Below are 57,457 nucleotides of genomic sequence, written 5' to 3' on the forward strand. Positions count from 1 at the left end.
GCCCGGCCCCCCCCGGGGCGGCGGCCGGGGGGGGCCGGGCGCGGGCCCCGCCCCCGGGGCCCGCCCCCCCGGCTGGTGCTGGAGATCACCGAGACGGTGGTGATGAGCGAGCTGGAGGTCATCGACGAGGTGCTCTCCGCGCTGCGCGCGATGGGCGTGCAGTTGGCCGTCGACGACTTCGGCACCGGGTTCTCCTCGCTGACCTTCCTGACCCGGATCTCGGTGGACGAGCTGAAGGTCGACCGGTCCTTCGTGATGAAGATGGCCGAGTCGCCGGAGGCGGCGGCGATCGTACGGACCACGGTGGATCTCGGCCGCGAGTTGGGGTTGCGGGTGGTGGCCGAGGGGGTGGAGACCGCCGACCAGCGGGCCGCGCTCGCCGAGCTGGGCTGTACGGCCGCCCAGGGCTACCACTTCTTCCGGCCGATGCCGTCGGACAAGATCGTCGCGGTACTGCGGTCGCTGCTCGACTCCGCACACGCGCGGATCCTGCCGCTGCGCGCCGACGGCGCCTCCTAGCGGCTCCTCCCTTCCCGATCGTCCCGGCGCGGCTCCTTCCTTCCCGATCGTCCCGGCTCGGCGAGATCGTCCCGGCTCGGCGAGGCCGTGCACGTGCCGACCGTTCCGGCGGCTTGACTCTGCCGCTACGTCAACTTCTACCGTTGGTGAGGTACGACGGAACCACAGGGGTGGGGAGCACGGTGGAGTGGTCGATCCAGGAGATCGCCCGGTCGGCCGGTACGACCAGCCGGACGCTGCGGCACTACGGGCAGATCGGACTGCTGGTACCGAGCCGGATCGGCCGGAACGGCTACCGCTACTACGACCAGGAGTGCCTGCTCCGGTTGCAGCGGATCCTGCTGCTCCGCGAGTTGGGGCTGAGCCTGCCGGCCATCGCCGAGGTGCTGGACGGGCAGCGGGACGGTGCTGCCGCACTCCGTACCCACCTGCGGATCCTCGAACAGGAGCGGGACCGGATCGGCCGGCAGATCGAGTCGGTCCGGACCACCCTGCGCAAGGTGGAGGGAGGTGAACAACTGATGGCGGAGGACGTGTTCGACGGCTTCGACCACACCCGGTATGAGGAGGAGGTCACCCAGCGCTGGGGAAAGGTGGCGTACCAGCGGGGGGACCGGTGGTGGCGGTCGCTGAGCGAGGACGAGAAGAAGGCGTTCGGGCAGCGGCAACTCGACATTGCCGCCGACTTCGGCCGGGCGTACCACGCCGGGGCGGCGGCGGACGGCGAGGAGGCGCAGGCGATCACCCGGCGGCACCACGAGTGGCTGTCCGAGACCGGTAACCCGGTGAACCGGGAGTACTTCCTCGCACTGGCCGAGATGTACGTGGCGGATCCCCGGTTCACGGCGAACTACGACCGGCACGGCGCCGGTACGGCGGCCTTCATCGCCGACGCGATGAAGGTCTACGCCGAGCGTCGGCTGGCCGACTGACCACGCGCAGCGGTCGGCGCGGCGGGCGGGGCTGCAGACCCGCCCGACCACCGAGCGCCGTACCGCCGCAGCGGTTATGGTCGTCGGGTGAATCGACTGGCCGACGCGACCAGCCCGTACCTGCTCCAGCACAAGGACAATCCGGTCGACTGGTGGCCCTGGACGACCGAGGCGTTCGCCGAGGCGCGCCGTCGGGACGTACCGGTGCTGATCTCGGTCGGCTACGCGGCCTGCCACTGGTGCCACGTGATGGCCCACGAGTCGTTCTCCGACCAGGCCGTCGGCAAGCTGGTGAACGAGAACTTCGTTCCGATCAAGGTGGACCGGGAGGAGCGGCCGGACGTCGACGCGGTCTATATGACCGCCACCCAGGCGATGACCGGGCAGGGCGGCTGGCCGATGACCGTCTTCGCCGCCCCGGACGGTACTCCGTTCTTCTGCGGCACCTACTTCCCGAAGGCCAACTTCGTCCGGCTGCTCCAGTCGGTGACCGAGGCCTGGACCGGGCAGCGCGAGGCGGTGCTGCGCCAGGGCGCCGCCGTGGTCGAGGCGCTGGCCGGCGCCCAGGCCGTGGGCGGGCCGCGCGCCCCGCTCACCGCCGGGACGCTGGACGCCGCCGCCGAGCAGCTCGCCCGGGAGTACGACGAGACCAACGGCGGCTTCGGCGGTGCGCCCAAGTTCCCGCCGCAGATGAACCTGCTCTTCCTGCTCCGCCACCACCAGCGCACCGGCGCGACCCGCGACCTGGAGATCGTCCGGCACACCTGCGAGGCGATGGCCCGGGGCGGCATCTACGACCAGCTCGCCGGCGGCTTCGCCCGGTATTCGGTGGACGGGCACTGGACGGTGCCGCACTTCGAGAAGATGCTCTACGACAACGCGCTGCTGCTCCGGGTCTACACCCAGCTCTGGCGGCTCACCGGGGACCCGCTCGCCGCCCGGATCGCCGCCGAGACCACCGCGTTCCTGCTGGCCGACCTGGACACCCCGGCCGGCGGCCTGGCCTCGGCCCTGGACGCCGACACCGAGGGCGTGGAGGGCGCCACCTACGCCTGGACCCCGGCCCAGCTCGTCGAGGCGCTCGGCGAAGACGACGGCCGGTGGGCCGCCGACCTCTTCGCGGTCACCGAGGCGGGAACCTTTGAGCACGACACCTCCGTGCTCCGGCTGGCCCGGGACATCGACGACGCCGACCCGGAGATCCGGGAACGCTGGCAGCGGGTCCGGGCCGCACTCCGGGCGGTACGCGACCGCCGGCCCCAGCCGGCCCGGGACGACAAGGTCGTGGCTGCCTGGAACGGCCTGGCCGTCACCGCCCTGGTCGAGTACGCCACCCTCACCGCCGACCCGGTAGCCGGGGCCGCGGCGGTGCGGATCGCCGAGGTGCTGGCGGAGCGGCACATCGTCGACGGGCGGCTGCGCCGGGTCTCCCGGGACGGCCGGGTCGGCGAGCCGGCCGGGGTGCTGGAGGACTACGGCTGCGTCGCCGAGGCGTTCTGCGCGGTGCACCAGTTCACCGGGGACGGGCGCTGGCTGGAGCTGGCCGGGCTGCTGCTGGACGTCGCCCTGGAGCGGTTCGGCACCGGCCAGGGCGGCTTCTACGACACCGCCGACGACGCCGAGGAGCTGGTGAGCCGGCCGGCCGACCCGACCGACAACGCCAGCCCGTCCGGGCTGTCGGCGGTGGCGGCGGCGCTGGTGGCGTACTCGGCGCTCGGCGGCCAGGTGCGCTACCGCGAGGCGGCGGTCGCGGCCCTGGAGACCGTGGCGCCGATCGTCGCCCGGCATGCCCGGTTCACCGGGTACGCGGCCACGGTCGGCGAGGCGCTGCTCTCCGGCCCGTACGAGATCGCGGTGGTCACCGCCGAGCCGGCCGGCGACCCGCTGCTGGCGCTGGCGCACCGGCACGCCCCGCCCGGGGCGGTGGTGGTGGCCGGCGAGCCGGACCGGCCCGGCGTACCGCTGCTCGCCGACCGGCCCATGATCGACGGTGCCCCGGCCGTCTACGTCTGCCGGGGCTTCGTCTGCGACCGCCCGGTGACCACCCCGGATGCCCTGCTGGCGCAGCTCGGGGTGACCGGGAGTTAGGCTTGCGCCCGCTATGGATTCCCGCACGGGTCTGCCCGTTGTCGGCATGGTGGGTGGCGGCCAACTGGCCCGGATGACCCACCAGGCCGCGATCGCCCTCGGCCAGTCGCTCCGCGTCCTCGCGCTCGATCCCTCGGACGGGGCCGCACTGGTCGCCGCCGACGTCCGGTACGGCCAGCACACTGACCTCGCCGCGCTGCGCGAGTTCGCCGACGGCGCCGACGTGGTCACCTTCGACCACGAGCACGTGCCGAACGAGCATGTCCGGGCGCTGGCCGAGGCCGGGGTGGCCGTCTACCCGCCCGCCGACGCGCTGCGGTACGCGCAGGACAAGCGGGCCATGCGGGAGCGGCTGACCGAGCTGACGGCGCCGGTGCCGCGCTGGCGGCCGGTCGCCGAACCGGGTGACCTGGTCGATTTCGGTGCCGAGCTGGGCTGGCCGGTGATCCTCAAGGCGACCCGGGGCGGTTACGACGGCCGGGGTGTCTGGGTCGTCTCCGATCCGACCGAAGCCACCGAGCTGGTCCGCACGCTGCGGGCCGCCGGCACCGAGCTGATCGCCGAGCAGCGGGTCGCGCTGCGCCGGGAGTTGGCGGTGCAGGTCGCCCGCTCGCCGTTCGGCCAGGTGGCGGCGTACCCGGTGGTGGAGACCGTGCAGCGGGACGGCATCTGCGTCGAGGTGCTGGCGCCGGCGCCCCGGCTGCCGGAGGAGGTGGCGCTGCGGGCCCAGCAGCTCGCGATCGACCTGGCCACCGCGCTCGGCGTGGTCGGCCTGCTGGCGGTGGAGCTCTTCGAGGTGACCGGCCCGGACGGCGAGCCGGCGCTGGTCGTCAACGAGCTGGCGATGCGGCCGCACAACTCCGGGCACTGGACGATCGAGGGCTCCCGGACCTCCCAGTTCGAGCAGCACCTGCGGGCGGTGCTCGACTACCCGATGGGGGACACCGCGCTGACTGCCCCGGTGGTGGTGATGGCGAACGTGCTCGGCGGCCCGGACGGCGGCATGTCGATCGACGAGCGGCTGCACCACCTCTTCGCCGAGGACCCGGGCGCCAAGGTGCACCTCTACGGCAAGCAGGTCCGGCCCGGCCGCAAGATCGGGCACGTCACGGTGCTCGGTGACGATCTGGAGAAGGTACGTGCCCGGGCCACCCGGGCCGCCTGGTGGCTACGGGAGGGACACGAGTGAGCGAGTGCCGCGAGGTGTCGGCGTGACGGAGTCGGCGCCGCCGGTCGGTCTGATCATGGGTAGCGACTCGGACTGGCCCGTGATGGGCGCGGCGGCCGAGGCGCTGGCCGAGTTCGGCGTCGGCTACGAGGTCGGGGTGGTGTCGGCGCACCGTACCCCGGTCAAGATGATCGACTATGCGCAGGCCGCCGCCGGCCGGGGCATCCGGGTGATCATCGCGGGTGCGGGCGGGGCCGCCGCGCTCCCCGGCATGGTGGCCTCGGCCACCCCGCTGCCGGTGATCGGGGTGCCGGTGCCGCTCAAGCACCTCGACGGGCTGGACTCGCTGCTCTCCATCGTGCAGATGCCGTCGGGCATCCCGGTGGCGACCGTGTCGATCGGCAACGGCCGCAACGCCGGCCTGCTGGCCGTACGCATCCTGGCCGCCTCGGACGGGACGCTCCGGGACCGGATGGTGGCGTACCAGGCCGAGCTGGAGGTGCTGGTCGCGCAGAAGGAAGCCACGCTGCGGGCCAGCCTCGGCGCATAGGCAGCCCACGCCGCTGGCGAGGGCTGCTGGGCTGGTCGGCGCGACTCGGCCGTTGCTGGAGGCTATCTGTCGTGCAGGCTGTCGAGCTGCCCCGTTTGTGCGCCCGCCTGCTTCAGGGTCTCGGCTACCTTGTCCGGGCGGAGCGTGTTCGTGCCGCCCGCCGTGGCTTCCCGCACCTGTCGGCCTGTGCGCCGTGCGCAGCATGACCTCGGCTGCCCGCCCGAGGGGACGGGTTTCACACCGCCGGGCGTGGCTTCTTCCCGTCCGCCGCGTCTGCCCCGTCTGCGCGTCCAGCTCGACAGTCTGCGCGCGGCACTCTTACCGCCGGGTCGGTGGAGGCGGCTCGCGCGACGCGGCGGCTCGCGCCGCCGTGACAGGTTCGCGGCGTGGTGACGACGGTGCGGTCAGCGCATGGTGCGTACCGCCCGGAAGCGCTCCTGGGTGCGGCGCCGGTTCTCGTTGCTGGCCCCGAACGCCAGCAGCAGCAGGCCGACCGGGATCAGCACCAGCCACGGCCCGAAGCTGAACAGGGCACGTAGCGCGGCCAGCGCGGTGACGATCGCTCCGATGATCACCGGAGCCTGCTGTCGCCGGTTGGATCCCCAGATCAGCGTGGCCACCCCGCCGAGCAGCAGCAACACCTGCCGCACCGCGCTGTCGTTGCCGGCCAGCACGATCACCAGGGTTGGCAGGAATGCCGCCACCAGCGCCGGCCCGTACGCCGCCCAACTGCTCAGGTCGGTGCGGTGCCGGAGTTCCAGCAGGCCGACCAGCAGGGCCAGGGCGGCGAACGCCAGCGTGTACGCCTCCGGCAGCGCGACGTCGGCGAGCGCCATCAGCAGCCACCAGGCGACGACCTCGCAACCGACCGCCGACCAGAAGAGCGTGCGCCGTTCCACCGTGCTGCGGTACGGCCGTACGGCGGCCATCCCGAGTATGGCGCCCCAGGCGGCGAGCAGTGCGGCGATGTGCCGGGGCGAGTCGTAGGCGAGCGCGGCGGCGATGAGCGCCGCAGCGTACCCGCTCCACTCCACGGTGGTCGCCTCGCGCATCGACTCCGGGCGGCGCAGCCGGGGCAACATCGCCGCGACCAGCAACAGCACCGCACCCACCGCCAGCACCCCGAACGCGGACCAGGCCGGGTCGAGCCCGAGCACCAGCCCGCCGGTGAAGACGAAGGTCTGGGCCATCACCGAGGCGAAGAGCCAGCCGAGGATGCGGGCGTTCTGGGTCCGGCCGCCCAGCGCGGCGACCGCGCCGACTCCCACCGCCGCGCCCAGGGTGAACAGGGTCAGCTCCCGGGTGGCCAGCGCCCCGGCCAGCCCGGCACCGCCGGCGGCCAACCCGATGCCGAAGACGAGGATCCGGGTCAGTCGCAGCGAGCGGGCGACCTCGGCGTCCGGCGGCGGCGGGGTCAGGGCCAGTCCGAGCATGGCGATCGTGAAGACCGCGAGCGCGGCCAGGGTGCTGTTCGGCCAGCCCAGGCCGAGCGAGATCGGGGTGATCAGCAGGGTGATCGCGGCCCCGGGCAGCACCACCGGCACCGCCCGGGCCGGCCGGCCGCCGCTGAACCCGGTGGCGGCGAGCCCGGCCGCGATGGTCAGCAGCAGGGCCGCCAGCACGTTGCCGGGATCGACGGCCTCGGGCTCCGGATCGGTCAGCGCCGCCGGTGGCCCGTCCCAGATATGGGCGAGCGTCTGGTACGGCTCGACCAGCGCCACCACCAGGGCGGGAGCCAGCGCCGCCACGGCCAGCGCGGTCGGCAGGGCGGCCGCGAGCATCGCCCCGACGGCGGGGCTGACCGACCAGCGACCGCCCCGGGCCGGCTCGGGCAGCCGGCGGAGCGCCCCACCGAGCATCACCGACCAGCGCCGGATCGGCTCCCGGAGCGGGGTCGGAGCCGGGGTGACCGCACGGATCAGCTCCGCGAGCACCCCGAGCAGTACGGCCGCGGCGGCGTACACGCCCCAGGGCAGGCCGGTGAGGAGGGCCGCCACCGAGGTCGCGGTCGCCCCGCCGACGATGCCCATGGTGGCGTACGGGAGGTACTGCGGGACCTGGCGGCGGACCAGTCCGACCACCGCCACGCCGAGGCTCGCCCCGGCGAGCGTGGCCAGCACCACCACCTCGGCAGGCGAGTGCAGCGCGGCGGCGAACGAGGCGAGTGCGCCACTGAGCGCGAACAGCGCCCCACCGGCGGCGAGCCCGCCGATCTGGGCGGTCTGCGGCGGCATCGACCAGGAATCGGCCTCCTCCGCCGGGCCGGAGAGGGTGCCGACGGCCCGGGCGAGGGTGGCGACGACGGCGCCGATCAGCGCGACGATGCCGAGCGCGGCGGCGGTCGTCCACGGCCGGACCAGGCTCGCCCCGACCGCGTGCAGGGCGACGGCACCGGCGACGGTGGCCCGGGCCAGCCCGGCCCGGGGATCGGCGGCGACGACGGAACTCACCCCGTAGACGGTGGCGACGGCCCCGCCGACCACGATCGGGGACCACCAGGGCAGCCCGAACGCCGCCGGGGTGCCGATGGTGGCGAGTCCGACGCAGACTGCGGCGACGTCGTACGCCCACGGCCGGGGCAGGGCGATCGCGGCGGCCCCGGCCAGCAGGAGCAGGGCGACCGGGGCCTGCCAGCCGGTGCCGGCCTCGCTGACGTGCCACTGCGCGAGGTCGGCCGCCCAGAGCCGGCCGGGCGTGGCCAGCACCTGGAGCCCGCCGCTGACCGCCGTCCAGCCGGCCAGCAGCGCGACGAGGCCGCCGGTCAGGGCGATGCCGAGGATCGGCCCGCGCCGCCAGTCGGCCGGCATGGCCCGGATCCCGGCGGCCACCACCAGGATGAGGAAGGCGGCCGCGGCCAGCTCGGCGCCGTCCCCGAGGATCCCGGCGATCCGGGCGAGGGTGCCCACCAGCGCCGCGGTGACCGCCGCGGCGGCGACATCCGAGCCGTCGAGCAGCCGGTCCGCCCGCCGGCCGGCGTCGATCGACGGCGCCAGCACCAGCAGGATCGCGCTGACCAGCAGCAGCCCGCCGACCAGGGCGTCCGGCAGGGTGGCGCCGGGCGCGCCGAAGGCCGCCGCGGTGACGGCGAGCGCGCCGAGGCCGGTGCCGACGGCCAGCGGCCCGCTGATCTGCCGCTGGGCCACCTGGGTGACCGCCGCGTAGCAGAGGACCGCGCAGACGGCCAGGAAGCTGGCGGCGAGGACGGGTTGGCTGGCCTCCCGTACCGACAGGGCGGTCGGGGTGGGGTCGACAGGTACCGCCGAGGCGACGAAGGCCGCCACCGCACCGGGGAAGGCGAACGCCGCCCCGCCGGCCGCCCAGTCCCCGAGCATTCCGGACCACCGGCCCAGCGGTGCCGTACGGGTGAGCGGGGCGAGGGCGACCAGCGCCCCGCCGACGGTGAGCGCGAACAGGACGGCGGCGGTCAGGCCGGGCCGGGCCACCGAGGCGGCCGCTCCGGCGAGTCCCACCACGGCGGCGGCGACGGCGTGGGTCAGGGCGGTCCGCCGGGTCTCGGCGGTCAGCCCGACGAGTCCGATGCCGACGGCGACCAGCACCGGTGGCCAGGGGGCGGCGACCCAGCCGAACCCGAACGAGGCGGGCATGGCCAGTGCGGTCAGCGCCGCGCCGACCACGGCGAACTCGCGGCGTACCTCGGGCGGCGAGGAGAGTACGGCGGCGATGGTGAGCAGCAGCGCGGTGGTGGCGAGCTGCCAGGAGGTGTCGCCGACCCCGGCGGCGAGCTTGCCGGGGTATTCGGCGAGGTCGGCCTCCCAGACCGGCAGGGCGGCCCGGATCGGGGCCAGGGCGGCCCGCAGCGCGCCGCCGGCCACCACGACGCCGATCACGATCAGGGCGGCGGCGGACGCCAGTTGCGGCCCGCGCCGGGCCGCTTCGGGCACCGCGCGTACGCCGAGCCCGGTCAGCGCGATCACCGCGGCGATCACCACCAGTGCCCGCCCCGGCAGGGCAACCGCGGCGACCCGGCCGGCGGCACCGATCACGGCCAGGGTCAGGATCCCGGCGGCGATGTCCGGCAGGGGTGGCCGGCGCAACGCCAGCGCGCCGACCATGCCGACCCCGGCGGCGAGCAGCAGCACCAGGCCGGCCCGGGTCGCACCGGGTACGGTGTCGGCGTTCACCAGCGAGAGGACCGCGCAGACCACGGCGACGGCGAAGGCCACGCCGTGCAGCGTCCAGGCCAGCTCCCGCACCCAGGGAGTACTGGCCGTTCGCCGGACGCCGGGGGTACGGACCCGCTTCGCCGACCCGCCCTGGGCCGGGTCGGCCTGGACGACCGCGTCCGCCTCCTCGGGGAAGGTCTCCGGCCGCTCCGGGCCGGTCCCGTCGAAGGCGTCGCGGTCGGGGGCGGTCGGGTCGTCGTCCACCCTTGCCGGCCGGTCGTCGGGGCGGCTCCTCGGTGGAGCGGGCGGAACGTCGACCGGCACCTCGGGCCCGGACCGGAACCGGGCCGGCCAGCCGGTCAGCCGCCCGTCGTCGCCGAAGAGCCGGCCGAGATAGAGGTTGCCGAGCGACACCACCACCAGCACCAGGGCCCAGCCGCCCGGCCCGGTGACCCAGGCGTACGCGAGCAGCGGCAGGATCGGCTGCACCGCGAGTACGGCGGCGTAGCGGGGGGCGTTCAGCCCGGTCGCCCCGGCGTAGCCGGCCGCCACGGCGGCGGTGACCAGAAAGGTCAGCCCCGCGAAGAGCGACCCGGGCAGGCCGCTGTCGCCGAACCGGTCGACGGTCCAGAGCGAGTAGCCGGTCAGCGGCACCAGCAGCAGCCCGACCGCGGCGATGGTCTCGGCGGTGGCGATCAGCCCGCGCCGGGCCACCCGGGGCGGTACGGCCAGCATGAGCGCGGTGGCCAGCACCAGGATGGCCACCCGGCTGAAGTCGTCGAGCGAGCTGAGCGCGACCGCGACGAAGACCACCGCCGCGATGCCGAGCAGCAGTGCCCCGAGCCCGAGCAGGATGTTCTGCACCTCTCGGGTGGAGGCCTCCGGGCGGGCCTTCCCGTCGTCCCAGGCCGGTTCGGCGCCGGGTGGTGGCGGTGGGGGCGGCGGTGGTGAGGGGGGTGTCATCCGGTCGGAGCCGCCACCTCGCGGCTGCCGGGGTACCCGGGGCGGTGGCCCGCCGGGGGACGTGCCGGGCGCGGCGGTCGGTGGGCGCCGGTTGGCCCTGCGCCGGATCACCCGGCGCGGCTTGGTGCTCTGCTTGCGGCGCTGGTCCGCCGCGTGCGACAGGATGTCCCGCTGGAAGAGCGCCGCCTGCATCTGCGAGGCGATCGTCTTCTGCTCCTTGGCGAGCGCCGCCTCGCGGATCTTCATCTCGGCGATCGAACGCTCGATCCGAGCGACGTCGTCGGCCCACTGGAGTTGCTCGGTCCCGCAGTGCGGGCAGTGCGGTGCGGGCTCGATCTCCCGGCCGCACGAGGAGCACTGGTACGTCGTACTCACGGCACCCCCTCCAGCCGGCGCTGACGCCGCATCACGGGCTTCCCACCGAAGCATGCCCATGCCGGGCGACCCTGAACAGTCCCCGATCGCGTGCGAAACCCGGCTGAGGAGATCCTAAAAGGCCGGCCGTGGACCTCGACGGGTCCACGGCCGGCAAGTCGGCGTCGAATTCACGATTGTCGCCGTCCGGCCGGTCCGCTATCGAGCAGCGGACGCCCGCCTCGCGACGGCTGGTGCCGGTGCCGGTGCGGCGGCGATTGCGGCGCTACGGCCGGCCCATGCCCCGGTAATCCCAGCCGGCCTGGGTCCACAGTCCGGAGTCGAGGCAGTTACGACCGTCCACGACCCGCCGTCCGGCGGCGAGTTCGCCCAGCGCCACCGGGTCGGCGTTGCGGAAGTCGGCCCACTCGGTGAGTACGCAAACCAGGTCGGCCCCGCGTACGGCGTCGTTCATGCTGGGCTCGTACGTCAGCTCGGGCCGCTCCCGGCGGGCGTTCTCCATCCCCTGCGGGTCGTAGACGTGCACGTCGGCGCCGGCCTTGGCGAGCGCGGCGGCGACCGCCAGCGACGGGGCGTCCCGGACGTCGTCGGAGTTCGGCTTGAAGGTGGCGCCGAGCACCGCGATCCGGGTGCCGGAGAGGTCGGGCCCGGCCGGCCCGTACCGGCGGCCGAGCAGTTCGGCGGCGAGCTGGAGCACCCGGCTGCGGCGGCGCAGGTTGATCAGGTCGACCTCGTGCAGGAAGCGCAAGGCCTCGCCGGCACCCAGTTCCTGGGCCCGGGCCTGGAACGCCCGGATGTCCTTGGGTAGGCAGCCGCCGCCGAAGCCGACGCCGGCCTGGAGGAAGCGGTTGCCGATCCGGGGGTCGTAGCCGATCGCCCGGGCGAGCTGGGTGACGTCGCCGCCGGCCACCTCGCAGACCTCGGCCATCGCGTTGATGAACGAGATCTTGGTGGCCAGGAAGGCGTTAGCGGCCACCTTGACCAGTTCGGCGGTGGCGAAATCGGTCACCACCAGCGGAACCTCCCGGTCCTCGGTGGCGGCCAGGTCGAAGACGCCCTTGTGCGCGGAGTAGAGCATGCCGTTGGCCCACTCGCTCTTGACGCCGACCACGATCCGGTTGGGCCGGAGCACGTCCTCGACGGCGAAGCCCTCCTGGAGGAACTCGGGGCTCCAGGCGACCTCGACCCCGAGGTCGGTCTCGGCGTGCTTGCCGACGAGCTGCTCGATCCACTCGGCGGTGCCGACCGGGACGGTGGACTTGCCGACGATCAGGGCCTTGCGGGTCAGGTGCTGGGAGAGCCCGGTGACGGCGGCCTCGACGTACGACAGGTCGGCGCCCATGCCGTCGGCCCGCTGCGGGGTGCCGACGCAGATGAAGTGCACGTCGCCGAAGACGGCGGTCTCGGCGATGTCGGTCGAGAACCGGAGCCGGCCGGCCGCCAGGTTGCGCTTGAGCAACTCGTCCAGGCCGGGCTCGTGGAACGGCACGTCGCCGCCGGCCAGCTTGGCGATCTTCTCGGCGTCGACGTCGAAGCCGATCACCTCGTAGCCGAGTTCGGCGAAGCAGATGGCGTACGTCGCGCCCAGGTAGCCGGTGCCGAGGAAGGTCAGACGCGGGCGGGCGGCGCCGGACGGCGGGGTCACCGCCGGGATCGTCGGCATGGGCTGAGTGCTCGGGTACGGGATCGTCACGCCTGTGTTCTCCGCTCGCAGTGGCGGCGCTTCATTGCGTCGCGGTGGGAGGTCGGCGCCGAAGGAGAGCACCGATGTCGGACATTGTGGGCCTTGTTCACCTGATGTCGATGGTGCGCGGCCGGCGAGTCGGCCATCCGCGCCGGGACGACAAGCGCTGAGCCTACGCGGACCGCGCTTCCCGGTGCACCTTCGGTCGGCATCTTCACAGCGTGCCTGCCGGTCCGGTGTACCGCCCCCCCGGTCGTCCGGGCCGCCCCTTCTCGGGCCTATTCCCCTGATTTTTGCTGGTAGGCGTGTTTCGTAGCCGGTGGGCGAACGCCGTACCTAGAAGATCTTGACCGTCGGAAATGGCTGCTCATAGGCTCCGAGCCACCTTCAAGGCGATCTCCCGATACCTCACCCCCATCCCCGAGAAGGGAATCTGAACGTCAGATGACGGTTTCGAAGTTCCCCCCGACGACCTCTCCGAAGCCTCCCAGATCGATGTCCCGGCGACTCGGCGGGGCCGCGGTCGCCCTGCTGCTCGCCCCACTGCCGCTGCTGCCCGGCACCCCGGCCGGCGCCCACCCCGGCAAGCCGCCGACCTCGGCGGGGTGCAGCCAGGACCCGTCCGCCCGGCTGACCGGGGTGCCGAACCCGGAGCAGCACCTCGGCTTCCCGCTCGGCCTCGGCCAGCAACGGGTGGTCACCGACGACGAGATCCGCTCGTACCTCGGTGCCGTCGACGCCGCCTCGGACCGGGTGGTCACCGGCAACCTGGGCAACAGCGTGCTCGGCCAGTCGATGCCGTACGCGATCGTCTCCGACCCCGACCACCTGCGCCGCGGCGAGCTGGAGCGGATCGCCGAGGACATCCGCGACCTGCGTGACCCGCGCAGGCTGTCGGACCGGAAGGCGGCGGAGATCGCCGCGAAGGGCCCGGCGATCGTCTGGGTGACCGGCAACGTGCACGGCGGCGAGTTCTCCGGCGGCGACGCCGCGCTGAAGACCCTCTACGAGCTGGCCGCCGGGCTCTCCTGCGAGGTACGCGAGCGCAACGACAACCTCGTCACGGTCATCGTGCCGACGCAGAACCCGGACGGCCGGGACGCCGGCCGCCGGCAGAACGAGTACGGCTTCGACCTGAACCGGGACTGGTTCTCGCGTACCCAGCCGGAGACCGACGCCAAGCTGGAGATGCTGCGCCGCTATCCGCCGCAGGTCTTCGTCGACGCGCACGAGATGGGCGGCGAAGGGTACTTCTTCCCGCCGAACGCGGACCCGATCCACCACGAGATCTCCGACGAGGCGGTCGACTGGATCAACCGGATCGGCGCGGCCAACTCCGCCGCCTTCGGCTACAACGGCGCCTGCACCGACACGATCACCAGCGAGTGCTACTTCAACTACGACACCTACGACATGTTCTTCATGGGGTACGGCGACACGGTGCCGGCCACCGGCTTCGGCGCCGCCGGGATGACGTACGAGAAGGGCCGCGAGTCGGCGGTACAGGACCGGGTGCAGCAGCAGTTCAACACCCAGTGGGCGACCGTCGGCTGGGCCTCGGCGAACCGGCGCGAGATCCTGTCGGACTACTTCCGGATCTGGAAGGATGCCCTGGCCGAGGGGCGGGCCGGCAAGCTCCAGCCCAACGAGGTCGTGCAGCCGACCAACGAGGTCCAGTTCCCGGTGCCGGACGTGACGATCCGGTCGTACTTCCTGCTGCCGGACCGGCAGCTCGGCGACGTACGGCAACTCGTCGAGCGGCTGCGCCGGATGGACGTCGAGGTGTACCGGCTGACGAAGTCGGTGAAGGTGCCGAACGCCAGGATCTTCGGCGGCCGGTCGGCCCGGAACCACACCGTGCCGGAGGGCGCGTACTGGATCCCGATGGAGCAGCCGCAGAAGCACTGGATCCAGGCGATCCTGGGCGAGGACCCGTACGTTCCGTTCCCGTACTTCTACGACGTCTCGTCCTGGAGCAACCCGCTGCTGATGGGTGTGCAGACGGTCTACACCGGTGACAAGCTCTCGCCGAGGGTGGAACGGGTCCGGGGCATCGACGGCGGGCGGGAGGCGGGCGCGCCGAGGCACGGCTCGTACGCGTACCCGCTGGACTCGGCGGCGGCGGCCGAGCTGACCTTCAAGCTGCTCGGCGCGGGCGTCGAGCTGCGCCGCGACCAGCGCAGCGGGGTCGTGACGCTGCCGGCGGCCAGCCTGACCGGCGGGCGCGACCAGCTCGCCCGCTCCCTCGGGGTGACCCTGACCGCCCGCCGGAGCGGTCCGGCCGGCACCAGGCTGGCCCTGCCCGACGTCGGGCTGTTCGCCGGCACCGGCATCTCCACCACCGCCGGGTCGCACGGCGAGGCCCGGTACGTGCTCGGCGACCAGTGGGGACTCGACCTCACCCCGGTCAGCACGGCGGACATCAACGACAACACCGCCGCCTTCACCGGCCGGACCGCCCTGCTGGTGCCGGACGGCAGCAACCCGACCGGTGGACTCACCGCCGCCGGCCAGGCCAACCTGCGGGCCTGGGTGGCGGCCGGTGGCACCTACCTCGGGCTGCGCAACCAGGGCACCCGGATGGCCCGCTCCGCCGGGCTCACCTCGACCGTCGAGCTGTCGAAGCCGACCGGTTACACGGTGATCGGTTCGCACCTGCGGGTCGACGTGGACCGGAGCAGCCCGGTCGGGCTGGGCCGGCCGGCCGAGGACTTCGAGTTCAACAACAACGACTCGATCCTGTCGCCCAGCACCACGGGTAAGAACGTGTTGACGTACCCGACCGACGGGCGGTTCTGGCTCAACGGCTTCACCGAGCACGCGGACGCGCTGAAGGGCACGGTCGCGCTGGTCGACGAGCCGACCGGGGCCGGCCGGGCGGTGCTGTTCGCTTTCAACCCGCTGTTCCGGGCGTACAACGAGAGCGGGCTGCACCTGGTCGCCAACGCGCTGCTGGCGCCGTCGTCGGCTCCGGCGGTTGCGGCGTCGCCGGGTGCCCGGGCGAAGGCTCCGGCCGTACCGCCGGCCCGGGCCGCCGCAGCGGCGGCGCCGGCAGCGGAGAACCTGGGCGGCGAGTGGCGGCCGATCTCCATCCGGGTCGCCGCCAGCGACCTGGACCGGGCCCGGGCGATCGTCGCCCGGCACACCGGGGACGCGCAGGTCGGTACGGCGAACGGGACGGCGTACCTGACCATCCCGAACCCGGAGGGTCTGTCGTCGGACGAGCACCCGTTCCTGCGTGAGTTGGTACGCGAGATCCGCGCGGCGGGCATCCCGCTGCGTTCCGTCGTCGGCTAGCCGACAGAGGTATCGGTGGAGGGTGGGAGACGGCTCCCACCCTCCACCGTTTCTGTCGACGTTTCGGGATTCATTCCGGCGTGCCGTGCGCCGGCCTGTCGTCGGGCTGGTCCGTTCGTTCAGCCAGTGCGATCAAGGTCTCCGGATCGTTGATCGCCGCCTTCGAGACCGATCGCCGCATCCCCAAGCCGGACACCGCACAACGACTGGACGAACTCTTCGGCACGGGCAACCTTGTCGTGGGACTGGCGGCCGACGCCCGCAAGGGCTACGCCCCGGACTGGTTCCGACCGTTCGATGACTACGAGCGCGAGGCGCTGGCGTTGCGGAAGTATGAACCGCTCTACATTCCGGGGCTGCTTCAGACCGAGGCATACGCCCGGGCGGTGCTGGCGGCCGGCCTACTCGATACGGATAAGGCGGAGGAGTTGTTGACCGTCAGGTTCGAGCGCCAGGCCGCCATCCTGAATGGCCCACGTCCGCCGTTGACGACATTCGTGATCGACGAAGCGGCGCTCCTGCGCGGTGACCCGACCATCATGCAGGAGCAACTTCGACAGCTGCTCAGCCTGGGTGCGCGTCCCCGTGTCTCGTTGCACGTCGTGCCGCTCGCCGCCGGGCTGTATGTCGGGCAGAGCGGTACGCTCGGTGGCACTTCCCCGGAACCTCACCCACGATGTGATCTCGAAGCTGGTGAACGGATATGGCCGCTGGCAATGCCGAATGGCGGAAGTCATCGCGTTCGAACTCCAACGGTGGTGACTGTGTCGAGGTCGCGGGTGACCTGGCGCCTGGTGTTGTCGGGGTGCGGGACAGTAAGGATCGGCAGGGGCCGGTGCTGACCTTCGGGTCTTCGGCCTGGCGAACGTTCCTCCGGGGCGTCGCTACCCGCTGACCCCGCTCGACCCTGTGAGGATCCGCGGCGATGCGAATGAACCACCTGGGCCTGCCGGTACGCGACCCGCAGCGCAGCGTGCGCTTCTACCACGCCTATTTCGGCTTCGACCCGGCTACGGCACGGCGGTATTCGGACGGCACGGTGATCGTCCGCGACGCTGACGGCTTCGACCTCGCCCTGCACGCCGTCGAGGCCGTCGACGCGCTGCCGGCGTTCCTGCACTTCGGCTTTCGGCTGGCCCAACCAGACGACGTCCGTACGCTGCTGCGCCGCCTGGAGGCCGACGCCGTCGAGGTTATCGAGCGGTACGACGACCCGGAGTACACCGCGTTCAAATGCCTAGACCCAGACGCCCATCGTGTGGAGGTCTACTGGGAGCCGTCGTGAGCGTCACCCGTGATCCCGTAGCGTTCGGCTCGCCATGACCGGCCGGACGCTCCCTGATCACGAGGGCCGCCCGGCGAGGTGGATGGGCGCGGGCTGCTCTTCACTGATCCGGCCGGTCGGGTGCTGCTGGTCGAGCCGACCTACAAGGAGCACTGGGAGATTCCGGGCGGCTGCGTCGAGGCGGACGAGTCGCTCCGCCGGGTGCGGGCCGCACGGCATGCACTCTCGCACGGCGGGACCGGTTACCTGGAGGACGGCCGACCGACCGCCTGACCCGACACCACCTGCCCAGCAGACTGTCGAGCTGCCCCGCTTGTGCACCCACTGGTTCAGCCCCACTGTTCCGGCTGCCCCGTCTGTGCACCCAGCTCGACAGTCTCCGTGTGAGGTAGTGTCGCGTCCCTCGTCTATGCACCCAGCGCTACCGCCTCCGCGCCAGGGAACTGTCACCAGATCGTCCCCAACCAGGGCCGTATCCGGCCAGCTCGCGTCGTCGGCGACCGGTCCTCCTCGGGTTAGCCCGACCATGGAATCTGTGCTCAGCCCTACCGGAGATCGGGCAGGTGCCCGGCGTGTCTGACGGCGCCGTCGGGCCGACGCTGATGGGCATGGACAGAAGCCTCATCAAGCTGAGCGGCGTCGCCGCGCTCACCGCACTGGCGGTGCTCGCCGTGTCGACCGCGAGCGCGGGCTCGACCACGACCGCCGCGTCGACCGGTTCCGCCGGGTGGCGCGGCACGGTGGTGTCGGTGTCGGACACTCCGGTCCTGAGCATGAAGCAGGAGCAGGTCGAGGAGTTCCTCGAACCCCTCGGGGTGTACGTGCCACAGGCGCGGCACGGCGTGGACGCGTACCAGATCGTCTACCGCACGGTCGACGTGCGCGGTCGGGCGACCACCGCCAGTTCGCTGGCCGCGCTGCCCCGCACCAACGACCGGCGGCTCCGGCTGGCCGTGTGGCTGCACGGGACGCAGTCGTACCGGCTCGACGCGCCCTCGGTGAGTGAGTGCTGCGACCGGGCGGCGGTGGTGCTCTTCGCCTCGCTGGGCTACGCGGCCACCGCGCCCGACTACCTCGGGCTCGGCGCCGGCCCCGGCACCCACCCCTACTTCCACGCGGAGACGGCGGTGAGCGCGTCGGTCGACGCGTTGCGGGCCGCCCGGCACTTCGCGGCCCGATAAGGGCGCACCGTCGGCGGGCCGGTGGCGGTCGCCGGGTTCTCGCAGGGCGCCAACAACTCGTTCCTGCTGGCCAGGGCGCTGCAACGGGGTGCCGACCGCGACTTCTCCCTCGGCGCGCTGGCACCGATCAGCGGCGCGTACCACCTCTTCGACGTCGAGTGGCCGGCGGCGATCGGCGGGGACGTGGACCCGAAGGCGTCGACCTACTACCTGGCGTACCTCACGGTGGCGTGGAACCGGATCTACCACCTCTACGCGGACGAGTCGGAGGTGTTCCGGGACCCGTACGCGGGGCACGTCGCGACCCTGTTCGACGGTGAGCACACCATCGGGCAGACCAACGAGGCGCTGCCGGCGAAGCCGTCTGAGCTGCTGCGACCCGAGTACACCGAGATGCTGCTCCAGCCGACCGGCCGGCTGGCCGCAGCGGCGTGGATCAACGACGACGCCTGCCTCGGCTGGCGCCCGGCGGTGCCGGTCCGGATGTACGCCGCGCACGGCGACCCGGAGGCCGTCTACGCCAACAGCGAGCGGTGCGAGCGGGAGCTGCGTGGTGCCGGTGCCGACGTGACGCTGACCGACGTCGGCGACGTGGACCACATCACCTCACTGGTGCTCTCCGTCCCGCAGATCGCGACCTGGTTCGCCACGCTGCGGTGACCACCGCCCTTCGTCCGGCAGCCCTCCCCGGTCAGCGGTCGGGGAGGGCTGTCGGGACGTGGTTACTGGCGGGTATGGTTCGGATATCCGGGGCGCGGTGCCGCCGGGGGACGAGTGCCGGGGAGGGCCGCGGTGACCAGTGAGCCGTCGTTCGACGCATACCTGCTGCCGGAGGAGCACCAGGCGATCCGGGAGGCCGTCCGGGAGGTCTGCGACGCCAAGGTCGCGCCGAACGCGGCCGAGGCGGACGAGACCGGCGAGTTCCCCAAGGCGTCGTACGAGGCACTGAGAGCCGCCGACTTCCACGCCCCGCACATCCCCGAGGAGTACGGCGGGGCCGGCGCCGACGCACTCGCCACCGCGATCGTGATCGAGGAGGTGGCCCGGGCCTGTGCCTCCTCCTCGCTGATCCCGGCCGTGAACAAGCTCGGCACCATGCCGCTGCTGCTGGCTGCCTCCGACGAGCTGAAGCGGCGCTACCTGCCGCCGGTGGCCCGGGGCGAGGCGATGTTCTCGTACTGCCTCTCCGAGCCGGAGGCGGGCAGCGACGCCGCCTCGATGCTCACCCGGGCGGTCCGGGACGGCGACCACTACGTGCTCAACGGCGTCAAGCGGTGGATCACCAACGCCGGGGTGTCGGAGTACTACACGGTCTTCGCGGTGACAGATCCGGCTGCCCGTTCGCGTGGCATCTCCGCCTTCGTGGTGGAGAAGTCGGATCCGGGGGTCAGCTTCGGGGCGCCGGAGAAGAAACTCGGCATCAAGGGCTCGCCGACCCGCGAGGTCTACCTCGACAACGTGCGGATCCCGGCGGACCGCATGATCGGCGAACCGGGCACCGGCTTCGGCACCGCCATGCGGACCCTGGACCACACCCGGGTCACCATCGCCGCCCAGGCGCTCGGGATCGCGCAGGGCGCGCTGGACTACGCCAAGGCGTACGTGCTCCAGCGGCGGCAGTTCGGCAAGGCGGTCGCCGAGTTCCAGGGCATCCAGTTCATGCTCGCCGACATGGGGATGAAGCTGGAGGCGGCCCGGCAGTTGACGTACGCGGCGGCCGGGAAGTCGGAGCGCGGCGACGCTGATCTGACCTACTTCGGCGCCGCCGCGAAGTGTTTCGCCTCGGACGCCGCGATGGAGATCACCACCGACGCGGTGCAGCTCCTCGGCGGGTACGGCTACACCCGGGACTACCCGGTCGAGCGGATGATGCGGGACGCCAAGATCACCCAGATCTACGAGGGCACCAACCAGGTCCAGCGGATCGTGATGGCCCGGCAACTCCTCAAGGACTGACCCCCCGGGTGCCGGTCCTCAAGAACTGACTGCCGGATGCCGGCGCGGGCAATTGCCACGCCAGGGCCGCGCAACGCTGACCGGTGTGGATGGCCTGCGGATAGGATGGCCGCATGAGTGCGGAGGCGTTCGGCAGGCACCTGCCCGCCGTCGTCACGCTCGACGACCTGGCGGCCATGATCGCTGCTGACCAGCACGGCCATCGGTATGAGCTGAGCCCCGAGGGAGCCCTGTCGGTCATGCCGCCGCCCGATTCCGAGCATGCCGCGATCGCCAGCCGCCTCCTCGTCTGGCTCGCCATGGCGGGTTGGCCGGCCGAGCAGGTGCTACAGGCCGCCGGCATCCGGATCCCGGGTCCCGACGGCGACGGCGGCCGGATTCCCGACCTCACGGTCTGGGCCCGCGCACAGTCACGGAGTGTCTGGCTACCCCTCGCCGACCTGGTTCTGGTGATCGAGGTCGTGTCACCCGGCTCCGCGGCGATGGACGAGGTCGTCAAGCGCCGCGAGTACGCGCACGCCGGGATTCCGCGGTACTGGCTGGTCGAGCGGGACGCGGCGCAGACGGTCACGTTGCACGTCCTCGGCCCGGATCGGGCGTACGAGGTGGCGGCGAAGATGCCGCTGGCCTGGCTGTTGCAGACCAACCCGGCCGACCACCAGGTCGGCGGCTGATCCGCCGACCGGCCCGGTCAGCGGCCGTCGAGCCTCAGCGGTCGTCGAGTCTCAGTGGATCGGCCGAGTCTCAGTGGATCGGCCGAGTCTCAGCGGTCGCCGAGGCGGCGGGTCACCCCGTCCATGCCGTCGTCGTCCGGGCCTCCGCTGAACTGGGTGGTCTCGTCCGAGCGCCCGCCGAACTGCGTGGTCTCGTCGCCGCTCGGCTGGCCGGACCGGGGTGCCGGCGGCGTGAGCGGGCTGAAGGTGGGCGGCTGCGGCGGCGCGCTCGGCACCGGTGGGCCGGAGATCGGTGTCCCCGGCGCCTGCGGCCCCGGCGGCCGCCCCAGGTTGCCCGGCACGCTCGGCGGGCCGTAGTGCGGTGCACCGGCCGGGGCGTTGTACGGCGGTGCCGAGGGCGTCTGGTGCTGCGGTGCGGCGGGCCCGTAGTTCGGCGGGACGGCCGGGCCGAAGTTCGGCGGCGCGGACTGCGGGTAGCTCGGGGCGACCGAGGGGCCGTAGTTCGGCGGGTGCGGGGTGCCGGGCAGGCCGGGCGTGCCCGGTCCGCCGGGTGGCGGGAACTGACCCGCCGGGAGCTGTCCGCCGGACGGCGCCTGCCCGCCGGGCGGGAACTGCCCGCCGGGCGGGAACTGCCCGCCGGGCGGGAACTGCCCGGGTGGCGGGTAGGACGGAAAGCCGGGCTGGCCGGCGGCGCCGGGGAAGCCGGCCGGGGCCGGACGGGGCGAGCGCCAGCGCTGCGGTACGAGCACGGTGGCGCCGAGCAGCACGGCGAGCAGGGTGGCGAAGGCGCCGGACGGCGCGGTGAGCGCGAAGTCGATGCCGAGGACGGAGCGCGGCAGCACGTCGCCCATCGACCCAAAGTCGATCATGGACCACACCGCCATCACCAGGAAGAGCAGGCCGGCGACCGCCGTACCGACCGGGGACCACCGGGGCAGCAGCAGCGCGGCGAGCAGCCCGGCGACGACCGCGATCACGATGAACCCGACGAGCGTGTCCCCGGTCTCGTCCCGGGTGATCCCGCCGTTGAGCTTTATCAACCCGATCCCGGCCAACACCCAAATGATCGGCACGCTGACCAGCCCGAATACCAGCGATCCAAGGTGTCGCACTGCAACCTCCCCAACCGGGTGCCTCACGGCACCGTACCCGGACCGGGCAACGCCGGCCACGGCGTGTCGGTCCGGGGCGGGTCGATCGAACGACCCGCCCCGGCACAGTCAGCTTGTCGTACTGTCGGCCGCGTCGTCGCGCTTCGTCGCGGTCCGGGGCGGCGCCGACCACGGCGACCCGGCCTCGCGGCGCGGCAGCGGCGGCAGCGGTTCGGTGTTCGGCTCCGGGTAGCCCAGGGTCGGCGGCTTGATGTCGCTTTCCGGCGGGTTGTTCAGCAGGGACCAGTCGGTCGGGGTCGGCTCCTCCACATCGGACGACGTCGGCGCGGGGGCGGGGGCTACCGGGCCGGGCCAGCGACGCCAGCGCTGGATGCTGAAGGTGGCCATCAGCAGCAGCACGCCGACCAGGAACGTCGTGCCGTTGTCCAGCACGTCCACCAACGGCAGCGGGTCGCCGAACACCTTCCAGTTCGCCGGCACCGCGTCGCGCACGGTGAAGGGGTCGACGAACAGCCCGACGTACGGGGCGACCAGCAGCAGGCCGGCGGCGAGTGGACCGGCCGGGGAGAGCCGCAGCGTGCCGAGCAGGCCGAGCAGGATGCCCGCGACTCCGAGGTAGACGGCCCCCTGGATCAGGTTGGCCGTGTTGAAGGTACCGACTTCCACCCAGCGGGTGACGGTGCGTGCGGACCCGTCCTGACCGAGCGCGATCAGGGCCCAGGTCAGTGGTGCCGCCACCACTCCGGCGAGGAAGCTCCAGAGATGTCGCATCCGCGCACCGTACCGCCTCGGACGCCGCCCGGCAGCCTGCACTGGCGCGTCCAGCATCGATCTTGCCGACTGTCACGGAGAGATGACGGGGTGACCCGGGTAACCACCGCCACCGGCGAGGGCGGCGGCGTGGCGTGTCGCCGTACCGTTGCCGGCATGACCCAGCAGTTCTCGCCACCGCCGGCCGGCAAGCCGACCTCGTACTCCCGGGTGACGCTGAGCCGGATCATGACGGCGGTCGACGTCAACCTCTACGGCACCGTGCACGGCGGCGTGCTGATGAAGTTCGTCGACGACGTGGCCGGGGCGTCGGCGGCAAGGCACTCCGGCGGTACGGCGGTGACCGCCGCGATCGATGAGATCGTCTTCGCCGAGCCGGTCCGGGTCGGCGACCTGGTGCACGCGCACGCGCAGGTCAACTGGACCGGGCAGACCTCGATGGAGGTCGGGGTCCGGGTGGTCGCCGAGCGCTGGGACAGCGCCGAGGACGCCCCGATCGTGGTGGCCACCGCCTATCTGGTCTTCGTCGGGGTGGACGTGGCCGGCAACCCCCGCCCGGTCCGCCCGGTGCTGCCGGAGACCCCGGAGGACGAGCGGCGGTTCCGCGAGGCGGAGATCCGCCGGGCGCACCGGCTGGCGAAGCGCAAGGCGATCCAGGCGCACCGGGGCGCGGCCGACCCCTCCGTCCCCGGCTGAGCCGTCCGGCACCGACCCCCGGCCCAGACGACCGGGGGCCGGCGGGCGTCGGCCGGCGGTGCCGCTCCGGGGGCCCCGTTGACGGCCGGCGGGGTGCGCTGGTTGCGGTGCGGCCGGGGCCGGCCCACATGATCCGGAGCCGGTCAGTGTGGGCCGGGCACGCGTACCGGCGCCGGCTTCCGGGCGGAGAATTGCAGGTCGGGGTACGGCAGTATGGCGACCGGGCCCGGCACACCGGCGTGCGGGCGGTAGGGAGGAGCAGGACCATGGTGGGCGAGGTGCTCTGGACGCCGCCACCGGCCGGTGACGACCGGTCCCGGATCGGCGGCTACCTGCGCTGGCTGAGCCGGCACCGCGGCCTCGACTTCGACGACTACGCCGCGCTGTGGCGCTGGTCGGTCACCGACCTCGACGGCTTCTGGCGCTCGATCTGGGACTACTTCCAGGTCCGAGCCCACACCGAGCCGACCGCGACCCTGGTCGACACCGCCATGCCCGGTACCCGCTGGTTCCCCGGCGCCACCCTCAACTACGCCGAGCACGTACTCCGGATGCCCGGGATGGCCGACGACGAGCCGGTGGTGATCGCGCACAGTCAGACCCGCGCCCCGGTCACCCTGACCGCCGCCGAGCTGCGCGAGCAGGTACGCCGGGTCCGGGCCGGACTGGTCCGGCTGGGCGTCGGCCCCGGCGACCGGGTGGCGGCGTACGCCCCGAACATCCCCGAGACGTTCGTGCTGATGCTCGCCACCGCCAGCCTCGGCGCGGTCTTCTCCTCCTGCGCCCCCGAGTTCGGCACCCGCAGCGTGCTCGACCGCTGGCGGCAGATCGCCCCGACCGTGCTGGTGGCGGTCGACGGCTACCGGTACGGCGACAGGCCCGTCGACCGCAGGGCCGAGCTGGCGACGATCCGGGCCGAGCTGACGTCGGTCGTACACATGGTGGTGCTGCCCCATCTGGAGCCGGACGCCGCGCCGCCGGACGGCGCCCTGGGCTGGGCGGAGCTGGCGGCCCCGACCGGCGAGCCGCTCGCCTTCACGCCGGTGCCCTTCGACCACCCGCTCTACGTGCTCTATTCGTCGGGCACCACCGGGCTGCCGAAGCCGATCGTGCACGGGCACGGCGGCATCCTGCTCGAACACCTGAAGATGCTGGCGCTGCACCACGACCTCGGCCCGGGGGACCGGTTCTTCTGGTTCACCACCACCGGCTGGATGATGTGGAACTTCCTGGTCTCCGGCCCGGCGGTGGGCGCGGCGATCGTGCTCTTCGACGGCAATCCGGCGGTCCGGGCCGAGCCGGGCCGGCCGGCCGAGCCGGACCTGGGCACGCTGTGGCGGCTCGCCGCCGAGACCGGCACCACCTACTTCGGCACCTCGGCACCGTTCCTGCTGGCCTGCCGCAAGGCCGGGCTGCGCCCGGCCGAGCTGGCCGACCTCTCCGCCGTGCGCGGGGTCGGTTCGACCGGTGCGCCGCTGCCGGCCGAGGGCTTCCGCTGGGTGTACGACTCCGTCGGCGCCGACCTGCGGCTCGACTCGATCTCCGGCGGCACCGACGTCTGTACCGGTTTTGTCGGCGGCGTGCCGCTGCTGCCGGTCGTCGCCGGCGAGATCACCTGCCGCTGCCTGGGCGCCCGGGTGGAGGCGCGCTCGGCCGGCGGCGACCCGGTGATCGACCAGCTCGGCGAGTTGGTGATCACGGCGCCGATGCCGAGCATGCCGGTCGGGTTCTGGAACGACCCGGACGGCCGCCGCTACCGGGAGGCGTACTTCGACGTCTACCCGGGGGTATGGCGGCACGGGGACTGGATCACCGTCACCGAGCGGGGCAGTTGTGTGATCACCGGCCGCTCCGACGCCACCCTCAACCGGGGCGGGGTACGCCTCGGTACCGCCGAGTTCTATTCGGTGGTGGAGGGGCTGCCCGAGGTGACCGACTCGCTGGTGGTGCACCTGGAGGACGACGAGGGCGGCACGGGGGAGCTGCTGCTCTTCGTCGTACTCGCGCCGGGGCTGGAGCTGGGTCCGGAGCTGACCGCGCGGATGAACCGGGAACTGCGTACCGGGCTGTCGCCCCGGCACGTGCCGGACGAGATCCACCAGGTGGGGGCGGTGCCGAGGACGCTGTCGGCGAAGAAGCTGGAGGTGCCGGTGAAGAAGATCCTCACCGGCGCGCCGGTGGACTCGGCCGCCGCCACCGGCGCGCTGGCCAACCCGGAGTCGCTGCTCGCCTTCGAGCGTTTCGCCCGGCAGCGGATTGCCGAGCGGCGGAGCGTCGCCGAGCGGTAGCGGACCGCCGAGCGGCGGAGCGTCGCGGAGCCGCAGGCGGGGACGGCGCCGACCGGCGCGGTGTGACGTCGGTTACGTCAGCCGAACCGTTACCTTCTCCGCCGCCGCCCGGTCGGCCAACCGGGCCGGGTCGAGGTTGCCGCAGAGCACCGTACTGGCCCCGGCGGCCAGCGGGGCGAGCAGCCAGTCCACCGGGTCCGGGTGGCGGCCCGCGTCGACCAGCACCCGGTCGCCGGCCCCGATGCCCAGCTCCGTGGCGCGCTGGGCGGCCAGGTCGGCCAGTACCGGGTCCTGCGGGCCGGCGGCCGGATACGGCGTGAAGTGGTCGCCGTGCCCGCGTACCTCGATCACGTAGTCGGCCCAGCCGGGCGGCAGCTCCCGTACCGGGGCGGCGAGCGGGGCCAGCGCGAGGGCGTACCGGTCACCGGCCGGCCAGGCCGTCGCCTCGCCGACCCGGTCGACCGAGGCGAAGAGCACCTCGACCGGCTGCGGGGCCGACCCGTCGGGCCGGGCACCGGAGACGGCCGACCCGGTCGACCAGCAGCCGAGCAGCACGGCGGCGGTCTGCCAGTGCGGCGGCAGCAACACCCCGACGGGATCGCCCGGGGCCAGCCCGGCCGAGTCGACCAACAGGTTCGCGGTCTTGGCCACCCAGTTGGCCAGGGTCGCCCCGGAGAGTTCGGTGCGGTCTCCGGTCGCGTCGTCGTACCAGGTCAGCAGCGGTCGGGTCGGGTCGGCAGCGATCGCGGCGGCGAACAGCCCAGAGATGTTCTCGGTCATCGCCCGTGACGATACCGACCCGGCCGGCCGGCGACGGTGATCTCCGCCCCGGGCCGGTGATGATCTCTGAGCCGGCGGTCGCGGCGACGTCGGTACCCATCGTGGTGCCTTCGTCGCGTACCTGTCTGAGTCACCGGAAAGACAGTTGCCCGACGGGTCGCAGTCGACGCGTCCGGGGCGGCGCGGCGTAGGCTTGGAGTCAGTGTTGTTCCCTACATCACACTCAGCCGAGGAGTTGCCCAGTGACCGCCGGTCGCCCGCCCCGCGTGCTCATTGACGCCACCAGCGTCCCCGCCGACCGGGGCGGCGTTGGCAGATACGTCGACGGCCTGCTCGGCGCCCTGGGCAAGGTGATCGGGCCGGGTCTGGAGCTGGCCGTGGTCGGGCTGCGCACCGACGCCGAGCGATACTCGCGGATGCTGCCGGCGGCCGAGGTGATCCCGGCACCGGCGGCGGTGGCGCACCGGCCGGCTCGGCTGGCCTGGGAGCAGACCGGGCTGCCGCTGCTGGCCCAGCAGGTCGGCGCGCAGGTGCTGCACTCGCCGTTCTACACCTGTCCGCTCCGGGCCGGCTGTCCGGTGACGGTCACCGTGCACGACGCGACCTTCTTCACCGAGCCGGAGCACTACGACAAGTCGCGCCGGACCTTCTTCCGCAGCGCGATCAAGACCTCGCTGCGCCGGGCCGACCGGGTGATCGTGCCGAGCAAGGCGACCCGGGACGAGCTGATCCGGCTGCTGGACGCCGATCCGACCCGGATCGACGTGGCCTACCACGGGGTGGACCAGGCGGCGTTCCACGCGCCGAGTGACGAGGAGAAGGCCCGGGTACGCGCCCGGCTCGGCCTCGGCGGGCACAGTTACGTGGCGTTCCTCGGCGCCAAGGAGCCGCGCAAGAACGTGCCGAACCTGATCCGGGGCTGGGTGCTGGCGGTCAAGGACCGGCCGGAGCCGCCGGCCCTGGTGATCGCCGGTGGTCAGGGGCACGACGACGACATCGACCAGGCCGTCGCCGACGTACCGGCGCACCTGCGGCTGCTCCGCCCCGGCTACCTGCGCTACGCCGACCTGCCGGGCTTCCTCGGCGGTGCGCTGGTCGCCGCCTACCCGTCGTACGGCGAGGGTTTCGGGCTGCCGATCCTGGAGGCGATGGCCTGCGCCGCTCCGGTGCTCACCACACCGCGGCTGTCGCTGCCGGAGGTCGGCGGCGACGCGGTGGCGTACACCAGCGAGGATCCGCAGCAGATCGCGACCGACCTCGGTGCGCTGCTGGACGACGAGGCCCGGCGGCTCTCGCTGGCCAAGGCGGGCTTCGACCGGGCCAAGGAGTTCACCTGGGAGTCCAGCGCCGAGGTGCACCTCGCGGCATGGGGCCGGGCCCGGGCGTGAGGGGTCCCGGGCGGAATTCGGGTGTTATCAGACGGTGTGTGCGTGCCGCCCCTGACGTCTCGGGCATGATGTGGCGATGTTCTACGCCGTGATTCCGGCCGGCGGCAGTGGCACCCGTCTGTGGCCACTCTCGCGCGCCGGCCGCCCCAAATTCCTCCTCCCGCTGACCGGCTCCGACGAGTCGCTGCTCCAGGCGACCGTACGCCGGGTGCGCCCACTGTCCGCCCCGGAGAACACGTACGTGGTCACCGGTGCCGCGCACGCGGTCGCGGTGGCCCGGCAACTACCCGACGTACCGGAGGAGAACGTCCTGGTCGAACCCTCCCGCCGGGACTCCTGCGCGGCGATCGGGCTGGCGGCGGCGATCATCGCCCGGCGGGATCCGGACGCGGTGATGGGCGCCTTCTCCGCCGACCACGTGGTCGGCGACCAGACCCGCTTCCTGGAGGTGCTCAGCGCGGCGATCTCGACCGCGCGGGACGGGCTGATGGTCGCCGTCGGCATCACCCCGACCCACCCGGAGACCGGCTACGGCTATCTGGAGTCGGGCGAGCCGATCGGTGCCGGCCCGGCCCGGCAGGTCGTCCGGTTCAAGGAGAAGCCGGAGTACGACCTCGCGGTCAAGTACGTCGAGTCCGGCCGCTTCTACTGGAACGCCTCGATGTTCGTCTGGCGGGTCGACGTCTTCCTCGGCGAGCTGGCCCGGCAGCAGCCGGAGCTGTACGCCGGGCTGACCGAGATCGCCGCGGCCTGGGGCACCCCGGACCAGGCGGCCGTGCTGGACCGGGTCTGGCCGGAACTCACCAAGATCTCGGTGGACTTCGCCGTGATGGAGGGGGCGGCGGAGCGCGGCCTGGTCGCCACCGTACCGGCCGACTTCCGCTGGAACGACGTCGGCGACTTCCACACCCTGGGCGAGGCGCTGACCGGCGACGACGCGGGCAACGTGGTGCTCCGGGAGGGACCCGACGGCACGCCCCCGGCCGGCCGGGTCGTGCTGCGGGACACCGAGCGGACGGTCGTGGTGACCCAGTCCGACCGGCTGGTGGTGACCCTCGGGGTCCAGGACACCGTGGTGGTCGACATGCCGGACGCGCTCTTCGTCTGTGACCGGTCCCGGGCCCAGGAGGTCAAGGAGATCGTCGCCGCGCTGGAGGCGGAGGAGGCGCACCCCTATCTCTAGCGCTCACCGGGTCCCGGTGACCTCGCCAGGCGTCAGGTGCGGGGCCGGGCGGTTCCGCGCGTAGACCGCGAGCGCCGGTGCCACCAGTTGGGCGGTGGCGCCGGCCAGCGGCTCGGGGAGGGTGTCCGGCGGAAACCAGCCGAGCTCGACCGACTCGGCGCTGACCCGCTCCACCGCGCCGGCCGGGGCGACCGCGGCGAAGCGTACGTCGTGGTGCAGCGAGCCGCCCTGGCAGGAAACCTGGTGGATGTCCAGGTCGATCGGGGTGGGGTCGAGCCACAGCCCGGCGATCCCGGACTCCTCGGTCGCCTCCCGCAGCGCCGCCCCGGCCAGGGTACGGTCGCCGGGCTCGCAGTGCCCGCCGAGCTGCACCCAGCGGCGGAACCGGCCGTGCAGGCAGAGCAGCACCCGGCTGCCGGTGGCGTCCAGCACCAGGGCGCTGGCGGTGACGTGGCCGGCCCGGTGTGCCCGGGTCAGCGCCGCCGGACCGCCCTCGTCGAGCAGTCGCAGCGTCCGGTCCAGTGCGGCCGCCGCCTCGGCGGTGGGCGGCTGCCAGGCGGTGAGCAGGGCCGACGTGTCGGCGTACAGGGCATCGGGCACAGCGCCACCCTAGTGCGGGGCTCGTAGCATCATCGGTATGACCTGCCTTTCGTACACCGTCGAACTGGCGGTCGCCGGCAACGAGGCGAGCGACCTGCTGCCGGTACGCGCGCCCGAGGTGCTCGCCGCGTACGGCGCCCGGCGGGCGTTCTGGACCGTACTCGACGAGGGGCCGGTCGAGGGATGCCTGGCCCTGCTGGTGGAGCGGTACGACGGTAGCTGGTTGACCGCGCACGTGCCGATGGACGCCGGTGCCGAGAACGGCCGGACCGAGGACGGCGAGGCGCTGGCCCGGCACGACGGCTGGATCTACGTCTTCGGTTCGCACTTCGGCTCCAAGCGTGGGCCGTTGCGCCCCCGCCGCGCCTTCGTGGCCCGGTTCCGGGAGGCCGAGGCCGCCGCCCCGCTGCCCCGGCTGCACGTGGTACGCAACCAGTTCCGGCTGCACCGGGCGGTGAACGACGCCCTGCTGGCCGCCGGGATCGGGGTACTGCCGGCGGGGGAGCAGGTGCGGCACCTGTTCATCGCGGCGACCCGGGCCCGGGGCACCGCCCGGGCGAAGAGCTGGGTCGACCGGCTCACCGACGACGACCTGCCGGTCAACGTGGAGGCGGCGGCTTTCACCCCGACCGGCACGCTGCTGCTCGGGCTGAGGTTTCCGGTGACCGGGCGGGGCGAGCCGATCCTGGTGGAGCTGGCGGACGTGGCCGGGATGTTCGACCGGCGGAGCTGGCCCCGGGTCGTCGGGGCGTACGCGTTGACCGGGGTGACCCGGCCCGGCGAGCTGACCGGCTTCCGGGCGCTGTCGGCCCGGGACGACGGCGGGTACGACGCGGTGGTCGGCTCGATCGACGCTCTGGGCAAGCGGTCGGTGCTGCTCGACGACCATCCGACCGGCGGTGACGTGACCAGCCGGCACGTGCGGTTCCGCTGGCCGGCCGATCCGCCCGGGTCAACTGTCGCCGGTGAGCTGGTGGCGGACCTCGCCCCGCTGCACAACGTGGAGGGGCTGACCGAACTGGACGGTGCCCGCTACTACGTGACCGACGAGGACCACCGGGTCGCGTTGCTGATCGCGCCGGACCGGGAGAGCTGAACCGGCGGTAGCCGCGCCTGGCAGCGGGGCGTCTCGTTGCGGAGCCGGGCGGCCGGTCGAGGAGCGGGACGGCCCGCCGCCAAGGAGCCGGGCGGCCGGTCGAGGAGCGGGACGGCCCGCCGCCAAGGAGCCGGGCGGCCGGTCGACGAGCCGGGCGGCGGCGGCGGAGCGGAGCGGCGGCGGAGCGGGGCGGCATGGAAGCGACAACCCGGACAGCACCCTCCGCGGACAAGCGTCCGCGAACCCTCGTGGCGACCGTCCGGGTGTCGCGTTCCTCCCCTGCCCCCCGGCATGCCGCAGGGCCACCCGGCGTCCAGGACGCCGGTGACCCCGATATCGGCCTAGTGAGCATGCCCGCTGGCGCCGCCGGCCGTCGAGGTCTTTCAGTCCACGCTGAAAGACGCTGATAGATGGCACCCGGTAGAGTGCGACTGGTTGCCGGGCAAACCCCATCCGGCGATTCGGGGAGTGCGTGCCGTGCTGCGGATCTTCTTCTCCAGCGAGGACATCGCCCGGACCCGGGTCGCCCCTGCCGCGGACCAGGTCTGGGAACTGGTCCTCAGCCTGCACCTGTTGCAGGGGCGCAGCCGGGACCCGATGATGGCGGGCTGGCGCCGGGGCGTCTTCGGCGGGCTCCGCCGGGACACCGCACCGGGGCAGTTGCGGCTGCTGCTCGCCCTCAATCCGCCCCGCGGCTACTTCCCCGACTTCCTGACCCCCTACCACAGCATGTACGGCCTGGCGGCGGGGCTGGACGCCGTACGCTCCACTCCGGTCAACGCACTGGAGCGCGACCTGAACGTACTGGCCGGGGAGAGCCCGCTGCCGCTGCCCAGTACCGCCAGCGCGTTGGCCCGGGGCGACGTCGAGGTGCTGGAGCACCTCACCGACTCGATGCGGATCTACCAAGCGACCGCGATCGAGCCGTACTGGGACCGGATCCAGGCGGCGGTGGAGGCGGACCGGGCACGGCGGGCCCGGGCCCTGCTCGACGGCGGGACGGAGGGACTGCTCGCCAGTCTCCGTCCGGCGATGCGCTGGGATTCCGGGATGCTGGAGGTGCCGGACTATCCGGCCGACCGGGAACTGCACCTCGACGGGCGCGGGCTGCTGCTGGTGCCGTCGTTCTTCTGCGCCCGCATGCCGGTGACCCTGCTCGACCCCGAGCTGCCCCCGGTCCTGGTCTATCCGGTCGACCGGTTGGGCGGGCTGACGCCGGCACCGGGTGAGGGCGCCGGTCCGACACCGTCCGCCGGCGGGGAGGAGAGCCGGGCGGCGCTGGCCGCGCTGATCGGAAAGACCCGGGCCCGGGTGCTGGAGGTGGTCGGTGACGGCTGCTCGACCGGCGAGGTGGCCCGCCGGCTGAACATCTCGGCGGCGGCCGCGAGCCAGCACACCACCGTGCTGCGCAACGCCGGACTGCTGGTCAGCCACCGCGACCGCAACACCGTGCTGCACAGCCTGACCCCGCTGGGCCGGGCGATGCTGACCGGCTGAGCGGCGGCCGGGACGGGGCGGACCGCCCGGGTCCCGCCGCCCCGGGGACGCTGCCGGACGACGTGGTGAGAGACCGCGCCTGCCGGCAGCTGCGGGGGCGGTCAGAGCCCGGTGGTGGGCCCCGGCGGGATGCTGACCAGCAGGGTCGACCCGGCCCCACCGGAGGACGCCGGCAGTACGGCGGAGCCGAGGCCCTCGGCGGCGAGCGCGGCCCGCAGCCGGTGCAGGTCGGCGCCGAACCGGATCAGCACACCGGGGTCGGTGCCGGGCGGTCCGGGTGGCGCGCAGTCGAGCAGGACGCTGCTCCGGTACGCCTGGGGCGGTGCCGACCCGCCGAGCCTGTCGCGTACCCGTCGCTCGTCGGTGACCAGCGTCCAGACCGTGCCGGGCGCGACGACCCCGGCGACGGTGCGCAGGGCCCGGTCCACCGCCGCCCGGGCGAGTCCGGCGTCGGTGCCGTCCAGCACCGCCGGCACCACGGACGGGACCGGCCCGCCGGCTGTCGACTCGGCCAGGGTGGCGGCGGCGCGCAGCCCGTCGGCGCGTGCCTCGGCGGTGCCGAGGGCGAACAGGTCGTGCTCGGCGTCCCGGACCAGCGCCGCCGCGCCGCGACCGTCGTCCGGATCGGTGACACCGAGATAGCCCCGGACCACCGCGACCGGCACCTGGTCGCACTTGCCCTTGACCAGCTCGCCCGCGCCGGCCAGCTCGTCGACCACGGCCATCTGGGTGATGTTGAGCTTGTTGCCGTACGGGTCGACCTCGCCCCGGTGGTCGCGGACCGCCGGCATGCCGGCGACCCCCAGCGCCACGTCGGTGAGGCCGTTGCGCCACGGCCGGCCCATGGTGTCCGAGATGATCACCGCCACGTCGGCGCCGTGCCGCTCCCGGATCGCGGCCCGCAGCGCCCGCGCGGAGGCGTCCGGATCCTTCGGCAGCAGCACCAGCCGGGAGCGGTCCACGTTGGAGGCGTCGATCCCGGCAGAGGCCATCACGAAGCCGTGGTGGGTCTGGACGATCCGGGTCGAGCCGCGCCGGGCCACCGCTCGGGCGGTCTCGCCGGCCAGCACCTCGGCCCGGGCCGCCTCCCGCTCCGGCCCGTCGACCGGTACGTCGATCAGCCGGCCCTCCGCCTTGGAGACGATCTTGCTGGTCACCACCAGTACGTCGCCGTCGCGTAGCCAGGGCGCGGCGGTCGCGATCAGCGCCGACAGGTCGTCGCCCTCGGTGACGTCGCCGATGCCGAGCACCGGCAGCACCTCAAGTCTCATCCCAGCTCCACGGCGGTCCGGACCATGGTCGCGGTCGCCGCCTCGTCGGTCATCCACAGCGGGGCCGCCCGCACGGTCACCCCCTCGACCTCGGTCCCGGCGTCGGTGCTGTCCACCAGCCAGGCGTCCAGGATGCCACCGGCCGACCGGGCACCGTAGAGGCCACCCACCCCGGCCGCGGTGCAGGGCACCCCGAGCACCGCCAGGCAGCGGTCGGCCATCCCGCGTACCGGGGCGCCGCCGATGATCGGCGACACTCCGACCACCGGCGCGGGCCCGGCGACCAGCGCGTCCCGCAGTTCCGGCACGGCGAGCACCGGCGCGATGCTGACCACCGGGTTGCTCGGGGCGAGCAGCACCACGTCGGCTCCGGCCAGCGCGTCGCGCACCCCGGCGGCCGGCTTCGCCGCCTCCGCGCCCACGAAGACGAAGCGGGAGGTGGGCAGCTCGCCCCGGTGGCGTACCCACCACTCCTGGAAGTGGATCGCCCGCTGGGCGTCCGGGGTGTCCCCGTCCGGGTCGCGCACCACGACGTGAGTCTCCAGGCGGTCGTCGGTGGCGGGCAGCAGGCGTACCCCGGGCTGCCAGCGGGCGCAGAGCGCCTCGGTGACCGCCGAGAGGGGGTAGCCGGCGTTCAGCATGGTGGTCCGGACGAGATGGGTCGCCACGTCCCGGTCGCCGAGCCCGAACCAGGTCGGCTCCGCGCCGTACGCCGCGAGTTCCTCCTTGACGGTCCAGGTCTCGCCGGCCCGGCCCCAGCCCCGTTCCCGGTCCGCCCCGCCGCCGAGGGTGTACATGACGCTGTCCAGGTCCGGGCAGATCTTCAGGCCGTGCAGGACGACGTCGTCGCCGACGTTGACCACCGCGGTCACTTCGGCGCCGACCTGACCGGCGTACGCGCGTACGCCGGTCAGGAAGCGGGCACCGCCGATGCCCCCGGTCAATACCACGATGCGCATGGCTTCCATCCTCGCCCATCCGCTCCGGACAGGCGGCGGGCGGGCCGGCCGACTAGGCTCAGGCGACGCAGGAGTCCCGCCACCGTCTGAGGGGGAGAGTTGACCAGCCAGCCCGGGCCCGCGCCGAGCGACGCGCCGCAGGCCAGTTCGATAACCAAGCCGCTGCGCGAACTGATCGCGCTGGTGCTCCTCGGGGCGAATGCCCTCTTCCTGTTCAGCGGGCTGATCGAGCTGTTCTTCGGCGGCTGGGAGAGCTCCGACTTCGGCGACCGCTCGCTGAGTTCCTTCTACGCGTTCGTCGGCCTGGAGCAGGTGGCGCTGCCGGTGCTCGCGGTGCTGCTCGCCACGCACGTCCAACCGGTGGTCGGGCTGGCCCGGGTGATCACCCTGGCGGCGCTCGTCCAGTACGCCGTCTCGGTGCTGTTCGGCGGGATCACCCTGCTCGCCGGGATCTTCGGGCTGCTGGCCGAGACACAGTTCCGGCAGGCGTTCACCCGGACACTGGTCTTCGTCGGGGCGTACGTGATCCTGCTGGCGGTGGCCTTCCTGGTCTTCCAGGTGTGGCGGGCGCTCTTCCACGTGTCGAAGCCGAAGCCGCAGCCCGGCGTCTACGGCCAGCCCCAGCCGTACGGCCAGCCGGGCGCCTATGGCCAGCCGGGCGCGTACGGCCAGCCCGGCGGGTACGGCCAGCCGACCATGTACGGCCAGCCGGGTGCTCCGTACCAGGGCCACCCGCCCGCCGGTCAGGCCGAGCCGCACGTCTACGGCCAGCCCGTGGTCTACGGCCAGCCGACCGACTACGCCCCGCCCGCCGGTTACGGCCAGCCCGGATACGCCCCTCCGGTGCCGTCGTCGGCCCCGCCCGCGCCGTCGTCCGCCCCGCCGGCACCCGCCTCCGCGCCCCCGTCGTCGGCCCCGCCGGCACCGCGCGCCGAGTCGTCGTCCGCCCCGTCGCTCGGTGCGATCCCGTCGGTCGGGCCGGCGCCGTCGGTCGGCGCCACCCCGTCGGGTACGGCATCGCCGGAGCCGGACGAGGAGGAGACCGGGCGGACCCAGGTGATCCCGCAGCGGCCGCCGGTCGCCGACCGTACCCAGCGGATCAACCCGGCCAGTCAGCAGCCCTCAGCCGGCGCCCAGCCACCGCCGCCGGACCGGGGCGACGACCCGACCCAGCCGCGCTGAGGCCCACCGCGACGGCGCCCCGGTGCCTGGCGGCGCCGGCTCGATCGGGGGGTGTTCGGGCCGGCTCGACCCGGGGTGTTCGGGCCGGCCCGATCGGGGCTGTTCGGGCCGGCTCGATCCGGGCTGTGACAGGTGCCACGCGGCTTCCGCGTCGGCGGTGGGTCCGGTGGGCGCGGTCCTGCCGGCGTTGCGCCTAGGCTGCACGAGTGGCTGATGGGACTGACCAACCGACTGTCGCGAGTCTGCGCCGGGCGCTGCGCCGGGCGGCCGACGGCCGGGCCCTCGATCCGGACGAGGCGGCCGCGCTGCTCGCCGCGCGCGGCGAGTTCCTCGACGAACTGCTGGCGGTCGCCGGCCGGATCCGGGACGCCGGGCTGGCCGACGCCGGCCGGCCGGGTGTGGTCACCTTCTCCAAGAAGGTCTTCGTCCCACTGACCCGGCTCTGCCGGGACCGCTGCCACTACTGCACCTTCGCCACGGTGCCGCACCGGCTGCCCGCCGCCTACCTGGAGCGGGACGAGGTACTCGCGATCGCGGCGGCCGGTGCCGTGCAGGGCTGCAAGGAGGCCCTGTTCACCCTCGGGGACCGACCGGAGGAGCGCTGGCCGCAGGCCCGGCAGTGGCTGACCGAGCGGGGCTTCGACTCGACACTGGACTACGTCCGGGCGTGCGCGATCGCGGTGCTGGAGGAGACCGGCCTGCTGCCGCACCTCAACCCCGGTGTGCTCTCCTGGGCCGAGCTGCAACGGCTCAAGCCGGTGGCGCCGAGCATGGGGATGATGCTGGAGACCACCGCCACCCGGCTCTGGTCCGAGCCGGGCGGGCCGCACTACGGCTCGCCGGACAAGGAGCCGGCGGTCCGGCTTCGGGTGCTGGCCGACGCCGGTCGGGTCGGCGTGCCGTTCACCACCGGCATCCTGATCGGGATCGGTGAGACGCCCGCCGAACGGGTCGACTCGATCTTCGCCATCCGGCGCAGCGCCCGGGAGTACGGCCACATCCAGGAAGTCATCGTGCAGAACTTCCGGGCCAAGCCGGACACCGCGATGCGCGGCATGCCCGACGCCGAGCTGCACGAGTTGGCCGCCACCGTGGCGGTGGCCCGGATCCTGCTCGGTCCGGGTGCCCGCATCCAGGCACCGCCGAACCTGATCGAGGGGGAGTACGACCTGCTGCTGCGGGCCGGCATCGACGACTGGGGCGGCGTGTCGCCGGTGACCCCGGACCACGTCAACCCGGAGCGCCCCTGGCCGCACCTGGACGAGCTGGCCGCTCGTACCGCCGCCGCCGGGTTCACCCTGCGGGAGCGGTTGACCGTCTATCCCGAGTACGTCCGGCGGGCCGACCCGTGGCTGGATCCCCGGCTCGCCGCGCACGTCGCCGCGCTCGCCGACCCGGCGACCGGGCTGGCGGTCGAGTCGGCCCGGCCGGTCGGCCGCCCGTGGCAGGAGCCGGACGATGCTTTCGTGCCGGGTGGCCGTACCGACCTGCACGCCACGATCGACACCGTCGGCCGGAGCGCCGACCGGCGTGGCGACTTCGACTCCGTCTACGGCGACTGGGCGGAGGTCGGCGCGCAGATTCCGACTGCCGCCCCGGCCTCGGCCACCGAGTTGCGGGCCGGACTGCGGCTGGCCGCCGACGATCCGGCCGCGCTGCTGGAGTCCCGGCACGAGGCGGCGGCGCTGGCCCTCTTCGCCGCCGACGGGGCGGCTCTGGACGAGCTGTGCCGGATCGCCGACGACGTACGCCGGCACGCCGTCGGCGACGACGTGACGTACGTGGTCAACCGCAACATCAACTTCTCCAACGTCTGCTACGTGGGCTGCCGGTTCTGCGCGTTCGCCCAGCGGGAGCGGGACGCCGACGCGTACCGGCTCTCGGTGGCGCAGGTCGCCGATCGGGCCGAGCAGGCGTGGGCGGCCGGCGCCACCGAGGTCTGCATGCAGGGCGGCATCGACCCCAAGCTGCCGGTCACCGCGTACGCCGACCTGGTGCGGGCGATCAAGGCCCGGGTGCCGGGCATGCACGTGCACGCGTACTCGCCGATGGAGATCGTCACCGGGGCCGCCAAGGCCGGCGTGTCGGTCCGGGACTGGCTGACCGAGTTGCGCGACGCGGGGCTGGACACCATTCCGGGTACCGCCGCCGAGATCCTCGACGACGAGGTGCGCTGGGTGCTCACCAAGGGCAAACTGCCGGCCGCCACCTGGGTCGAGGTGGTCGGCACCGCGCACGAGCTGGGCATCCGGTCCAGCTCCACGATGATGTACGGCCACGTCGACCACCCCCGGCAGTGGCTGGGGCACTTCCGGGTACTGGCCGGGTTGCAGGACCGGACCGGCGGCTTCACCGAGTTCGTGGCGCTGCCGTTCGTGCACACCAACGCGCCGATCTATCTCGCCGGCATCGCCCGCCCTGGTCCCACCTGGCGGGAAAATCGCGTGGTGCACGCCATGGCCCGGCTGCTGCTGCACGGCCGGATCGACAACATCCAGTGCTCTTGGGTCAAGCTCGGCGACTCCGGCACCGCTGAGCTGCTCCGGAGTGGCTGCAACGACCTCGGCGGCACGCTGATGGAGGAGACGATCTCCCGGATGGCCGGATCCGACCACGGCTCGGCGCGTACGGTGGCCCAGCTCGAACGGATCGCGGCCGCCGCCGGCCGGCGGGCCCGGCCCCGGACGACCGTCTACGGGTACGCCGGCTGACCCTTCCGCCCGTCCCGTCGCACGCTCGGCAGGACGGTTCGTCATGGGCGCGCCGGACGCGCCACGCCGGATATCCGACGCAACTCGCCGTGCGGGCGTTACCCGCACCGGGTCTGAATCGATAGGGCAGGTGTTGCGAGACCCGATGACTCCCAGAGTCGTCCGGGCACGCGGTAGGGGTGACTCCACTTAGCAGGTTCGGCTTGACGACGCACGTATAACACACGTGTAATTTCAGTGGGGTCGTTCGTACGGAGCGCATCAAACCGCTACCGGACGGACAAACACGCCTTCCGCGTGGGGGGTTGCGCCGGCTGCCGCGCCGGTGCGCGATAAGGAGGCAACTGGATGGACGGCCGACTCGAGGTGGCCGACCTGCTCGGAAATGCTCCGGAGTGGCAAGAGCGGGCGCTCTGCTCGCAGACCGATCCGGAGGCGTTCTTTCCCGAGAAGGGCGGCTCGACCCGCGAGGCGAAGCGGATCTGCTCCCGGTGCGAGGTCAAGGCCGAGTGTCTGGAATACGCACTCGGGCACGACGAACGGTTCGGGATCTGGGGCGGGTTGTCCGAACGCGAACGGCGCAAGTTGAAGCGTCGCGTCGCCTGAGCGGCCGCGCCCGGGTGGTGGGGGCCGCCCGGGTCAGGCCGGCCTCTCCGGGATCGACGTGTGGCCGCCTGTCGGGGGGACGGGGTCTCAGGCCAGTTCGTCGGGATCGACGCCGAGCAGGTTCGCGACCTGCTCGATGATCACGTCGTGCACCAGGTCGGCGAGATCCTCGCGGTCTATCGCCCGGAACTCCAGGGGGCGGCGGTAGAGCACGATCCGGGGCGGCACCTCCTGCCGTCCGGGGCGCCCGGGCAGCAGCCGGGCCAGCGGGACCTCACCGTCCTCGAGTACGTCCGAGTCGTAGACGTTCAGGTCCGGCGGTACGTCCTCGACCGCGAACTCGACTCCGGCCAGTTCCTTGGCGAACCGCCGCTCCAGCGTCTCCACGGTGTCCAGGACCAGGTCGTCGAAGATCTCCGATTTGGTACGGGCCAGCGGGACGGTCGCCGGAACGAGCCGGCCGCGCAGCCCACGCCCGTGCCGGTCCCGGTGCGACCGGCGCCCGGATCCCGGCCGGCGGTTCTCCGGACTGGTCATTTGCACCCCGCTTCATTAGTCGTGGACGACCGCCCACGACGACAGGGTAGACCTGATCCGACCAAGATCGGCTCGGGGATTCGGCCGTGTCGGAGCAGGGCGCCCGGAATGTGATCACGGCTACCGGCGTGTCGCATGCCCAAGCGTGGTGGCGGAGCCGGTAATGGAGATACCGTGCCGCCGTGAGGTCACCACGGCGTTGCTCCCGCAACGGCTGCCCCCGACAGGCCGTAGCCACGCTGACCTATGTCTACAACGAGTCCACAGCCGTGGTGGGCCCGCTGGCGGCCTTTGCCGAGCCGCACACCTACGACCTCTGCGAGCCGCACGCCCGGAGCCTGACCGCACCCCGGGGCTGGGACGTGGTCCGGCACGAGGGCGAGTTCGAGCCGCCCCCGCCGACCACCGACGACCTGGTGGCGCTCGCCGAGGCGGTGCGCGAGGCGGCCCGTCCGGCGCCGCCTCGGCCGGACGAGATCGAGGGCGACCCCCACACGGGTCCGCAGACCGGACGACGCGGCCATCTCCGGGTCATTCCGCCGAGTCACTGATCCCCGGGATTCCTCTCCCCGGTCGTCGGCTCACCGGTTTCCGGGTGCCACGGCGGCCAGCTCGGCCACGCTGCCGGACATGATCGTCCGGACGTGCTCGGTGAGGTGTTCCAGCGGCCAGTCCCACCAGGCCAGCGTCAGCAGGCGGGCGACGTCCTCGTCGCCGTAGCGGCGGCGGATCAGTCGCGCCGGGTTGCCACCGACGATGCCGTAGTCGGGTACGTCGTCGACGACCACCGAGCCGGAGGCGACGATCGCGCCGCTGCCGATCCGGACCCCCGGCATCACCATCGCCTGGTAGCCGAACCAGACGTCGTGGCCGACCACCGTGTCGCCCCGGCCGGGCAGGCCAGTGATCAGGTCGAAGTGCTCGGCCCAGGAGCCGCCCATGATCGGGAACGGAAAGGTCGACGGGCCGTCCATCCGGTGGTTGGCGCCGTTCATGACGAACCGTGTGCCCTCGCCCAGCGCGCAGAACTTCCCGATGACCAGCCGCTCCGGCCCGTAGTGGTACAGCACGTTGCGGGTCTCGAACGCGGTCGGGTCGTCCGGGTCGTCGTAGTAGGTGAACTCCCCGATCTCGATCAACGGGGAGGTGACCAGCGGCTTCAGCAGCACCACCCGAGGCTGCCCGGGCACCGGGTGCAGCACGGTCGGGTCGGCGGGAACCCCTGGCATGACGGATCAGCTCCTACGGCGGTTGGGGATCGGGCGGTTGGGGATCGGGCGGTTGGGGATCGGGCGGTTGCGGGTCGGGGCGGCGACGACGTCGGATCGGGGCGACGGCCCGCGTGGGTCGACGGCGGCGGCTGCGGGCGGGCTTGGCCGTTGCAGGTGGCCGGGCGGGCAGGCACTTCCCTCTCGGCGGTGATACCACCGAGTCATCATGATGACTCGGTGGTATCAGGCTCGTCTGGCATATGCCCGCCAGCGGCCGGGCGCCGGATCGGGGTAACGGCCCGATGGCGGATCGGGGCAGGGCAACTGCGGGAGTCCGCCCGGCGCGCCGGCCGGTGCCGGGACGCGTGGAGACTTCGGGCCGTCCTGGTGACCTTTCCGACGCGGGCCCGAGGTCCCGAATCGTCGGTTCGATGTGGTGCGTGTGTGCCGAGTTTGAGCAGCTCAAAGCCTTTGCCGAGTGAATGGCCGTGTCGGGCGGACATCGATGTGCGTCGTCGACCTGTTGGCCGGGACGATCCGACCTCTCGAAGGCGGCCCGGCGATGAACGAAGTGCTACGGCTGGCGATGGCGACGGCGGGGAGACCGCCGAGGAGCCCTACGTGCAGGTCCGGGTGATCCCGGCCGACGTGCCGTGGCACACCGGGCTGTCCGGATCATTCGTGCTGGCCTGACTGGACGACGGAGTGAAGCTGGCCTGTCTGGACAGCCAACTTCGCGGCCAGATCCTCAACGACCGATCCGACATCGCTAGCCTGGCAAAGCGGTGGGAGAGCAGCACCGGTGAGGCGTTGCCCCGCCGACCGTCGATCGAGCTGATCAGGGAGGTGGCGGAGACATGGAGATGACCGGCGCCCGGTGCCGCGCCTCCACCCGGAGCACCAACAACGGCGGCAACTGCGTCGAGGTGGCGGACAACCTGCCCGGCCGGGTGCTGGTGCGGGACAGCAAGGCTCGCGACGGTGGCACGCTGACCTCCGGCCCGGACGCGTGGCGCGCGTTCGTCGGACTGGCCAAGCGCCGCTGACCCGTACCCGGAGATCGAAGTCCGGTCGGGCGCCGAGCCGCCGGGGTCGCCTCCGTACCGTCCGCAGCGCCGGCTATGGCCACACCGCGAGTTCGTTCAGTCGGGTTACCCGGTTGCCGTCCGTTTGGGACAGCCGGAGGTACCTGGCGTCGATTCCGGGTGACAGGGTGACCTCCAGAAAACGCGGCTCGCCGGCGTCGGCCTGTCGCGACCAGGTGATTCCGTCGTCACTCGTCTCGATCACGACCGGGCTCGAAGCCGACAAGCCATGCGCGAACACCGCCGTGATCGGACGGCGGACGCCAAGGTCGATCTGCACGAAGGTGTTGGCACGGCAGGGTTCCGCCGACTCAGTCGCCCGAGGGCCCGGCGAGCCGCCGGAGTCGTTCCTCAGCAAGCACGACCGGAGGCGATAGGGGCGCCCGTACCTGCCGTCGGTCAGGGAACACGGTACGAGGGGTTCCGGCTCACCGCGCCGGCCGGCGACCGCGCACTCCGCATCGCGTGACTGGGGTGGTTCGAGAACGCCGACCAACCCGACGCGCTGAGTGTCGTACAGCGTGGTGAACTCCGTGCCGTCGTCTGTGACCTTGAGGGTGGCGGTGACGTGGAGGCGGCCGCGTAGATCCCCGATCGCCCGTGCATCCAACGACCCGCCCGGCTTGACGCCGTCGGCGACCCACACCACATCGTCGCCCCCGGTGCCGGAGGTTGCGGTGACCGTGTACCTCGGGGGTTTCCGATCCTTCGGGCCCGGACGGCCCGACCAGTCGAAGCGGACCCTGCTGGAGTCTGCCCGGACGACCAGGTCCGCCGGCTCCCAGAAGGTGAGCGGGGGAACGGTGAGCGCAGTGCGATGGACCTTGAACCGGGCCTGGACGGCCGGTCCGGTGGCGGTGTCGCCGTCGCTCGGAAGTCGGGCGCTGACCGCCATCGTCGACGCGGTGTTGAACGTTCCCCGGGTATCCCGACCGGTGAGCCGGAACGTATAGGTGCCGGTACTGTCGGTCGTCGTCTTTCGGGCGTCCTTGCACAGCTCGACGGCCTCGGCGAGGCAGAGGAGTCCAAGACTCGTGACGGTGGCCAGAAGGCCGCCGATGACCTCCCCCGCGTCGGCTTCCTTGAGCAACATGACACTTACCCCGGCCGCGGGTACGCCGTCGGCCCGGGTCAGCCGTCCGGAGATGGTCACCTCGGCGTCGTCCGGAACTCTGCTGGTGGTGGTTGTGGTGGTGGTGCAACCCGCGACGAGCAGGGCGACCAGGGTGGCAGCGGTGAACGCCAGGTGGCGAAGCCGGGCGGGGTGGCAGGTGTGCATGGCGGGATCGTACAAATCAGCGTCTCGGTCGTCGTACCGGCACACCCGCTCGGGGAGTCGTACGGTCGCATGTCAGGATCTGCGTCTGAGTGGATCTCCCGCGACGCCTCCGGCCAGCGGGTCGACCCGTAGGCCCCCGCCCCTCGGCACAGAACCCGGAGGAGCCGCACATGCGTGATCACCCGCATCCCCTGTCGCCGCGGCTGCCCCGGCGGACGCTGCTGCGCGGCGTGGCCGGCTCGGCGGCGCTGCTGGCGACCACCGCGCTGGCCGGCTGCGGCACCAAGGGGGCCCGGCAGACCGAGGCGAGCTGTGCCAGCGAGGACCTCTCCGGCACCGAGAAGGCGCTGGTCTTCTCGAACTGGCCGCAATATCTGGACGTGGCGGAAAACGACGAGTCGAAGCGGCCGACCCTGGAGGCGTTCCAGCGGCGGTCCGGGATCCAGGTCAGCTACACCGAGGACATCAACGACAACAACGAGTTCTTCGGCAAGATCCGTAACCAGCTCGCCGCCTGCCAGCCGATCGGCCGGGACATCATCGTGCTCAGCGACTGGATGGCGGCTCGGGTGATCAACCTCGGCTGGGTGCAGCAGCTCGACGCGGGCCGGCTGCCCAACGTGGGCCGCAACCTGCTGACCTCGCTGCGCGGCCGCTCCTACGACCCCGACAACGTGCTCGCCATCCCGTGGCAGTCGGGGCTGGCTGGGCTGGCTTACAACGGCCGGGTCACCGGCGAGCTGCGTACCGTCGACGAGCTGCTGACCCGGCCGGACCTGAAGGGCCGGGTGACCGCGCTGGCCGAGATGCGGGACACCATGGGGCTGCTGTTGGCCGCCGACGGGTACGATCCGGCGAACTTCACCCCGGTGCAGTTCGACGAGGCGCTGGAGAAGCTGCGCCGGGCCGTCGAGAGTGGACAGATCCGCCGGTTCACCGGCAACGACTACGCCGCCGAACTGGCTCGGGGCGACATCGCCGCCTGCGTCGCCTGGTCCGGCGACGTGATCCAGCTCGCCGCCGAGGACGCCCGGGTACGCTTCGTCGCCCCCGACTCCGGGGTGATGCTCTACTCCGACAACATGCTGGTGCCGAACCGGGCCACCCACCGGGCCAACGCCGAGGCGCTGATGGACTACTACTACGAGCCGGCCGTGGCCGCTCAGCTCGCCGCGTACGTGAACTACATCTGCCCGGTGCAGGGCGCGCAGGCCGAGATGGAGAAGTTCGCCCCCGAACTGGCGACCAATCCGCTGATCTTCCCGGACGCGGCACTACAGGCCCGGTCGAAGGTGTTCATGTCCCTGGACGAGGCCCGGGAACGCGAGTACGAGTCGAAGTTCCAACAGGTCATCGGAGGTTGACGCCGATGGTGGTCGAGGAGCCGTCCGGAGCGCTGCGGCTGGTCGGTCTCAGCAAGCGGTTCGGCGATGTCACCGCTGTCGACCGGCTCGACCTGACCGTGCCGGCCGGCTCGTACTTCGCCCTGCTCGGGCCCTCCGGCTGCGGCAAGACCACCACGCTGCGGATGGTGGCCGGGCTGACCGAGCCGACCGGCGGCCGGATCCTGCTCGGCGACGGGGACATCACCCGGCTGCGGCCGTACCGGCGGCCGGTGAACACGGTGTTCCAGAGCTACGCGCTCTTTCCGCACCTGGACGTCTTTGAGAATGTCGCGTTCGGGCTGCGGCGCCGGCGGGTGCGAGACGTGGCCGGGCAGGTGCGCCGGATGCTGTCGCTGGTGCAGCTCGACGGGTACGAGCGGCACCGGCCGGAGCAGCTCTCCGGTGGGCAGCAGCAGCGGGTGGCACTGGCCCGGGCCCTGGTCAACCGGCCCCGGGTACTGCTGCTGGACGAGCCGCTCGGCGCGCTCGACCTGGCGCTGCGCCGCCGGATGCAGGGTGAGCTGCGGCGGCTGCGCGCCGAGGTCGGCGGCACCTTCGTACACGTCACGCACGACCAGGAGGAGGCGATGACCCTCGCCGACACGGTGGCGGTGATGAACGCCGGCCAGGTCGAGCAGCTCGGCACCCCGGCCGAGCTGTACGAGTTCCCGGCCACCGCCTTCGTGGCCACCTTCCTGGGCCGGTCCAACCTGCTCACCGGCACGGTGACCGCGCGCGCCGGCGACGACCTGCTGGTCGAGGCGTACGGGCGGCGCTTCTCGGTGCCGTCGGCCCGGGCCCGGGTCGACTCCGGCGCGGCACTGCTCGGGGTACGGCCGGAGAAGGTGCGGCTGGCCGGCACCCCGGAGCAGGTGCCGGCCGGGCACCAGTGGCTGGACGGGACGGTCGGCGACATCGGCTACCTCGGGGTCGGCACCGAGTACTCGGTGCCGACCGGTGCCGGGGTCGAGCTGTCGGTCTTCGCCGCCGCCGACGGGGAAGCAGCCCGGATCCCGGTCGGTACCCCGGTGGTCGCGCACTGGCATCCCCGGCACGCCTTCCTGCTCGACGGCGGGGACAGGTCGGCCCCCGACGCCGGCACATCCGACCGTCCGGCGCCGGTGCCGGCGGGGCGGGAGTGAGCCGGCGCGGCCGGGCGGTGCCGTACCTGCTGGTGCTGCCTGGGCTGCTCTGGCTGGTGCTCTTCTTCCTTGTCCCGGCGGTGCAGCTCGCCGCGACCAGCCTCTACGACCCGACCGGCTCGCTGACCACCGGGTACGCGATGACCTGGTCGTTTCACAACTACCCGGACGCGGTGGCGGCGTACGGCGGGCAGCTCGGCCGCTCCTTCGGGTACGCCGGACTGGCGACCCTGCTGGCGCTGCTGCTCGGCTATCCGCTCGGCTACGTGATCGCGCTACGTGCCGGGCGCTGGCAGCACCTGCTGCTGGTCTGCGTGGTGGCGCCGATGTTCACCAGCTTCCTGGTCCGGACGCTGGCCTGGAAGACCATCCTCGCCGACGGCGGCGCCGTGGTCGGCCTGCTGCGCGCGGCGCACCTGCTCGCCCCGGACGGCCGGCTACTCGCCACGCCGGTCGCGGTGGTGACCAGCCTGACCTACTGCTACCTGCCGTTCATGGTGCTGCCGCTCTACGCCAGCCTCCAGCGGCTCGACCCCCGGCTGCTGGAGGCGGCCGGTGACCTCTTCGCCCGGCCGGCCCAGGTGTTCCTGCGGGTCACCGTGCCGCTGTCGATGCCCGGAGTGCTGGCCGGCACGCTGCTCACCTTCATCCCGGCCACCGGCGACTACATCAGCGCCGAACTGCTCGGCACGCCCAACGAATACATGATCGGCAACGTCATCGACGCGGCCTTCCTGGTCCGGCTGGACTATCCGCAGGGCGCCGCCCTGTCGGTGCTGCTGATGGTGGGGATCCTGGTGCTGGTGGTGGGCTACCTGCGCCGGGCCGGGCCTGCCGAGGCGGGGTAGCGGTGGGCGGCAGGTTCGGGCGGTTCGTCGCCGACCACTGGGTGTTGGCGGTCGCCGCGCTGGTGCTCGGCTATCTGCTGCTGCCGGTCGCGGTGGTGGCCGGGCTGTCGTTCAACCAGCCCTCCAGCCGGCTGTCGTACGACTTCGCCGAGTTCACCCTCGACAACTGGCGGGATCCGTGCGCCGGCCCGGGGATGTGCGCGGCGGTGCTGCGCAGCGTACAGATCGGGTTCGTGGCCACCGCGGTCTCCACCGTGCTCGGCACGCTGATGGCGTTCGCGCTGGTCCGGCACCGGTTCCGAGGGCGGGCCGCGGTCAACCTGCTGGTACTGGCCCCGGTCGCCACCCCGGAGGTGGTGCTCGGCACCTCGCTGCTGGCCCTGCTGGTCGCCGCCGGCATCCCGCAGGGCTTCTGGACCGTGGTGATCGCGCACGTGATGTTCTGCGTCTCGTTCGTGGTGGTCACCGTCCGGGCCCGGCTGTCCGGAATGGACAGCCGACTGGAGGAGGCGGCGATGGACCTGTACGCCAGTGAGTGGCAGGCGTTCCGCCGGGTCACCCTGCCGCTGGTACTGCCCGGCATCGTGGCTGCCGCACTGCTCGCCTTCTCGCTCTCCTTCGACGACTTCGTGGTCACCAACTTCAACTCCGGCACCACCGTCACCTTTCCGATGTACGTCTGGGGAGCCAGCCAGCGTGGCATCCCGCCCCAGGTCAACGTGGTCGGCACCGCGATGTTCACGGTCGCGCTGCTGGTGCTGGCCGGCACCCGCCTCGGGCGGAGGAGTACCCGCCGCCCGCGTTGAGCGGCACGGCGGTTACGGGTCAGGCGACGAGTTCGCGGACCGTCCGGGTCACCGTGCTGAACCCGGTGGCGGCAAGGAAGGCCAGGTAGTCGGCCCGGTCGGCGTCGGCGTAGTCGAGCAGCCGGGTCACCTCGCCCAGCCGGAGCCAGGCGGCGGCCTGGCTGAGCAGCCACCGCCGATGCCCTGCCGCCGGTGCGACTCGGCGACCCACAGCTCCCCGACGTCCGCCCAGCCGCCGAGCCGGGACATCCGGGTTCCGGTGTCCAGGTTGGTGTCGACCTCGACGAAGCCGAGCACGGCCTCCTTGCGTACTGCGGAGATCCGGGTGCCGTTGCCGCCGACGGTCCGGCGCGCGGCCAGTCCGGGCAGTGGCGGCGGGCCGGACCGCAACAGGTCGGCGACGTCGGCGACCAGCACGACTTCGGTACGCCCCTCGGCGCGGATCCCGGCCCGCCGGTAGATCGCGGCGACCTGCGGCCACTGCTCGGGTACGCCGTACCCGCCGGGGGCGGGCAGGGCGCCGTCGGCGTACCGGCGGTTGGCGTTCCAGCGGGCGAGCTGGGCGAGGCAGGCGGCGGCGAGCAGGTCACCGGCCTCCGCCGCGTCCGGCCAGTACGGCGCCTCCGGCCAGCAGACCAGCCAGCGGATCTCACCGGCACCCCGGTACCGCTCCGCCACGTCCTCGTCACGCCGATAGCGCAGCAGCAGTGCCGCCGCGACTATCCGGCCGCGCTGCTCGGCGACCAGGGCCACCCGCTCGGCCACCCACGGGTCGACGACGAACTCGCCGACATTGCGGACCTTCACGCGTGGACACGACGCGAACTGGGAGAACCCGCCACCGGTGCGGTACGCCGGCCAGGATATCAAGCGCGGCGGGTCGTACCCTCGGTGTGCGGGCGGCGCTCGGCGGCCCGGCGCGGCATTCGACGGCCCGGAGAGGCACGGCATGAAGGTCATCCTGTTCGGCGCGACCGGCATGGTGGGACAGGGCGTGCTCCGCGAGTGTCTGCGCGACGCCCGGGTCGGCAGCGTGCTCGCGGTCGTCCGCACCCCGACCGGCCAGCGGGACCCGAAGCTGCGTGAGCTGGTCTGGACCGACTTCCTCGACTTCACCGGTGCGGCGGAGGACTTCGCCGGGGCCGACGCCTGCTTCTTCTGCCTCGGGGTCTCCTCGTTCCGGATGAGCGAGGCCGACTACACGCGGATCACCTACGACGTCACGATGGCCGCCGCCCGGGTGCTGGCCGACGCCAGCCCCGGGCTGACCTTCGTCTACGTCTCCGGGCAGGGCGCCGACAGTACCGAGCGGGGCCGCACCATGTGGGCCCGGGTCAAGGGCCGGACCGAGAACGAGGTGCTCCGGCTGCTGCCGAACGGGTACGCCTTCCGGCCCGGCTTCATCCAGCCGCTGCACGGCATCCGGTCGAAGACCCGGTCGTACCGGGTCCTCTACGCGCTGATCGCGCCGCTCGCGCCGGCACTGCGGCGGGCGTTTCCGCGTGCCGTCACCACCACCGAGCAGATTGGGCTGGCGATGCTCGGCGTCGCCGAACGCGGCTATCCCCGGCGGGTGTTGGAGAACCGGGACCTGACCACCTTCGGCGACCGGCCGGACGGCGCACGGGAGTAACAGGCGCGGGAGTAGCGGGCGCGGGAGTAGCGGGCGCCGACCGACGGGACGGCTCAGTCGAACCAGTCGGGGTCGGCCGCCCGGATCAGCGTGGCCAGCTTCGCCCGGTCGTGGAAGGCGTCCTGGAGCAGCCCGCCCAGCCGCCGCAGGGCCTCCGGGTCGATACCGTAGGCGACGAAGGTGCCCGCCTCCGGGTCGTAGCCCAGCCGCTCGGCGAGCTCGGGGGCGTCGCTGAGCATCAGGCAGTAGTTGCCGGGGTTGTGGTCGTATTCGAAGAACCTGAGCGGGCTGAAGGAGTTGTCGGTCCCGGTCACGCCAGGATCCTAGGTGGACTCACCGACACCCGGTCACCGGAAGACCTTCTGGAACGCCCCGAGGGTCGGCGTGCCCCGCTCCCGGTCGAGTACGGCGAAGACCACCCGCTCGAACCAGGGGCTCTCCCGGAGCGCCCCGGCGAACGCCGTCGCCACGGTCTCCGGGTCGTTGCCGAAGACGCCGCAACCCCACGCGCCGAGTACGAGCTGCCGGTGCCGGTACCCGGCGGCGACCGCCAGCACCCGGGCGGCCCGCCGGCGCAGCATGGCCGGGACGTCACCCACCCGGTCGGGCTGGTTGCGCCGCATCGCGGAGAGGTTGGGCGCCGCCGAGGTGAGGAACGAAATCGGGTACGGCGCCGCCAGCGGGGTGCCCCGATCGTCCCGGAACACCGGCACCTCCGGGGAGTAGACGACCCGGTCGCTGTAGCCGAGGTCTGGGTCGGCCCGGTGCGCGAGGTAGAAGTCCCAGGCGGCCCGGAGACACGGATAGAGCGCCGAGGCGCGGGCGATGCTCTCCTCCTGGGCCTGGGCACCGTTGAGGAAACCGCCGCCGGGGTTGCGGGCCGAGGCGAAGACCAGGCAGGCCCGGTCGCCGTCGAGCCGGTGGCACGCCGCCAGGCTGGATTCCTCGGTCACCTCGATGGTGGGCGGGTCGGCCAGCGGTTCCGGCGCCGGCAGGGGTTCGCCGGGCAGGTACAGCCGGGTACCGGCCACCGCCCGGGCCACCTCGTCGCCGATGGCCACCTGCCCGCCCTGCTCGGTCCGGTAGGACCCCTGGTCCACCGCCGCCACCGTCTCCTGGGCGATCGCCCTCAGCCGCCTGCTCACCCTGCCATCCTGCTCACCCCGCCATCCTGCTCGATCGTCGACGCCGTCACGACCCGGTTTCCGCCCGGCCGGCGCCGCCACCGTCCCGGCTGCTGCCTTGCCGTCCTCGCGTTTCCGGGCCGCTGCCTGCCCCGTTCCCGCGTTTCCGGGCCGCTGCCTGCCCCGTCCGGCCGACCTGCCGGGACCGGAGCGCGGCGGCGATCCACCGATCACGGACTGCCGGATATCGTCGACGCATGGTTGAGCACGCCCGGCTCGGTATGGGCCGGGACGCGGACGTCTTCGCGCTCGACGAGGGGCGGGTACTGCGCCGCTACCGGGACGGGCACGACGTGACCGGCGAGGCCGAGACCATGCGCTACGTGGCGGAGCGGGGCTTTCCGGTACCCCGGGTCGACCGCGCTCTCGGCGCCGACCTGGTGATGGAGCGGATCGACGGACCGACCCTGCGCGAGGCCATGGCCGGTGGTGACCTCGACCCGCGGGCCGGGGCGGAGATTCTGGCCGATCTGCACCGGCGACTGCGCGACGTGCCGGCCCGACCGGGCAGCGGGCCCGGCACCCGCGTCGTGCATCTCGACCTGCACCCGGAGAACGTCATGCTCGGCCGCCGGGGACCGGTCGTCATCGACTGGCGCAACGCGAGGGACGACCAGCCCGACCTGGACGTCGCCATGACGGCGCTGATCCTGGCCGAAGTGGTGGTCGGTGACCTGTTCGGGCTGGGCAGGTTGGCCGACTCCGTGTTGACCGCGTTCGTCGGCCGCGCGCCTGGCGATCCGGTGCGGCTGCTGGAGTCGGCGTTGGCGATGCGCCGGGGCGACCCGAACCTGAGCCCCGAGGAGAAGGGCCGGCTCGACACGGCGGTGGCCCTCGTCCGACACGACAACACCGGGTCCCGCCGGTCCGGCTGACGCCTCCGGCGTACCCACCGGGCGGTGGGGGCGGGGGGATGGTCGGGTGGACAGTAGGCGGGGTCGCCTGCTGTCCACCCTCCGGTTCGGTGCGTCAGGGCTGGCTGCGCGGCCCCTCCGGGTCGAGACTGTCGATGAACTCGTGCGGGTGGTCCGCCTCGACACTGGTCCGGGCGGCCTTCGCCTCCGCCGTCATCTGCGCGGCGACCCGATCGGTCGGCACACCCGCCTGGCGGGCGCCGTCGACCACCTCGGCGTACGCCTGGTCGGCGTAGGTGTGCGCGGCGGCGTACTGGTGGCTGGCCAGGGCCGCCTTGGCCCGGCCGAGCAGCCGGTCCGCCGCCGCCAACTCGTCCCGGGCCCGGTACGACCGGGGCGAGTCGAGCACGTCCGCGGCGAGCTGGTTGGCCGCCTCGTTGTACGCGGCCGTGAGGAACCGGTCGCTGTTGTCGTGGTCGAACTGGCTGAAGTCCCAGTTCAGGTCGATGTAGCTCATCATCGAGTTGGTCTGGTCACCGGCGCCTACGAAGTAGAACTCGTCGGCCGGCGCGTAGTCCACTCCGGACGTGCTGTCGTAGCCGTCGTGCGGGTGGCTCATCCCGATGTGGTGCCCCACCTCGTGGATCAGCGTCGTGGTCAGCCCGTACCCGGCTTCGACGATCTCCGGCGAGATGAACCCGAAGACGTACGTCTGGGTGCCGTCGACGTAGTTGTCGTCGGCGAAACCGAGGGCCGGGGTGATGGTGCCCTCCGGGACCGCGTAGCTGAACATCGGCAACTCGTAGTCGACCCGGCCCTGGTCGTCCTGGGTACGCGCCAGCTCCTTGCGGTTCTGCAGATAGAAGTTGGCGAAGCCGGGGAAGCCGGTCTCCGGATAGCAGGAGACGCCCTCCTCCACCGCCAGCCGGTAGCAGCGCTCGGCCTCACCGCGCAACGGCAGGTCCTGGCTGTCGTAGTCGAGCTTGTTGCGCCAGCGCAGTTCGCGCAGCTCCGCCAGGAGCAGGTCCGGCTTGACGTAGTTCTTCGAGGCGTCCACGCCCGGCCAGCCCTCGTAGACGTTGCTGTCCAGGTTGATCGAGCGCGGGGGCTCGGCCGTGGGCAACTCCGCCGGATAGAGCGGCGAGCTGGTGAAGAGCAGGTTCAGTGCGACGTACCGGGTGATCAGGCTGAGATCACCGGCGAGCTTGCCCGGCGCCCGGTAGCCACCGGCGGTGTACTCCCAGGTCGGCGGCATCCGGTAGTCCTCGACGCCGTTGCCGTCGAGGTCCGGCTCGTCCACGTTCCAGTTGGAGGTCCAGGACTCCGGGCCGGCCGACAGGTCGTGGAACCAGATCCGGTGGGTGGAGCCGAGCCCGTTCTCCTCGTCCCGCGCGGTGGTGCCGCCCCAGGCGATGATCTTGCGGCTGTCCCGCTCGACGCCGAAGTTGTATCCGGTGTCCGGGTCCGGCTCGTTGGTCTTGGTGTAGACGTGGAACCGGAAGTCGGACCGCCCGTACCAGTTGATGAAGAAGACCGTGTTCCGCCGGGTGTCCACCCCGGCCGGCGGGTTCTTCGCCAGCCACCGCTCGACGCTCGGCGCGTCGATGTGATGGTTGCTGGTGACGTCGAGGACGTTGCGCTGCTGCGCGTTGTACTCCGCCTGGAGCGTGGTCAGCGGGGCCGGCCGGGACAGCCGGGTGAGTTCGCCGAAGAACCGGTCCTCGTACCGCCGGTCGGCGTAGCTGATCCGGTAGTCGTACGTGTAGTGCAGGCCCAGCTTCTCCCGGACGTCGTAGAGGAGCCGGGACCGGACCACCGGTTCGTAGCCGCGCGGCAGCTCGGCCCGGTAGGCCGACCGGGACACCTGGTTCGGCTCGTAGCCGAGGAAGACCACGTTGACCGGTACCCGTTCGGTCAGCCGTGGCTGGCCACCGGGGTTGAGATGCGGATAGCGCGGGCTCGCGGCCCGGGCCGCCGGTGCCAGCGACAGGGACAGCACGGTGAGCACCGCCGTGGCGGCAGCCACGGCGATGGTGCGTCTCGTTCTCATTCCTGACCTTCCGCCGTCGAAAGGGGTCGACGGCCCGCGCCGGACCCGGGAGGCGGATGGTGGGCCCGTCCCCGAGCCCGGCGGGCTCGTCGTGGAACTTGCGTCGCCCGAGCGTACGTCCCCTGTGGATGGCAAGCCATCCGTCGGCGTCAGTTTCTCCCGGTCCGGCGGCGTCCCTCGGCGGTCAGTTCGGGCTGCGCGGTGCGAGCATCGCCGCGACCGGCGTCTTCGCGAAGTCGGTGCTGCTGTCGTAGTCGGTACTCCGGCTGACGTCGGCCCAGGCGGTCGCCTCCCGGGAGCGGAACTGCGCCGACTCCTCGGCGAGGCGCAGCGCGTCGGAGCCGAGCAGCAGCCGCAGCGGCGGTACGGCGAGCCCGACGAGATCGGCGATCACCCGGGCGGCCCGCTCCGGGTCACCGGCCTGCTGGCCGTCCATGTCGCGGCGCAGCGCGTGCAGCCGCCCGACGGTCTGCTGGTAGTCCTCGCCCACCTCGGCCATCCGCATCGACGCGCCGCCCCAGTCGGTCCGGAAGGCACCGGGCTCGATGATGGTGACCCGGATGCCGAACGGCTTGACCTCGTTGTACAGCACCTCGGAGAAGCCTTCCACGGCGAACTTCGCGGTCTGGTACGCGCCCAGCCCCGGCGTGCCGCCGACCCGCCCACCGATCGAGGAGAACTGGAGGAAGTGCCCGGAGCGTTGGCCCCGCAGGATCGGCAGGGCCGCCCGGGTGACGTTGACGACCCCGAACAGGTTCGTCTCGACCTGCGCCCGGAAGTCCTCCTCCGGCGTCTCCTCGATCGGCGCGCTGTTGGCGTAGCCGGCGTTGTTGGCCACCACGTCCAGGCCGCCGAAGGTCTCCACGGCGGCCTGCACCGCCGTCCGCGCGGCGGCCGGGTCGGTGACGTCGAGGGCGTACGGCCGCACCTGGTCGCCGTACCGGGTGACGAAGTCGGCGAGCTGGTCGGGTTGCCGGGCGGTGGCGAGCAGATTGTCGCCCCGGTCCAGCACCTCCTGGCTGAGCGCCCGGCCCAGACCCCGGGAACTTCCGGTGATCAGCCATGTCCTGGCCATGCTGTCGCTTCCCTTCGGCAGGGTCGTCCGGGTGATGCCGTCGACGGCTCCCCGTGCTCGACTCTGCTACGCCCGTCGCCACGGGCGCCGGAAAGCCGCTCGTCGCCACCCGTCCGGCTGATCCGCCGGTCCGTTCGGCCGGCGTGCTGAGCACCCCGCCCGGCACGGCAGCACCTCGGTCGAGCTTGGTGACCCCGGCGGCGCGCTATCAGGACAGGAACTGACCGGAATGCCGGCCAACGTTCCCGCACGGGCGGCGTTCGGTCCGGCGACCGTGGCCGACGCCCGGGCCTGGTCCGGGGTGGCCGGGCTCCGCCCCGGGCGCCACCACCCGCCGGGTACGCCTGCTCCCGCCGGACTGAGCCCGCCGACCCAACCGAGTCGCCCGGGCCGCACCCGTCGGTCGACCCGGGTTCACCAGGCCCACGCCTCCGGGCCCGGCCCGCCGGAGCCGATCGGCGGAAACAGCTCGTCCAGCCGGCCCAGGGTGCCGGGGTCGAGTGCGGTCCGCACCGCCCGCAGCGCCAGGTCGAGCTGGTCGGCCGACCTAGGCCCGACGATCGGCGCGGTGACACCGGGGCGGGACAGCAGCCAGGCCAGCGCGACGGTGGTCGGCTCCTCGCCCAGTTCGGCGCAGAGCTTCTCGTAGCCGGTCAGGGCCGCCCGGTGCGGTTCCACCCGGTCGGCGGCGTGCAGCGCGGTGCGCCCGGGAACCCCGTCCCGGAGCTTGCGGATCGCCCCGGAGAGCGCGCCGAAGTGCAGCGGGGAGTACGGCAGGATCCCGATGCCGAGGTCGATCGCCGCCGGCACGACCTCCAGTTCGACGTGCCGGGTGAGCAGGTTGTACTTGCACTGCTCGGAGACGAGGCCGAGGAAGTGGCGCCGGTCGGCGGCGGCCTGGGCGCGGGCCAGGTGCCAGCCGGCGAAGTTGGAGGAGCCGACGTACCGGATCTTGCCCTGGATCACCAGGGTCTCCATCGCCTGCCAGATCTCCTCCCACGGTGTCTCCCGCTGCACGTGGTGCATCTGGTAGAGGTCGATCCAGTCGGTGCCGAGCCGGCGCAGCGAGGCGTCGCAGGCGGCGACGATGTGCCGGGCGGAGAGGCCGCCGTCATTGGGCCAGTCGCTCATCGGGGCGTAGACCTTGGTGGCGAGGACGATCCGGTCCCGCCGGCCGGTCCTGCCGAACCACCGGCCGATGAACTGCTCGCTCAGGCCGTCGCCGTCCTCCCGGCCGTACATGTTGGCGGTGTCGACGAAGTTGATCCCCTCGTCGTACGCCCGGTCCAGGACGAGGTGGCTCTCCGCCTCGTCGAGCTGCCAGCCGAAGTTCATGGTGCCGAGGCAGACCCGGCTGACGGTCAGCCCGGTCCGGCCGAGGTGGGTGTATTCCATGCCGGCGACGGTAGGGCCCGGCTCCGGGTGGTCGGCAGCCGTTCGAGCGTGCTCGAATGGGTGCATGCTCCGGATCGAGTTCGCCCCGGCTGACCTGGTGCGGCTCAGGTTCGCGCACTCGCCGATGGTCGAGGTGGTGACCAGCCTCTTCGTGCTGGACCGGCCGGCCAGGTTCTGGATGTACGCCGGCTGGCGGGACAGCGTACTGCCGGCGCTCGCCGACGCCCCGCTGCGGACGCTCCGGGCGCTGGCCGCCGCGCCGACCTGCCAGGTGCCGGATTTCCTCACCCCGGTACCGGCCGGCGCCCGCCCCACCCTGGACGAGGAGCTGCGGGTGATCGCCGACACTCCGCCGGAGATGGTCGCCGCGGAGGTGCACCGGGCCTGGGCCGGGCACCCGGCACCGCCGGAGGTCGTCCGGTTCGGCACCGACCCGGCCGGCGGGCTGGCCGAGCTGGTCCGGGAGATCCGGCGGTACTACGCGCTGGCGATCGCGCCGGTCTGGCCCCGACTGCGGGCCGCCGCCGAGGGTGAGATCGCGCACCGGGCGCTGACCGCCGCCGAGCGCGGCCCCCAGGCGCTGCTGCGCGGCCTGCACCCGAAACTGGACTGGGACGGTACGGCGCTGCTGCTCGGTTCGGCCAAGGAGCGGCGGTGGAGCCTGGACGGGCACCCGCTGGCCCTGCTGCCGGCCGGGTTCGCCGGCCCGATGGTCTATCCGGTCACCGACACGCCGACCGGCCGGGCGCTCTGGTATCCGCCCCGGGGATACGGCCGGCTCTGGGAGGTGCCGGTGCCCCGGCGGGCGGCCGCCGAGGCGGTCGCGGCGGCGGCCGGACCGGATGCCCCGGTCGAACCGCCTCCGCCGGCCCTGGCCGCGCTGCTCGGCCCGACCCGGGCGGCGGTGCTGACCCTGCTGGCGGTGCCGCACAGCACCGGCGAGGTGGCCGACGCCCTGCGGCTGGCCCCGGCCACCGCCTCGCACCACCTGACCACGCTGCGGGACGCCGGTCTGGTCGTCGGCGAGCGAGTCGGCCGGCGACTGCGCTACCTGCGGACGGGGCTGGGGGAGCAACTCGGCGGCGGGGCCGGGACGCCGCCGACCGGGCGGCCGTAGCCGGGTCGGGGCGGGGGCGTTCTACCTGGTGCCGGGTGCGGGCCGGGGCGCCCGGGCGGCCAGTTCCAGGATTTCGTCGACGGACCACTGGTCGTAGACGTGTTCGCCGTGCCGGGAGGCCAGCACCCGGCCGTCGGGGGCGATCAGGAAGTCGGCCGGCAGGCCGAACCGCCCGCCGTGCGGAACGGTCGCCGGAGGCCGTTCGCGGCGCCGGACGATTGCCCAGGTGCTGCGCAGCACCGCGCGGAGGATCGGCAGCCAGGCATGCGGGTCGAACAGGGCGCGGCGGGCCGAGGAGACGCCGAACTCCGCGTACAGCCGCTTGTCCGGGTCGGCGATCACCGCGAACGGCAGGTCCGCGACGTGTTCGGCCAGCTCGTCGGCGGGGGAGTGGAAGACCACTACCTCGCGTACCCCGGCGGCCTCGATCTCGCCGTGCCGGACCACGATCGAGCGCAGGTGCAGGTTGCAGACCGGACAGCCGGCGAACCGCCGGAACTGGAGGTGCACCAGACGGTCGGGATCGGGGACCGGGAGTGCCGCACCGGCGACCGGGGTGAGGTCACGGGCGGGGACGACGGAGTCGGGTCCGATCGGTCGGGACGTACGCATCGGGTGCTCCCATCGTAGGCGTACGACGTACTCCTACGAATCGTAGGCGTATGTCGTACGCTGTCAAGTGCCATGCCCCGTCCCCGCTCGCTCACGCCCGACCAGCTCGCCTCGGCCGCCCTCACCGTCCTCGACCGGGACGGTCTCGCCGGGCTGACCATGCGGGCGGTGGCGACCCAGCTCCAGATGAGCACCATGGGCCTCTACCGGTACGTGACCCACCGGGCCGAGCTGGAGGCCCTCGTCGTCGAGCTGGTGTTCGGCGGCGTCGACCCCTCCCCGCCAGCCGGCCCGGCCGACTGGCGGGA

Annotated in this window: 50 protein-coding genes and 1 pseudogene (1 of these 51 cut by a window edge); 33 read left to right on the forward strand and 18 right to left on the reverse strand. The window is 72.9% G+C overall.

Annotation, left to right across the window (positions count from 1 at the left end):
* The 5 genes from R6Y94_RS05610 to purE all read left to right on the forward strand — a co-directional run.
* Positions 1-519: EAL domain-containing protein (locus R6Y94_RS05610; RefSeq protein WP_318394690.1), on the forward strand; the 519-nt coding region annotated here is incomplete at its 5' end.
* Positions 520-689: 170 nt separating this feature from the next.
* Positions 690-1,451 (forward strand): MerR family transcriptional regulator, encoded by a 762-nt coding sequence (locus R6Y94_RS05615; protein WP_318394691.1) that lies wholly within the window; start codon positions 690-692, stop codon positions 1,449-1,451.
* Positions 1,452-1,538: 87 nt separating this feature from the next.
* The gene (locus R6Y94_RS05620) at positions 1,539-3,539 is read left to right on the forward strand and encodes a thioredoxin domain-containing protein (RefSeq protein ID WP_318394692.1); all 2,001 of its coding nucleotides are present in this window, start codon (positions 1,539-1,541) and stop codon (positions 3,537-3,539) included.
* A 13-nt stretch (positions 3,540-3,552) separates the two neighbouring features.
* Positions 3,553-4,728, forward strand: coding sequence for a 5-(carboxyamino)imidazole ribonucleotide synthase (locus R6Y94_RS05625; RefSeq protein ID WP_318394693.1), 1,176 nt, complete (start codon positions 3,553-3,555; stop codon positions 4,726-4,728).
* A gap of 55 nt (positions 4,729-4,783) precedes the next feature.
* Positions 4,784-5,257 (forward strand): 5-(carboxyamino)imidazole ribonucleotide mutase, encoded by a 474-nt coding sequence (gene purE / locus R6Y94_RS05630; RefSeq protein ID WP_318394735.1) that lies wholly within the window; start codon positions 4,784-4,786, stop codon positions 5,255-5,257.
* Between the two features lie 404 nt (positions 5,258-5,661).
* Here purE and R6Y94_RS05635 read toward each other — a convergent pair whose 3' ends face one another.
* Both R6Y94_RS05635 and R6Y94_RS05640 read right to left on the reverse strand, forming a co-directional pair.
* The gene (locus tag R6Y94_RS05635; RefSeq protein ID WP_318394694.1) at positions 5,662-10,719 is read right to left on the reverse strand and encodes a zinc ribbon domain-containing protein; all 5,058 of its coding nucleotides are present in this window, start codon (positions 10,717-10,719) and stop codon (positions 5,662-5,664) included.
* A gap of 265 nt (positions 10,720-10,984) precedes the next feature.
* Positions 10,985-12,412: a UDP-glucose/GDP-mannose dehydrogenase family protein gene (locus tag R6Y94_RS05640; protein ID WP_318394695.1), complete on the reverse strand. Its 1,428-nt coding sequence runs from the start codon at positions 12,410-12,412 to the stop codon at positions 10,985-10,987.
* 486 nt (positions 12,413-12,898) lie between these two features.
* On the opposite strand from R6Y94_RS05640, the gene R6Y94_RS05645 reads away from it, so the two are divergent.
* The 9 genes and pseudogenes from R6Y94_RS05645 (at position 12,899) to R6Y94_RS05685 (ending at position 20,796) form a co-directional block, all read left to right on the forward strand.
* The gene (locus R6Y94_RS05645) at positions 12,899-15,700 is read left to right on the forward strand and encodes a M14 family zinc carboxypeptidase (RefSeq protein ID WP_318394696.1); all 2,802 of its coding nucleotides are present in this window, start codon (positions 12,899-12,901) and stop codon (positions 15,698-15,700) included.
* A gap of 239 nt (positions 15,701-15,939) precedes the next feature.
* Positions 15,940-16,332 (forward strand): annotated as a pseudogene (locus R6Y94_RS05650) (DUF5753 domain-containing protein); the annotation flags it as partial.
* 71 nt (positions 16,333-16,403) lie between these two features.
* Positions 16,404-16,595, forward strand: coding sequence for a DUF397 domain-containing protein (locus R6Y94_RS05655; protein ID WP_318394697.1), 192 nt, complete (start codon positions 16,404-16,406; stop codon positions 16,593-16,595).
* A gap of 30 nt (positions 16,596-16,625) precedes the next feature.
* Positions 16,626-16,985, forward strand: a complete 360-nt coding sequence (locus R6Y94_RS05660; RefSeq protein WP_318394698.1) for a VOC family protein — start codon at positions 16,626-16,628, stop codon at positions 16,983-16,985.
* Positions 16,986-17,063: 78 nt separating this feature from the next.
* Positions 17,064-17,258: an NUDIX domain-containing protein gene (locus R6Y94_RS45030; RefSeq protein ID WP_412102692.1), complete on the forward strand. Its 195-nt coding sequence runs from the start codon at positions 17,064-17,066 to the stop codon at positions 17,256-17,258.
* A 299-nt stretch (positions 17,259-17,557) separates the two neighbouring features.
* Positions 17,558-18,166 (forward strand): hypothetical protein, encoded by a 609-nt coding sequence (locus tag R6Y94_RS05670; protein ID WP_318394699.1) that lies wholly within the window; start codon positions 17,558-17,560, stop codon positions 18,164-18,166.
* A 21-nt stretch (positions 18,167-18,187) separates the two neighbouring features.
* Complete coding sequence (locus R6Y94_RS05675) at positions 18,188-18,826, forward strand: hypothetical protein (protein ID WP_318394700.1); 639 nt, start codon at positions 18,188-18,190, stop codon at positions 18,824-18,826.
* A gap of 132 nt (positions 18,827-18,958) precedes the next feature.
* Positions 18,959-20,122: an acyl-CoA dehydrogenase family protein gene (locus R6Y94_RS05680; RefSeq protein ID WP_318394701.1), complete on the forward strand. Its 1,164-nt coding sequence runs from the start codon at positions 18,959-18,961 to the stop codon at positions 20,120-20,122.
* Positions 20,123-20,235: 113 nt separating this feature from the next.
* Positions 20,236-20,796, forward strand: coding sequence for a Uma2 family endonuclease (locus R6Y94_RS05685; RefSeq protein ID WP_318394702.1), 561 nt, complete (start codon positions 20,236-20,238; stop codon positions 20,794-20,796).
* Between the two features lie 89 nt (positions 20,797-20,885).
* Here R6Y94_RS05685 and R6Y94_RS05690 read toward each other — a convergent pair whose 3' ends face one another.
* Together R6Y94_RS05690 and R6Y94_RS05695 are read right to left on the reverse strand one after the other, a co-directional pair.
* Entirely contained in the window at positions 20,886-21,908 is a 1,023-nt protein-coding gene (locus R6Y94_RS05690; RefSeq protein ID WP_318394703.1) for a hypothetical protein, read from the reverse strand.
* 108 nt (positions 21,909-22,016) lie between these two features.
* Positions 22,017-22,679: a hypothetical protein gene (locus R6Y94_RS05695; RefSeq protein WP_318394704.1), complete on the reverse strand. Its 663-nt coding sequence runs from the start codon at positions 22,677-22,679 to the stop codon at positions 22,017-22,019.
* A 156-nt stretch (positions 22,680-22,835) separates the two neighbouring features.
* Between R6Y94_RS05695 and R6Y94_RS05700 the strand changes: the two genes are divergently transcribed.
* Together R6Y94_RS05700 and R6Y94_RS05705 are read left to right on the forward strand one after the other, a co-directional pair.
* Entirely contained in the window at positions 22,836-23,375 is a 540-nt protein-coding gene (locus R6Y94_RS05700; protein ID WP_318394705.1) for an acyl-CoA thioesterase, read from the forward strand.
* A 269-nt stretch (positions 23,376-23,644) separates the two neighbouring features.
* A complete protein-coding gene (locus R6Y94_RS05705) occupies positions 23,645-25,663 on the forward strand; it encodes an acetoacetate--CoA ligase (RefSeq protein WP_318394736.1) in 2,019 nt (672 codons plus the stop codon).
* A 72-nt stretch (positions 25,664-25,735) separates the two neighbouring features.
* Here R6Y94_RS05705 and R6Y94_RS05710 read toward each other — a convergent pair whose 3' ends face one another.
* Positions 25,736-26,443 (reverse strand): TIGR03089 family protein, encoded by a 708-nt coding sequence (locus R6Y94_RS05710; protein ID WP_318394706.1) that lies wholly within the window; start codon positions 26,441-26,443, stop codon positions 25,736-25,738.
* A 242-nt stretch (positions 26,444-26,685) separates the two neighbouring features.
* On the opposite strand from R6Y94_RS05710, the gene R6Y94_RS05715 reads away from it, so the two are divergent.
* Together R6Y94_RS05715 and R6Y94_RS05720 are read left to right on the forward strand one after the other, a co-directional pair.
* Positions 26,686-27,831 carry a glycosyltransferase family 1 protein gene (locus R6Y94_RS05715; protein ID WP_318394707.1) on the forward strand — a complete coding sequence of 382 codons (1,146 nt, stop codon included), beginning with the start codon at positions 26,686-26,688 and terminating at the stop codon, positions 27,829-27,831.
* Between the two features lie 76 nt (positions 27,832-27,907).
* Positions 27,908-29,014, forward strand: coding sequence for a mannose-1-phosphate guanylyltransferase (locus tag R6Y94_RS05720; RefSeq protein ID WP_318394708.1), 1,107 nt, complete (start codon positions 27,908-27,910; stop codon positions 29,012-29,014).
* Between the two features lie 3 nt (positions 29,015-29,017).
* Here the strand turns inward: R6Y94_RS05720 and R6Y94_RS05725 are convergent, their stop codons facing one another.
* The gene (locus tag R6Y94_RS05725) at positions 29,018-29,614 is read right to left on the reverse strand and encodes an NUDIX hydrolase (RefSeq protein WP_412102693.1); all 597 of its coding nucleotides are present in this window, start codon (positions 29,612-29,614) and stop codon (positions 29,018-29,020) included.
* Positions 29,615-29,651: 37 nt separating this feature from the next.
* Here R6Y94_RS05725 and R6Y94_RS05730 point away from each other — a divergent pair, with 37 nt between their 5' ends.
* Both R6Y94_RS05730 and R6Y94_RS05735 read left to right on the forward strand, forming a co-directional pair.
* Positions 29,652-30,710 carry a hypothetical protein gene (locus R6Y94_RS05730; RefSeq protein WP_318394709.1) on the forward strand — a complete coding sequence of 353 codons (1,059 nt, stop codon included), beginning with the start codon at positions 29,652-29,654 and terminating at the stop codon, positions 30,708-30,710.
* A 477-nt stretch (positions 30,711-31,187) separates the two neighbouring features.
* Positions 31,188-32,207 carry a winged helix-turn-helix domain-containing protein gene (locus R6Y94_RS05735; RefSeq protein WP_318394710.1) on the forward strand — a complete coding sequence of 340 codons (1,020 nt, stop codon included), beginning with the start codon at positions 31,188-31,190 and terminating at the stop codon, positions 32,205-32,207.
* Positions 32,208-32,308: 101 nt separating this feature from the next.
* Here R6Y94_RS05735 and R6Y94_RS05740 read toward each other — a convergent pair whose 3' ends face one another.
* Entirely contained in the window at positions 32,309-33,478 is a 1,170-nt protein-coding gene (locus tag R6Y94_RS05740) for a coenzyme F420-0:L-glutamate ligase (protein WP_318394711.1), read from the reverse strand.
* Positions 33,475-34,437, reverse strand: a complete 963-nt coding sequence (cofD, locus tag R6Y94_RS05745; protein ID WP_318394712.1) for a 2-phospho-L-lactate transferase — start codon at positions 34,435-34,437, stop codon at positions 33,475-33,477. Before cofD ends, R6Y94_RS05740 begins: the two co-directional genes overlap by 4 nt.
* A gap of 99 nt (positions 34,438-34,536) precedes the next feature.
* Here cofD and R6Y94_RS05750 point away from each other — a divergent pair, with 99 nt between their 5' ends.
* The 3 genes from R6Y94_RS05750 (at position 34,537) to R6Y94_RS05760 (ending at position 38,936) form a co-directional block, all read left to right on the forward strand.
* Complete coding sequence (locus R6Y94_RS05750; protein WP_318394713.1) at positions 34,537-35,619, forward strand: hypothetical protein; 1,083 nt, start codon at positions 34,537-34,539, stop codon at positions 35,617-35,619.
* A gap of 206 nt (positions 35,620-35,825) precedes the next feature.
* Complete coding sequence (locus R6Y94_RS05755; protein WP_318394714.1) at positions 35,826-38,330, forward strand: bifunctional FO biosynthesis protein CofGH; 2,505 nt, start codon at positions 35,826-35,828, stop codon at positions 38,328-38,330.
* Positions 38,331-38,678: 348 nt separating this feature from the next.
* Positions 38,679-38,936, forward strand: coding sequence for a WhiB family transcriptional regulator (locus R6Y94_RS05760; RefSeq protein ID WP_101367926.1), 258 nt, complete (start codon positions 38,679-38,681; stop codon positions 38,934-38,936).
* An 87-nt stretch (positions 38,937-39,023) separates the two neighbouring features.
* On the opposite strand, the gene R6Y94_RS05765 is transcribed toward R6Y94_RS05760, so the two are convergent.
* Complete coding sequence (locus R6Y94_RS05765; RefSeq protein ID WP_101367925.1) at positions 39,024-39,473, reverse strand: metallopeptidase family protein; 450 nt, start codon at positions 39,471-39,473, stop codon at positions 39,024-39,026.
* Between the two features lie 182 nt (positions 39,474-39,655).
* On the opposite strand from R6Y94_RS05765, the gene R6Y94_RS05770 reads away from it, so the two are divergent.
* Positions 39,656-40,024 (forward strand): DUF3499 domain-containing protein, encoded by a 369-nt coding sequence (locus R6Y94_RS05770; protein ID WP_318394715.1) that lies wholly within the window; start codon positions 39,656-39,658, stop codon positions 40,022-40,024.
* Between the two features lie 30 nt (positions 40,025-40,054).
* On the opposite strand, the gene R6Y94_RS05775 is transcribed toward R6Y94_RS05770, so the two are convergent.
* Entirely contained in the window at positions 40,055-40,702 is a 648-nt protein-coding gene (locus tag R6Y94_RS05775; protein ID WP_318394716.1) for a CatB-related O-acetyltransferase, read from the reverse strand.
* Positions 40,703-41,541: 839 nt separating this feature from the next.
* Between R6Y94_RS05775 and R6Y94_RS05780 the strand changes: the two genes are divergently transcribed.
* Entirely contained in the window at positions 41,542-41,730 is a 189-nt protein-coding gene (locus R6Y94_RS05780) for a DUF397 domain-containing protein (protein ID WP_318394717.1), read from the forward strand.
* Positions 41,731-41,803: 73 nt separating this feature from the next.
* On the opposite strand, the gene R6Y94_RS05785 is transcribed toward R6Y94_RS05780, so the two are convergent.
* Entirely contained in the window at positions 41,804-42,862 is a 1,059-nt protein-coding gene (locus tag R6Y94_RS05785; protein WP_318394718.1) for a discoidin domain-containing protein, read from the reverse strand.
* A gap of 356 nt (positions 42,863-43,218) precedes the next feature.
* On the opposite strand from R6Y94_RS05785, the gene R6Y94_RS05790 reads away from it, so the two are divergent.
* The 4 genes from R6Y94_RS05790 to R6Y94_RS05805 are packed head-to-tail and all read left to right on the forward strand — an operon-like array spanning position 43,219 to position 47,229.
* On the forward strand, positions 43,219-44,412 hold the full coding sequence (locus R6Y94_RS05790; protein ID WP_318394719.1) for a spermidine/putrescine ABC transporter substrate-binding protein: 1,194 nt from the start codon (positions 43,219-43,221) through the stop codon (positions 44,410-44,412).
* Between the two features lie 5 nt (positions 44,413-44,417).
* On the forward strand, positions 44,418-45,575 hold the full coding sequence (locus R6Y94_RS05795) for an ABC transporter ATP-binding protein (protein WP_318394720.1): 1,158 nt from the start codon (positions 44,418-44,420) through the stop codon (positions 45,573-45,575).
* Positions 45,572-46,423 carry an ABC transporter permease gene (locus R6Y94_RS05800; RefSeq protein WP_318394721.1) on the forward strand — a complete coding sequence of 284 codons (852 nt, stop codon included), beginning with the start codon at positions 45,572-45,574 and terminating at the stop codon, positions 46,421-46,423. Before R6Y94_RS05795 ends, R6Y94_RS05800 begins: the two co-directional genes overlap by 4 nt.
* 2 nt (positions 46,424-46,425) lie before the next feature.
* A complete protein-coding gene (locus tag R6Y94_RS05805) occupies positions 46,426-47,229 on the forward strand; it encodes an ABC transporter permease (RefSeq protein ID WP_318394722.1) in 804 nt (267 codons plus the stop codon).
* A 126-nt stretch (positions 47,230-47,355) separates the two neighbouring features.
* On the opposite strand, the gene R6Y94_RS05810 is transcribed toward R6Y94_RS05805, so the two are convergent.
* Positions 47,356-48,036, reverse strand: a complete 681-nt coding sequence (locus R6Y94_RS05810) for a hypothetical protein (protein WP_318394723.1) — start codon at positions 48,034-48,036, stop codon at positions 47,356-47,358.
* Between the two features lie 142 nt (positions 48,037-48,178).
* On the opposite strand from R6Y94_RS05810, the gene R6Y94_RS05815 reads away from it, so the two are divergent.
* A complete protein-coding gene (locus R6Y94_RS05815) occupies positions 48,179-48,862 on the forward strand; it encodes an NAD(P)H-binding protein (protein WP_318394724.1) in 684 nt (227 codons plus the stop codon).
* 53 nt (positions 48,863-48,915) lie between these two features.
* Here the strand turns inward: R6Y94_RS05815 and R6Y94_RS05820 are convergent, their stop codons facing one another.
* Positions 48,916-49,176 (reverse strand): Imm51 family immunity protein, encoded by a 261-nt coding sequence (locus R6Y94_RS05820; RefSeq protein WP_318394725.1) that lies wholly within the window; start codon positions 49,174-49,176, stop codon positions 48,916-48,918.
* A gap of 33 nt (positions 49,177-49,209) precedes the next feature.
* Entirely contained in the window at positions 49,210-50,007 is a 798-nt protein-coding gene (locus tag R6Y94_RS05825; RefSeq protein WP_318394726.1) for a TIGR02452 family protein, read from the reverse strand.
* A 236-nt stretch (positions 50,008-50,243) separates the two neighbouring features.
* Between R6Y94_RS05825 and R6Y94_RS05830 the strand changes: the two genes are divergently transcribed.
* Complete coding sequence (locus R6Y94_RS05830; protein ID WP_318394727.1) at positions 50,244-50,921, forward strand: phosphotransferase; 678 nt, start codon at positions 50,244-50,246, stop codon at positions 50,919-50,921.
* Between the two features lie 94 nt (positions 50,922-51,015).
* On the opposite strand, the gene R6Y94_RS05835 is transcribed toward R6Y94_RS05830, so the two are convergent.
* From R6Y94_RS05835 to R6Y94_RS05845, 3 genes are all read right to left on the reverse strand, one after another.
* Positions 51,016-52,950 (reverse strand): hypothetical protein, encoded by a 1,935-nt coding sequence (locus R6Y94_RS05835; RefSeq protein ID WP_318394728.1) that lies wholly within the window; start codon positions 52,948-52,950, stop codon positions 51,016-51,018.
* Positions 52,951-53,134: 184 nt separating this feature from the next.
* Entirely contained in the window at positions 53,135-54,025 is an 891-nt protein-coding gene (locus tag R6Y94_RS05840; protein WP_318394729.1) for an oxidoreductase, read from the reverse strand.
* 414 nt (positions 54,026-54,439) lie between these two features.
* Positions 54,440-55,420, reverse strand: coding sequence for an aldo/keto reductase (locus tag R6Y94_RS05845; protein ID WP_318394730.1), 981 nt, complete (start codon positions 55,418-55,420; stop codon positions 54,440-54,442).
* A 64-nt stretch (positions 55,421-55,484) separates the two neighbouring features.
* On the opposite strand from R6Y94_RS05845, the gene R6Y94_RS05850 reads away from it, so the two are divergent.
* Positions 55,485-56,537 carry an ArsR/SmtB family transcription factor gene (locus R6Y94_RS05850; RefSeq protein WP_318394731.1) on the forward strand — a complete coding sequence of 351 codons (1,053 nt, stop codon included), beginning with the start codon at positions 55,485-55,487 and terminating at the stop codon, positions 56,535-56,537.
* Between the two features lie 21 nt (positions 56,538-56,558).
* Here R6Y94_RS05850 and R6Y94_RS05855 read toward each other — a convergent pair whose 3' ends face one another.
* Entirely contained in the window at positions 56,559-57,149 is a 591-nt protein-coding gene (locus R6Y94_RS05855; protein ID WP_318394732.1) for a peroxiredoxin-like family protein, read from the reverse strand.
* Positions 57,150-57,221: 72 nt separating this feature from the next.
* Between R6Y94_RS05855 and R6Y94_RS05860 the strand changes: the two genes are divergently transcribed.
* On the forward strand, positions 57,222-57,457 hold the 5' portion of the coding sequence (locus tag R6Y94_RS05860; protein WP_318394733.1) for a TetR/AcrR family transcriptional regulator C-terminal domain-containing protein. It continues 418 nt past the right edge of the window; the window shows 236 of its 654 coding nt (coding positions 1-236); it begins with the start codon at positions 57,222-57,224; its stop codon lies beyond the right edge, outside the window.

It is taken from the genome of Plantactinospora sp. KLBMP9567, from assembly GCF_033446045.1.
Lineage (GTDB): Bacteria > Actinomycetota > Actinomycetes > Mycobacteriales > Micromonosporaceae > Plantactinospora.

Excerpts from the sequence above, each read along its gene's own strand:
- R6Y94_RS05625 (WP_318394693.1), top strand. The coding sequence starts at position 3,553 with ATGGATTCCCGCACGGGTCTGCCCGTTGTCGGCATGGTGGGTGGCGGC.
- purE (WP_318394735.1), top strand. The coding sequence starts at position 4,784 with ATGGGTAGCGACTCGGACTGGCCCGTGATGGGCGCGGCGGCCGAGGCG.
- R6Y94_RS05645 (WP_318394696.1), top strand. The coding sequence starts at position 12,899 with ATGTCCCGGCGACTCGGCGGGGCCGCGGTCGCCCTGCTGCTCGCCCCA.
- R6Y94_RS05655 (WP_318394697.1), top strand. The coding sequence starts at position 16,404 with ATGGCCGCTGGCAATGCCGAATGGCGGAAGTCATCGCGTTCGAACTCC.
- R6Y94_RS05660 (WP_318394698.1), top strand. The coding sequence starts at position 16,626 with ATGCGAATGAACCACCTGGGCCTGCCGGTACGCGACCCGCAGCGCAGC.
- R6Y94_RS05685 (WP_318394702.1), top strand. The coding sequence starts at position 20,236 with ATGAGTGCGGAGGCGTTCGGCAGGCACCTGCCCGCCGTCGTCACGCTC.
- R6Y94_RS05695 (WP_318394704.1), bottom strand. The coding sequence starts at position 22,679 with ATGCGACATCTCTGGAGCTTCCTCGCCGGAGTGGTGGCGGCACCACTG.
- R6Y94_RS05700 (WP_318394705.1), top strand. The coding sequence starts at position 22,836 with ATGACCCAGCAGTTCTCGCCACCGCCGGCCGGCAAGCCGACCTCGTAC.
- R6Y94_RS05710 (WP_318394706.1), bottom strand. The coding sequence starts at position 26,443 with ATGACCGAGAACATCTCTGGGCTGTTCGCCGCCGCGATCGCTGCCGAC.
- R6Y94_RS05720 (WP_318394708.1), top strand. The coding sequence starts at position 27,908 with ATGTTCTACGCCGTGATTCCGGCCGGCGGCAGTGGCACCCGTCTGTGG.
- R6Y94_RS05730 (WP_318394709.1), top strand. The coding sequence starts at position 29,652 with ATGACCTGCCTTTCGTACACCGTCGAACTGGCGGTCGCCGGCAACGAG.
- R6Y94_RS05740 (WP_318394711.1), bottom strand. The coding sequence starts at position 33,478 with ATGAGACTTGAGGTGCTGCCGGTGCTCGGCATCGGCGACGTCACCGAG.
- cofD (WP_318394712.1), bottom strand. The coding sequence starts at position 34,437 with ATGCGCATCGTGGTATTGACCGGGGGCATCGGCGGTGCCCGCTTCCTG.
- R6Y94_RS05760 (WP_101367926.1), top strand. The coding sequence starts at position 38,679 with ATGGACGGCCGACTCGAGGTGGCCGACCTGCTCGGAAATGCTCCGGAG.
- R6Y94_RS05765 (WP_101367925.1), bottom strand. The coding sequence starts at position 39,473 with ATGACCAGTCCGGAGAACCGCCGGCCGGGATCCGGGCGCCGGTCGCAC.
- R6Y94_RS05775 (WP_318394716.1), bottom strand. The coding sequence starts at position 40,702 with ATGCCAGGGGTTCCCGCCGACCCGACCGTGCTGCACCCGGTGCCCGGG.
- R6Y94_RS05780 (WP_318394717.1), top strand. The coding sequence starts at position 41,542 with ATGGAGATGACCGGCGCCCGGTGCCGCGCCTCCACCCGGAGCACCAAC.
- R6Y94_RS05785 (WP_318394718.1), bottom strand. The coding sequence starts at position 42,862 with ATGTTGCTCAAGGAAGCCGACGCGGGGGAGGTCATCGGCGGCCTTCTG.
- R6Y94_RS05790 (WP_318394719.1), top strand. The coding sequence starts at position 43,219 with ATGCGTGATCACCCGCATCCCCTGTCGCCGCGGCTGCCCCGGCGGACG.
- R6Y94_RS05795 (WP_318394720.1), top strand. The coding sequence starts at position 44,418 with ATGGTGGTCGAGGAGCCGTCCGGAGCGCTGCGGCTGGTCGGTCTCAGC.
- R6Y94_RS05815 (WP_318394724.1), top strand. The coding sequence starts at position 48,179 with ATGAAGGTCATCCTGTTCGGCGCGACCGGCATGGTGGGACAGGGCGTG.
- R6Y94_RS05830 (WP_318394727.1), top strand. The coding sequence starts at position 50,244 with ATGGTTGAGCACGCCCGGCTCGGTATGGGCCGGGACGCGGACGTCTTC.
- R6Y94_RS05835 (WP_318394728.1), bottom strand. The coding sequence starts at position 52,950 with ATGAGAACGAGACGCACCATCGCCGTGGCTGCCGCCACGGCGGTGCTC.
- R6Y94_RS05840 (WP_318394729.1), bottom strand. The coding sequence starts at position 54,025 with ATGGCCAGGACATGGCTGATCACCGGAAGTTCCCGGGGTCTGGGCCGG.
- R6Y94_RS05845 (WP_318394730.1), bottom strand. The coding sequence starts at position 55,420 with ATGGAATACACCCACCTCGGCCGGACCGGGCTGACCGTCAGCCGGGTC.
- R6Y94_RS05850 (WP_318394731.1), top strand. The coding sequence starts at position 55,485 with ATGCTCCGGATCGAGTTCGCCCCGGCTGACCTGGTGCGGCTCAGGTTC.
- R6Y94_RS05855 (WP_318394732.1), bottom strand. The coding sequence starts at position 57,149 with ATGCGTACGTCCCGACCGATCGGACCCGACTCCGTCGTCCCCGCCCGT.